Annotated in this window: 57 protein-coding genes (2 of these 57 running past the window's edge); 22 read left to right on the plus strand and 35 right to left on the minus strand. The window is 54.0% G+C overall.

The window, feature by feature from the left end; all coding sequences use genetic code 11:
• Positions 1-105, minus strand: the 5' portion of a protein-coding gene (locus tag GOV45_RS14725) for an ArsR/SmtB family transcription factor (protein WP_170479142.1). It extends 204 nt beyond the left edge of the window; the window shows 105 of its 309 coding nt (coding positions 1-105); its start codon is at positions 103-105; the stop codon falls past the left edge of the window.
• 137 nt (positions 106-242) lie between these two features.
• Here GOV45_RS14725 and GOV45_RS14730 point away from each other — a divergent pair, with 137 nt between their 5' ends.
• From GOV45_RS14730 to pta, 3 genes are all read left to right on the plus strand, one after another.
• Positions 243-1,703: a PLP-dependent aminotransferase family protein gene (locus GOV45_RS14730; protein WP_170479144.1), complete on the plus strand. Its 1,461-nt coding sequence runs from the start codon at positions 243-245 to the stop codon at positions 1,701-1,703.
• A gap of 123 nt (positions 1,704-1,826) precedes the next feature.
• Positions 1,827-3,602: a sulfoacetaldehyde acetyltransferase gene (xsc, locus tag GOV45_RS14735; protein WP_170479146.1), complete on the plus strand. Its 1,776-nt coding sequence runs from the start codon at positions 1,827-1,829 to the stop codon at positions 3,600-3,602.
• 24 nt (positions 3,603-3,626) lie between these two features.
• Positions 3,627-4,637 carry a phosphate acetyltransferase gene (pta, locus tag GOV45_RS14740; protein WP_170479148.1) on the plus strand — a complete coding sequence of 337 codons (1,011 nt, stop codon included), beginning with the start codon at positions 3,627-3,629 and terminating at the stop codon, positions 4,635-4,637.
• Between the two features lie 27 nt (positions 4,638-4,664).
• Here the strand turns inward: pta and GOV45_RS23645 are convergent, their stop codons facing one another.
• Complete coding sequence (locus GOV45_RS23645; RefSeq protein ID WP_367648687.1) at positions 4,665-4,829, minus strand: hypothetical protein; 165 nt, start codon at positions 4,827-4,829, stop codon at positions 4,665-4,667.
• Here GOV45_RS23645 and GOV45_RS14745 point away from each other — a divergent pair.
• Genes GOV45_RS14745 through GOV45_RS14755 form a run of 3 tightly spaced genes read left to right on the plus strand, consistent with a single transcriptional unit; the run spans position 4,797 to position 9,177 of the window.
• The gene (locus GOV45_RS14745) at positions 4,797-7,544 is read left to right on the plus strand and encodes a molybdopterin oxidoreductase family protein (RefSeq protein ID WP_367648686.1); all 2,748 of its coding nucleotides are present in this window, start codon (positions 4,797-4,799) and stop codon (positions 7,542-7,544) included. The genes GOV45_RS23645 and GOV45_RS14745 overlap by 33 nt on opposite strands.
• Positions 7,541-8,290 carry a 4Fe-4S dicluster domain-containing protein gene (locus tag GOV45_RS14750; RefSeq protein ID WP_170479151.1) on the plus strand — a complete coding sequence of 250 codons (750 nt, stop codon included), beginning with the start codon at positions 7,541-7,543 and terminating at the stop codon, positions 8,288-8,290. Before GOV45_RS14745 ends, GOV45_RS14750 begins: the two co-directional genes overlap by 4 nt.
• Positions 8,290-9,177, plus strand: coding sequence for a dimethyl sulfoxide reductase anchor subunit family protein (locus tag GOV45_RS14755; protein ID WP_170479153.1), 888 nt, complete (start codon positions 8,290-8,292; stop codon positions 9,175-9,177). Before GOV45_RS14750 ends, GOV45_RS14755 begins: the two co-directional genes overlap by 1 nt.
• A gap of 115 nt (positions 9,178-9,292) precedes the next feature.
• Here the strand turns inward: GOV45_RS14755 and dapA are convergent, their stop codons facing one another.
• On the minus strand, positions 9,293-10,165 hold the full coding sequence (gene dapA, locus GOV45_RS14760; RefSeq protein WP_170479155.1) for a 4-hydroxy-tetrahydrodipicolinate synthase: 873 nt from the start codon (positions 10,163-10,165) through the stop codon (positions 9,293-9,295).
• A gap of 134 nt (positions 10,166-10,299) precedes the next feature.
• Between dapA and GOV45_RS14765 the strand changes: the two genes are divergently transcribed.
• Entirely contained in the window at positions 10,300-12,273 is a 1,974-nt protein-coding gene (locus GOV45_RS14765; RefSeq protein ID WP_170479157.1) for a lytic transglycosylase domain-containing protein, read from the plus strand.
• On the opposite strand, the gene GOV45_RS14770 is transcribed toward GOV45_RS14765, so the two are convergent.
• Together GOV45_RS14770 and mnmD are read right to left on the minus strand one after the other, a co-directional pair.
• Complete coding sequence (locus GOV45_RS14770) at positions 12,238-13,116, minus strand: DMT family transporter (protein ID WP_170479159.1); 879 nt, start codon at positions 13,114-13,116, stop codon at positions 12,238-12,240. The two genes, GOV45_RS14765 and GOV45_RS14770, sit on opposite strands and share 36 nt — an antisense overlap.
• Complete coding sequence (gene mnmD / locus GOV45_RS14775) at positions 13,113-13,778, minus strand: tRNA (5-methylaminomethyl-2-thiouridine)(34)-methyltransferase MnmD (RefSeq protein WP_170479161.1); 666 nt, start codon at positions 13,776-13,778, stop codon at positions 13,113-13,115. Before mnmD ends, GOV45_RS14770 begins: the two co-directional genes overlap by 4 nt.
• Positions 13,779-13,833: 55 nt before the next feature.
• Between mnmD and GOV45_RS14780 the strand changes: the two genes are divergently transcribed.
• A complete protein-coding gene (locus tag GOV45_RS14780; protein ID WP_170479163.1) occupies positions 13,834-14,868 on the plus strand; it encodes an NAD(P)/FAD-dependent oxidoreductase in 1,035 nt (344 codons plus the stop codon).
• On the opposite strand, the gene GOV45_RS14785 is transcribed toward GOV45_RS14780, so the two are convergent.
• From GOV45_RS14785 to GOV45_RS14805, 5 genes are all read right to left on the minus strand, one after another.
• Positions 14,860-15,672, minus strand: coding sequence for an FAS1-like dehydratase domain-containing protein (locus GOV45_RS14785; protein ID WP_170479165.1), 813 nt, complete (start codon positions 15,670-15,672; stop codon positions 14,860-14,862). The two genes, GOV45_RS14780 and GOV45_RS14785, sit on opposite strands and share 9 nt — an antisense overlap.
• A gap of 43 nt (positions 15,673-15,715) precedes the next feature.
• A complete protein-coding gene (locus GOV45_RS14790; protein ID WP_170479166.1) occupies positions 15,716-16,258 on the minus strand; it encodes an NADPH-dependent FMN reductase in 543 nt (180 codons plus the stop codon).
• A 122-nt stretch (positions 16,259-16,380) separates the two neighbouring features.
• Complete coding sequence (locus GOV45_RS14795) at positions 16,381-17,052, minus strand: OmpA family protein (RefSeq protein ID WP_170479168.1); 672 nt, start codon at positions 17,050-17,052, stop codon at positions 16,381-16,383.
• A 118-nt stretch (positions 17,053-17,170) separates the two neighbouring features.
• Entirely contained in the window at positions 17,171-17,863 is a 693-nt protein-coding gene (locus GOV45_RS14800; RefSeq protein ID WP_170479170.1) for a helix-turn-helix transcriptional regulator, read from the minus strand.
• A 300-nt stretch (positions 17,864-18,163) separates the two neighbouring features.
• On the minus strand, positions 18,164-18,811 hold the full coding sequence (locus GOV45_RS14805; protein ID WP_170479172.1) for an RluA family pseudouridine synthase: 648 nt from the start codon (positions 18,809-18,811) through the stop codon (positions 18,164-18,166).
• 97 nt (positions 18,812-18,908) lie between these two features.
• On the opposite strand from GOV45_RS14805, the gene GOV45_RS14810 reads away from it, so the two are divergent.
• On the plus strand, positions 18,909-19,319 hold the full coding sequence (locus tag GOV45_RS14810) for a nuclear transport factor 2 family protein (protein WP_170479674.1): 411 nt from the start codon (positions 18,909-18,911) through the stop codon (positions 19,317-19,319).
• 14 nt (positions 19,320-19,333) lie between these two features.
• Positions 19,334-20,032, plus strand: a complete 699-nt coding sequence (locus tag GOV45_RS14815; protein ID WP_170479174.1) for an SGNH/GDSL hydrolase family protein — start codon at positions 19,334-19,336, stop codon at positions 20,030-20,032.
• Here the strand turns inward: GOV45_RS14815 and rarD are convergent.
• The 10 genes from rarD to GOV45_RS14865 form a co-directional block, all read right to left on the minus strand.
• Positions 20,023-20,928: an EamA family transporter RarD gene (gene rarD, locus GOV45_RS14820; protein WP_170479175.1), complete on the minus strand. Its 906-nt coding sequence runs from the start codon at positions 20,926-20,928 to the stop codon at positions 20,023-20,025. The two genes, GOV45_RS14815 and rarD, sit on opposite strands and share 10 nt — an antisense overlap.
• 142 nt (positions 20,929-21,070) lie before the next feature.
• Entirely contained in the window at positions 21,071-23,524 is a 2,454-nt protein-coding gene (locus GOV45_RS14825; RefSeq protein ID WP_170479177.1) for a GcvT family protein, read from the minus strand.
• Between the two features lie 90 nt (positions 23,525-23,614).
• A complete protein-coding gene (locus GOV45_RS14830; RefSeq protein ID WP_170479179.1) occupies positions 23,615-24,598 on the minus strand; it encodes a GlxA family transcriptional regulator in 984 nt (327 codons plus the stop codon).
• A 10-nt stretch (positions 24,599-24,608) separates the two neighbouring features.
• Positions 24,609-25,502: a homocysteine S-methyltransferase family protein gene (locus GOV45_RS14835; RefSeq protein ID WP_170479181.1), complete on the minus strand. Its 894-nt coding sequence runs from the start codon at positions 25,500-25,502 to the stop codon at positions 24,609-24,611.
• 12 nt (positions 25,503-25,514) lie between these two features.
• Entirely contained in the window at positions 25,515-26,567 is a 1,053-nt protein-coding gene (locus GOV45_RS14840) for a zinc-binding dehydrogenase (protein WP_174823674.1), read from the minus strand.
• Positions 26,568-26,577: 10 nt separating this feature from the next.
• Positions 26,578-27,054 carry a cupin domain-containing protein gene (locus GOV45_RS14845; RefSeq protein ID WP_170479183.1) on the minus strand — a complete coding sequence of 159 codons (477 nt, stop codon included), beginning with the start codon at positions 27,052-27,054 and terminating at the stop codon, positions 26,578-26,580.
• Between the two features lie 18 nt (positions 27,055-27,072).
• Positions 27,073-29,520: a GcvT family protein gene (locus GOV45_RS14850; protein WP_170479185.1), complete on the minus strand. Its 2,448-nt coding sequence runs from the start codon at positions 29,518-29,520 to the stop codon at positions 27,073-27,075.
• 15 nt (positions 29,521-29,535) lie between these two features.
• Positions 29,536-29,916, minus strand: a complete 381-nt coding sequence (locus GOV45_RS14855; protein ID WP_170479187.1) for a GFA family protein — start codon at positions 29,914-29,916, stop codon at positions 29,536-29,538.
• Between the two features lie 4 nt (positions 29,917-29,920).
• On the minus strand, positions 29,921-30,544 hold the full coding sequence (locus GOV45_RS14860; RefSeq protein WP_170479189.1) for a LysE family translocator: 624 nt from the start codon (positions 30,542-30,544) through the stop codon (positions 29,921-29,923).
• Complete coding sequence (locus GOV45_RS14865; RefSeq protein ID WP_170479191.1) at positions 30,544-31,131, minus strand: helix-turn-helix domain-containing protein; 588 nt, start codon at positions 31,129-31,131, stop codon at positions 30,544-30,546. The genes GOV45_RS14860 and GOV45_RS14865 overlap by 1 nt, the downstream gene beginning before the upstream one ends.
• Positions 31,132-31,228: 97 nt before the next feature.
• On the opposite strand from GOV45_RS14865, the gene GOV45_RS14870 reads away from it, so the two are divergent.
• Both GOV45_RS14870 and GOV45_RS14875 read left to right on the plus strand, forming a co-directional pair.
• The gene (locus GOV45_RS14870) at positions 31,229-31,510 is read left to right on the plus strand and encodes a DUF1294 domain-containing protein (RefSeq protein ID WP_170479193.1); all 282 of its coding nucleotides are present in this window, start codon (positions 31,229-31,231) and stop codon (positions 31,508-31,510) included.
• A 97-nt stretch (positions 31,511-31,607) separates the two neighbouring features.
• On the plus strand, positions 31,608-31,994 hold the full coding sequence (locus GOV45_RS14875; RefSeq protein ID WP_170479677.1) for an SHOCT domain-containing protein: 387 nt from the start codon (positions 31,608-31,610) through the stop codon (positions 31,992-31,994).
• A 38-nt stretch (positions 31,995-32,032) separates the two neighbouring features.
• Here the strand turns inward: GOV45_RS14875 and GOV45_RS14880 are convergent, their stop codons facing one another.
• Positions 32,033-32,485 (minus strand): GAF domain-containing protein, encoded by a 453-nt coding sequence (locus GOV45_RS14880; protein ID WP_170479194.1) that lies wholly within the window; start codon positions 32,483-32,485, stop codon positions 32,033-32,035.
• Positions 32,486-32,571: 86 nt separating this feature from the next.
• The gene (locus GOV45_RS14885; protein WP_170479196.1) at positions 32,572-33,744 is read right to left on the minus strand and encodes an acetyl-CoA C-acyltransferase; all 1,173 of its coding nucleotides are present in this window, start codon (positions 33,742-33,744) and stop codon (positions 32,572-32,574) included.
• A 100-nt stretch (positions 33,745-33,844) separates the two neighbouring features.
• Between GOV45_RS14885 and GOV45_RS14890 the strand changes: the two genes are divergently transcribed.
• The 3 genes from GOV45_RS14890 to GOV45_RS14900 all read left to right on the plus strand — a co-directional run bounded on the left by GOV45_RS14890 (position 33,845) and on the right by GOV45_RS14900 (position 36,446).
• Positions 33,845-34,183 carry an STAS domain-containing protein gene (locus GOV45_RS14890; RefSeq protein ID WP_170479198.1) on the plus strand — a complete coding sequence of 113 codons (339 nt, stop codon included), beginning with the start codon at positions 33,845-33,847 and terminating at the stop codon, positions 34,181-34,183.
• A gap of 22 nt (positions 34,184-34,205) precedes the next feature.
• The gene (locus GOV45_RS14895; RefSeq protein WP_367648683.1) at positions 34,206-34,655 is read left to right on the plus strand and encodes an ATP-binding protein; all 450 of its coding nucleotides are present in this window, start codon (positions 34,206-34,208) and stop codon (positions 34,653-34,655) included.
• A 213-nt stretch (positions 34,656-34,868) separates the two neighbouring features.
• Positions 34,869-36,446 carry a gamma-glutamyltransferase family protein gene (locus GOV45_RS14900; RefSeq protein WP_170479200.1) on the plus strand — a complete coding sequence of 526 codons (1,578 nt, stop codon included), beginning with the start codon at positions 34,869-34,871 and terminating at the stop codon, positions 36,444-36,446.
• A gap of 34 nt (positions 36,447-36,480) precedes the next feature.
• On the opposite strand, the gene hspQ is transcribed toward GOV45_RS14900, so the two are convergent.
• Complete coding sequence (gene hspQ / locus GOV45_RS14905) at positions 36,481-36,807, minus strand: heat shock protein HspQ (protein ID WP_170479681.1); 327 nt, start codon at positions 36,805-36,807, stop codon at positions 36,481-36,483.
• 80 nt (positions 36,808-36,887) lie between these two features.
• Between hspQ and GOV45_RS14910 the strand changes: the two genes are divergently transcribed.
• Entirely contained in the window at positions 36,888-37,769 is an 882-nt protein-coding gene (locus GOV45_RS14910; RefSeq protein ID WP_170479202.1) for an AEC family transporter, read from the plus strand.
• Between the two features lie 60 nt (positions 37,770-37,829).
• Positions 37,830-38,411, plus strand: coding sequence for a transglycosylase SLT domain-containing protein (locus tag GOV45_RS14915; RefSeq protein ID WP_170479204.1), 582 nt, complete (start codon positions 37,830-37,832; stop codon positions 38,409-38,411).
• A gap of 11 nt (positions 38,412-38,422) precedes the next feature.
• On the opposite strand, the gene GOV45_RS14920 is transcribed toward GOV45_RS14915, so the two are convergent.
• From GOV45_RS14920 to GOV45_RS14935, 4 genes are all read right to left on the minus strand, one after another.
• Positions 38,423-39,019, minus strand: a complete 597-nt coding sequence (locus GOV45_RS14920; RefSeq protein WP_170479206.1) for a LolA family protein — start codon at positions 39,017-39,019, stop codon at positions 38,423-38,425.
• Positions 39,020-39,059: 40 nt separating this feature from the next.
• Entirely contained in the window at positions 39,060-41,948 is a 2,889-nt protein-coding gene (locus GOV45_RS14925) for a DNA translocase FtsK (RefSeq protein ID WP_170479208.1), read from the minus strand.
• A gap of 14 nt (positions 41,949-41,962) precedes the next feature.
• Positions 41,963-43,144: an aminotransferase class I/II-fold pyridoxal phosphate-dependent enzyme gene (locus GOV45_RS14930; RefSeq protein WP_170479210.1), complete on the minus strand. Its 1,182-nt coding sequence runs from the start codon at positions 43,142-43,144 to the stop codon at positions 41,963-41,965.
• A 108-nt stretch (positions 43,145-43,252) separates the two neighbouring features.
• Complete coding sequence (locus GOV45_RS14935) at positions 43,253-44,581, minus strand: amidase (protein ID WP_170479212.1); 1,329 nt, start codon at positions 44,579-44,581, stop codon at positions 43,253-43,255.
• 52 nt (positions 44,582-44,633) lie between these two features.
• Between GOV45_RS14935 and GOV45_RS14940 the strand changes: the two genes are divergently transcribed.
• Positions 44,634-45,896, plus strand: a complete 1,263-nt coding sequence (locus tag GOV45_RS14940; RefSeq protein WP_254448015.1) for an FAD-dependent oxidoreductase — start codon at positions 44,634-44,636, stop codon at positions 45,894-45,896.
• On the opposite strand, the gene GOV45_RS14945 is transcribed toward GOV45_RS14940, so the two are convergent.
• The 6 genes from GOV45_RS14945 to GOV45_RS14970 all read right to left on the minus strand — a co-directional run bounded on the left by GOV45_RS14945 (position 45,893) and on the right by GOV45_RS14970 (position 49,920).
• Positions 45,893-46,078: a Trm112 family protein gene (locus tag GOV45_RS14945; RefSeq protein ID WP_170479214.1), complete on the minus strand. Its 186-nt coding sequence runs from the start codon at positions 46,076-46,078 to the stop codon at positions 45,893-45,895. The genes GOV45_RS14940 and GOV45_RS14945 overlap by 4 nt on opposite strands.
• Complete coding sequence (locus GOV45_RS14950) at positions 46,075-46,716, minus strand: LON peptidase substrate-binding domain-containing protein (protein WP_170479222.1); 642 nt, start codon at positions 46,714-46,716, stop codon at positions 46,075-46,077. Before GOV45_RS14950 ends, GOV45_RS14945 begins: the two co-directional genes overlap by 4 nt.
• A gap of 26 nt (positions 46,717-46,742) precedes the next feature.
• A complete protein-coding gene (gene trxA / locus GOV45_RS14955; RefSeq protein ID WP_170479224.1) occupies positions 46,743-47,660 on the minus strand; it encodes a thioredoxin in 918 nt (305 codons plus the stop codon).
• A gap of 87 nt (positions 47,661-47,747) precedes the next feature.
• Positions 47,748-48,536 (minus strand): exodeoxyribonuclease III, encoded by a 789-nt coding sequence (locus tag GOV45_RS14960; protein ID WP_170479226.1) that lies wholly within the window; start codon positions 48,534-48,536, stop codon positions 47,748-47,750.
• 72 nt (positions 48,537-48,608) lie between these two features.
• Positions 48,609-49,154: a GFA family protein gene (locus GOV45_RS23650; protein ID WP_367648684.1), complete on the minus strand. Its 546-nt coding sequence runs from the start codon at positions 49,152-49,154 to the stop codon at positions 48,609-48,611.
• A gap of 79 nt (positions 49,155-49,233) precedes the next feature.
• Positions 49,234-49,920, minus strand: a complete 687-nt coding sequence (locus tag GOV45_RS14970) for a response regulator transcription factor (RefSeq protein WP_170479230.1) — start codon at positions 49,918-49,920, stop codon at positions 49,234-49,236.
• 161 nt (positions 49,921-50,081) lie between these two features.
• Between GOV45_RS14970 and ribA the strand changes: the two genes are divergently transcribed.
• Entirely contained in the window at positions 50,082-51,176 is a 1,095-nt protein-coding gene (gene ribA / locus GOV45_RS14975) for a GTP cyclohydrolase II (RefSeq protein WP_170479232.1), read from the plus strand.
• A complete protein-coding gene (locus tag GOV45_RS14980) occupies positions 51,173-51,673 on the plus strand; it encodes a L,D-transpeptidase family protein (RefSeq protein WP_170479235.1) in 501 nt (166 codons plus the stop codon). The genes ribA and GOV45_RS14980 overlap by 4 nt, the downstream gene beginning before the upstream one ends.
• Here the strand turns inward: GOV45_RS14980 and GOV45_RS14985 are convergent.
• Together GOV45_RS14985 and GOV45_RS14990 are read right to left on the minus strand one after the other, a co-directional pair.
• Positions 51,657-52,316, minus strand: a complete 660-nt coding sequence (locus GOV45_RS14985; RefSeq protein WP_170479237.1) for a YggS family pyridoxal phosphate-dependent enzyme — start codon at positions 52,314-52,316, stop codon at positions 51,657-51,659. The two genes, GOV45_RS14980 and GOV45_RS14985, sit on opposite strands and share 17 nt — an antisense overlap.
• A 101-nt stretch (positions 52,317-52,417) precedes the next feature.
• Positions 52,418-53,368, minus strand: a complete 951-nt coding sequence (locus tag GOV45_RS14990) for a porin (RefSeq protein ID WP_170479238.1) — start codon at positions 53,366-53,368, stop codon at positions 52,418-52,420.
• Between the two features lie 280 nt (positions 53,369-53,648).
• Between GOV45_RS14990 and GOV45_RS14995 the strand changes: the two genes are divergently transcribed.
• Positions 53,649-54,131: a DUF3576 domain-containing protein gene (locus GOV45_RS14995; protein WP_170479240.1), complete on the plus strand. Its 483-nt coding sequence runs from the start codon at positions 53,649-53,651 to the stop codon at positions 54,129-54,131.
• Positions 54,132-54,203: 72 nt separating this feature from the next.
• Positions 54,204-56,598, plus strand: partial view of a leucine--tRNA ligase gene (leuS, locus tag GOV45_RS15000; protein ID WP_170479242.1) — the 5' portion only. Its footprint extends 143 nt past the window's final position; the window shows 2,395 of its 2,538 coding nt (coding positions 1-2,395); the start codon lies at positions 54,204-54,206; the stop codon falls past the right edge of the window.

The following is a 56,598-nucleotide window of genomic DNA, read 5'->3' on the forward strand; positions in this document are numbered from 1 at the left end:
ACCGACTGTCAACCCTGATTCCCCGGCACGAACCAGCGTTTTCAGAACCTTTAGCCGGGCTTCTGAACCCATTGCAGAAAACCCAGCTGCTGCCGCTTCCCACATATATTATCTCCATAAAACTAATTTACTAGTTATATGAACTTTTCAGAAGCATAGGTCAACCAAAAAATTAATAGACAAAGCTCGCGCTAACTTATGTCCAGATTGCCCCCTGGTTAAGTCCAGCTTATAACTTGGTAATGGCCATCTCAGTCGACACATTTTTTCTAGAACCGAACGGGCAGGGCACGTTGCAAGCCCGAATTCAACAAATGATTGCCGAAGGCATTTTGTCAGGTCGATTCCATGTGGGCGAAAAACTACCCTCATCGCGAAATCTGGCGTCTCATCTGGGTGTCAGTCGGATCACAGTGACGTTGGCCTACACAGAATTACTGGCCAATGATTATCTGACAGCAAAAGACCGCTCGGGGTACTACGTGTCACAGAATGCGCCTGTACCTCCGCAATACACGCCTGTTCAACGCGGCGCTGAAACTGTTAACTGGAACGCCGCCCTTGCACGTCGATTTTCAGAGGGGGATTTCCTGCAGAAACCCAGTAACTGGCAGGAATATCTTTATCCATTCATCTACGGTCAAGCCGACAGAACTCTGTTCGATCACGCCAATTGGCGATTGTGCGCCGTACGTGCACTAGGGCACAAGGACTTTGACTCACTCACCGGAGATTATGTCGACCGGGACGACCCGCTGCTGGTCGAATTTATTGCCCGGCACACATTGCCACGACGCGGGATTTCGGCACGACCAGAGGAAATTTTAATCACACTTGGCGCGCAGAATGCGTTGTGGCTCGCTTCACGCGTTCTTTTGAACCGCAATAGCAAAGCAGCTATCGAGGATCCATGTTATTACGCCCTTCGCGATCTCTTGAACCATGCCGAATGTGAATTGGCGCCGATAAGTGTGGATCAGCGAGGTTTGCCGCCCGATGCGATCCCCGAGGATACCGACGTCATCTTCACCACACCAAGCCATCAGTGCCCAACCACCGCGACTATGCCAATCGACAGGCGCAACGCTTTGCTGGCACGGGCGCGCGAATTGGATGCCGTCATAGTAGAAGATGATTACGAGTTTGAAATGGCATTTTTGGGCGCGCCGTCTCCGGCATTGAAATCTATCGACCGGGAAGGGCGTGTGATATACGTAGGCAGCTTTTCGAAGTCACTGTTTCCTGGATTGAGACTTGGATACATGGTCGGTTCCGAAGCTTTCATTCGTGAAGCACGGGCTCTGCGATCGTTAGTCCTAAGGCATCCACCGGGGCATATTCAGCGAACCGCCGCGTATTTTCTGTCGCTGGGTCACTACGATGCCCAGATACGGAGGATGTCCAAAGCGTTACAGCAACGCCGTGAAGCGATTGAAGAGGCTATCGCCGAACATGGATTGAACGTCGCAGGGCGTGGCGTGTTCGGCGGATCCTCCATTTGGATGCAAGCCCCCGAGGGCATAGATACCACGCAATTGGCCAAAACCCTTCAGGAAAAATCTGTCCACATCGAACCTGGAGAGTTGTTCTTTTCCGGCCCTAATCGACCGACGAACTATTATCGGCTTGGGTACTCGTCGATAGCACCTGAACGAATACGTGCCGGAATCCACCAGATCGCCGACACCATTCGCCAGTATTGAACAAAACTGGACCTACCCGGGCTTGTGTTTTGGCCCTAACGCGACAGACACCCATACGCCAAAACCAGATGGAAACGTCGGGGTGGAATACCCCGCTACTTCCTATCAGCCCGGAGAACTCACATGAAGATGACGACAGAAGAGGCGTTCGTTAAGACGCTACAGATGCATGGTATCAAGCATGCCTTTGGCATTATCGGTTCAGCAATGATGCCGATTTCGGATATCTTTCCAGCGGCTGGAATAACCTTCTGGGATTGTGCGCACGAGTGCTCTGGCGGGATGATGGCCGATGGCTACACCCGTGCTACGGGCGAGATGTCAATCATGATCGCCCAGAATGGTCCTGGTATCACTAACTTTGTGACTGCGGTTAAGACGGCATACTGGAACCATACACCGGTTCTGCTAATCACACCGCAGGCTGCCAACAAAACCATCGGCCAGGGCGGTTTTCAGGAAATGGAACAGATGAACCTGTTCGCCGATTGTGTGGCGTACCAGGAAGAGCTGCGTGACCCGACCCGTGTGGCCGAGGTTCTAAACCGCGTGATCATGCAAGCTAAACGCGCCTCGGCACCCGCGCAGATGAATATCCCCCGCGACATGTGGACCCAAGTTGTTGACATCGAGCTACCGAAAATTGTCGACTTTGAACGCCCTTCCGGCGGTGCAAATGCGGTTGCCGAGGCAGCGGCGCTTTTGTCGAAAGCCAAGAATCCGGTTATTCTGAACGGCGCAGGCGTTGTTCTGTCGAAGGGAGGCATCGAAGCTTCGCAGGCATTGGCTGAACGTTTGGATGCACCTGTATGTGTTGGCTATCAGCACAACGACGCTTTCCCGGGCAACCACCCTCTGTTTGCCGGTCCGCTCGGATACAACGGTTCTAAAGCAGGGATGGAGTTGATCAATCAAGCTGACGTTGTTTTGTGCTTGGGCACACGTTTGAATCCGTTCTCGACTCTTCCGGGATACGGCATCAACTATTGGCCGACAGACGCGAAAATCATACAGGTTGACATCAACCCCGATCGCATCGGTCTAACCAAGGACGTGACCGTAGGTATCGTGGGTGATGCGGCGCTGGTTGCTAAAGGTATTATGGACCAGCTGACAGAAGACGCGGGCGACGCAGGACGAGACGAACGCAAAGCTAAAATAGCTCAAACAAAGTCCGCATGGGCACAAGAACTAAGCTCTATGACCCATGAAGACGACGATCCAGGCACCACTTGGAACGAGCGTGCTCGCGCCGCCAAGCCCGAATGGATGAGCCCCCGTATGGCATGGCGCGCAATCCAGCAAGCGCTGCCGCGTGAGGCGATCATTTCGTCGGATATTGGTAATAACTGTGCGATTGGAAACGCCTACCCGTCATTCGACGAAGGCCGGAAATACCTAGCACCCGGGCTCTTTGGCCCTTGTGGTTACGGTCTTCCTGCGATCATTGGCGCCAAGATCGGTTGCCCTGACGTGCCCGTGGTAGGTTTTGCTGGCGACGGAGCATTCGGCATATCGGTTAACGAGTTGACCGCGATTGGCCGCGAAGAATGGCCCGCAATAACGCAAATCGTTTTCCGCAACTACCAGTGGGGTGCTGAGAAGCGGAACTCGACCCTTTGGTTTGACGACAACTTTGTCGGCACCGAATTGGACCAGGGCGTGTCTTATGCCGCAATCGCAAACGCCTGTGGCCTGAAGGGTGTACAGGCGCGCACTCAGGAAGAGCTGACCGCAGCGCTCAATCAGGCAATTATCGACCAGAAGAACGGCATTACAACGCTGATTGAGGCCTTGATCAACCAAGAGCTGGGCGAGCCGTTCCGCCGCGACGCGATGAAAAATCCTGTGCGTGTTGCTGGTATCAACGCTGCAGACATGGCTGAAACACAGGTGTAGGCCACAAGACAGGGACCGGGGCGAATGACAAAGACACCTATCGAGCTGTTGCGCAACAGCGCCCCGGCAGCCCGTCCTGTAATTGCATTGAGCGAAGGCAGTGATCCCCGGGTCGTGGCGGGGGCGCTTGCCGCCCATAACTCGGGGTTGACCGATATCATTCTGGTCGGACCCGAGGACGAAGTCTCGTCGGCGCTTGCTGCTGAAGGCATATCCGTCGGAGCAGGCATAGAAATTCACGATCCGGCAACCTCGGAATTGACCGAAATGTTTGCCGCAGAGTTCCTTGCACTGCGCAAACACAAAGGTGTCGACGAAGTAAAGGCGCGGGCGGCAGCTGAAACTCCGTTAATATATGCTGCAATGCTTGTGCGGCTTGGTCAAGCCACAGGCACCGTCGGCGGCGCCGTGCACACAACGGGCGATGTAGTGCGAAGCGCTATCCAAGTGATCGGTATGGCACCTGACGCTGGCATGATCTCGTCATTTTTCTTGATGTATCCACCCGACGACGCGCCCGATAATGCGCGCGCCATGCTATATTCAGATTGCGGGCTTGTAATTGATCCTTCAGCTTCCGAGCTTGCCAACATCGCAGAAACCTCGGCCGCTTCGGCGCGTTCTCTCCTGCAGGTCGAGCCAAAAATTGCTATGCTGAGTTTTTCCACAAAGGGAAGCGCACGCCATAAAGCCGTCGACAAGGTGATCGAAGCAACAAATACCATTCGCGCAAAGCGTCCCGATCTCGAAGTCGACGGAGAGCTTCAATTCGACGCCGCGTTTGTGCCGACAGTGGGTGAGCGAAAATCTCCGGGTTCATCCGTGGCCGGGCAAGCCAATGTTATGATCTTTCCCAATCTGGACGCGGGTAATATCGCCTACAAAATTACCCAGCGATTGGGTGGGTACGCAGCCATTGGCCCCGTTATGCAAGGCCTCGCCAAGCCTGCGAACGATTTGTCCCGTGGATGCAGTGCGGATGATGTAACGCAGATCATCGCCGTTACCGTTTTACAGGCGCAAACTGCGCAATAGACTAAAACCTGCGGCCGGTGCCGCGGACTACCCCATTCCGGCCCGGCCGACCAAAGCCGTATCCGGATCAACTGACAGGACCCGCCAATGACTCATCAGCAGCCGATCCTTGACACCAGTCCCAAAGTCTCGGACGAGATTCGAAAGACCACCTGCTACATGTGTGCCTGCCGTTGCGGGATCAATGTTCACATGAAAGACGGCAAAGTGGCTTATATCGAGGGCAACCGCGACCACCCGGTAAACAAAGGTGTGCTTTGTGCCAAAGGCTCGGCAGGTATCATGCAGGTCAATGCCCCTTCGCGGTTGAAAGCCCCATTGAAACGAGTCGGTCCCCGCGGGTCAGGCGAATTTGAAGAAATCAGTTGGGACGAGGCGCTGGACATAGCCGTCGGCTGGCTCAAACCGATCCGTGAAGACAACCCGGAAAAACTGGCGTTTTTTACGGGTCGCGACCAGAGCCAAAGCTTTACAAGTTTTTGGGCGCAGAATTTCGGTACCTGCAACTATGCTGCCCACGGCGGCTTTTGCTCGGTCAACATGGCCGCGGGCGGCATTTATACCATGGGTGGCGCATTCTGGGAATTTGGACAACCTGATTGGGATCACACCAAACTGTTCATGCTATTTGGCGTGGCCGAGGATCATGACTCGAACCCAATCAAGATGGGCATCGGCAAAATCAAGGCACGCGGCGCACGTGTGATTGGCGTCAACCCGATCCGTTCGGGGTACAACGCAGTGGCAGATGACTGGGTCGGCATAACACCAGGGACCGACGGGCTATTCATCTTGTCCATGATTCACGTCCTGATGAAGGCAGGTAAGATCGACCTGGACTATCTCAGCCGCTATACCAACGCGCCCGTTTTGATCGACGCGTCCGAAGGTCCCACCAAGGGCCTGTTCCTGCGAGATAAAAACGGCAAACCGTTGGTCGTCGACCGCGAAACAGGTAAGTTGACGGCTTTCGACAAGCCCGGTGTGCGTCCTGACCTTTCAGCGGTTTATGAAAGGGGCGGTGTTACTCATCGCCCGGTTTTCCACCTGATGGCTGAAAGGTATCTCAGCGATGAATACGCGCCGGAGAACGTCGCCGATCAGTGTGGTATCCCTGCCCAACGCATCCGCGCAATCGCAGGCGAACTGGCGCGCGTGGCCTTTGACGAAGCCTTTGAACTGCATCATGAATGGACCGACTTTCGCGGTGAGAAACACACCAAGATGATCGGTCGCCCAGTGGCGATGCACTCGATGCGCGGTGTTTCTGCCCACGCAAACGGTTTTCAAACCTGTCGGGCGTTACACGTCTTGCAAATTCTCCTTGGTACGGTGGAAGTGCCAGGCGGTTTTCGCTTCAAGCCGCCTTACCCCAAACCGGTCGAAGCGCATCCGACACCGCACTGCAAAGTGACGCCAAACTCACCATTGGACGGACCTCATCTGGGGTTTGTTCAGGGGCCCGAGCATCTTGCACTGAAAGCGGATGGCAGTCCTGCCCGGATCGACAAGGCATTCACATGGGAAAACCCGATGTCCAGCCACGGGCTGATGCATATGGTAATCTCTAACGCGCACGCGGGTGACCCCTATAAGATCGACACATTATTCATGTACATGGCCAATATGTCCTGGAACTCGACCATGAATACCAAGGGTGTCATGGATATGCTGACGGATATGGACGAACACGGTGACTATGTGATCCCACATATCATTTATTCGGATGCCTACTCGTCCGAGATGGTGGCCTATGCCGACCTGATTTTGCCTGACACAACCTATCTTGAACGCCACGACTGTATCTCGTTGCTAGACCGCCCAATTTGCGAGGCAGAAGCGGCCGCCGATGCAATCCGGTGGCCAGTTATCGAGCCTGACCGCGACGTGCGCGGATTCCAGTCGGTTTTGATTGATCTTGCCAACAGGATGGGCTTGCCAGGTTTCACCAACGAGGACGGCAGCGCCAAGTGGGTTGATTACGCCGACTACATCGTGAACCACGAACGCAAACCGGGTATCGGCCCATTGGCTGGCTATCGTGGTGAAAACGGTGAAAAGGTAGGCCGCGGCGAAATCAACCCGGATCAGTTAAACCGTTATATTGAAAACGGCGGCTTCTTTGTGGCCCATATCCCTGAAGGCGCTGATTATTATAAACCCTGGAACAACGCCTATCAGGATTGGGCCGTTGGCATGGGAATTTATGACAGCCCGCAACCCTATTTGTTCCAGCTGTATTCTGAGCCTATGCGCAAGTTTCAATTGGCCGCCGAGGGTCATGGCGAGCGCCAGCCGCCCGAGTATCTGCGTGGGCGGATCAAAGCGACGATGGACCCGATGCCCGTTTGGTACGAAACAGATCAAACCGGCAATGAGGGCTTTACTGTCAATGCCCTGACCCAACGCCCGATGGCGATGTATCACAGCTGGGGCACCCAAAATGCGTGGCTGCGCCAATTGCATGGTCGTAACCCTTTGTATGTTCCTACCAAGCTGATGCGTGAGCATGGACTGCAAGACGGCGATTGGGCCAAGGTCACGTCACCCCATGGACAAATCATCGTTCCGGTTATGGAAATGGCGGCACTGAACGATAATACCGTTTGGACATGGAACGCCATAGGTAAGCGCAAAGGTGCATGGGCCCTGCATGATGACGCGCCCGAGGCCACTAAAGGCTTCTTGCTCAATCACCTGATCCATGAACTTTTACCACCGAAGGGTGACGGGCTGCGTTGGGCCAACTCGGACCCGATCACGGGTCAAGCCGCGTGGTTCGACCTGAAAGTGAAGATTGAAAAGGCCGCAGCTCCAGACGACGCGCAAAGCCAGCCTGAATTCGAACCGATCAATTCACCGGTAGGCACCGGCCCGAAGGACCTGGCGTGGAAGGTAGGCAAATGACCCAACTCCCCCATTCAACAGAACGCAAGTTGGGTTTGGTGATCGACCTCGACACATGTGTCGGATGCCATGCCTGTGTCATTTCGTGCAAAGGTTGGAACACTGAAAACTATGGCGCTCCGCTTTCTGATCAGGACGCTTATGGTGGCAACCCCTCGGGCACATTTCTAAACCGTGTTCATTCTTATGAAGTGCAGCCTCAAAACGGGCACGCGCAACTTGTTCACTTCCCCAAGTCTTGCCTGCATTGCGAAGATGCGCCCTGCGTTACTGTTTGCCCAACAGGTGCAAGCTACAAACGGGTCGAGGACGGCATCGTTTTGGTAAACGAAAGCGACTGCATCGGATGCGGCTTGTGCGCGTGGTCCTGCCCTTACGGAGCGCGCGAACTGGACGTCGCAGAAGGTGTAATGAAGAAATGCACGCTTTGCGTTGACCGTATCTATAATGAAAATCTGACCGAAGTTGATCGTGTCCCCTCGTGCGTGCGTACTTGCCCCGCCGGAGCTCGCCATTTTGGCGATCTGGGCGATCCTGACAGCGATGTCAGTAAATTGGTCGCAGAACGTGGCGGCATAGATCTGATGCCTGAACAGGGTACAAAACCCGTGAACAAATACCTGCCGCCCCGTCCCAAAGATACAATCGAGGACCAGATCGATGTTCTGGCTCCTTTGCTTGCACCTATTGCCGAAGAGCCAAAAGGTTTCATGGGCTGGCTCGACAAAGCGCTGGAGAAACTCTGATGCATCCCGCACCTTCCGTAATCGTTTTTACCACGCTTTCTGGCTTGGGCTTCGGTCTGCTGTTCTTTTTGGGACTAGGCCTGCCAAATGTAACCGGCTGGGTTGCATTCACTTTCTTTGTTATTGGTTTTGGTCTGTCAGTCGCGGGACTGCTGGCTTCAACTTTCCATCTGGGTCGTCCTGAGCGGGCAATAAAAGCCTTTACTCAATGGCGATCAAGTTGGCTCAGCCGCGAAGGATGGTGCGCAGTCGCTGCATTGATCCTCATGGGGCTATATTCCATCGGAGCAATTTTCTTTGCCCAACGTTGGGGTCTGCTGGGCTTTGTTGGGGCGTTATTCTCGATCTTAACGGTCTTTACAACTTCAATGATCTACACACAGCTCAAATCGATCCCGCGCTGGAATATGAATCTAACCCCAGCAATGTTCCTCAGTTTTAGCTTGGCTGGCGGCGCACTGCTGGCCGGACAAACCGCGCTGGCGTTGATCTCATTGTTGATCGCCGCATTGGTTCAGATTCTGTACTGGAGGCAAGGTGATCAAGCTTTGGCCCGCTCAGGCACCAACATTGGCACTGCCACTGGTCTGGGTGATCGCGGTTCTGTTCGCGCTTTCGAACCTCCGCACACTGGCACGAATTATCTGTTGCGCGAATTTGTCCATGTGGTGGGCCGGAAGCACGCTGAGAAACTACGCATCATTGCGTTTTCGCTAGGCTTTTTCATCCCGGTCGTTCTGCTGATCATGCCGGTCAATTCTGTCGCCACTAAGCATTTCCTTGCCGCAGTCGCTGTACTTTCACATCTCGCTGGCGTAGCGACGTCGCGTTGGCTTTTCTTCGCGCAAGCTGAGCATGTCGTAGGTATCTACTACGGCAAAAGGTGAGCTGTATCGAGTCTGCCGAAACTACGGCAAACAGTCTTCAACCAAGATGAGTTTCGTACAAAAAAGGCGGTTCCCGGTTTACGAGCGCCGCCTTTTGCATTTCATGAAGTATGCCTTAAACTAATCCTGCATGCGCCATCGCAGCTTCGATCGATGATTTTGTACTGTCTTCTAAACTTGTCAACGGCGAGCGTACTTCGTCGCTGCAACGCCCCAGTTTGCTGAGTGCATACTTAGCGCCCACCAAACCCGGTTCGATGAAAATAGCCTCGTGAAGTGGCATCAATCGATCTTGATATTCCAAGGCCTTGGCGTAATCGCCGTTCAGTGTGGCTTGTTGGAATTCGGCGCACAACCGCGGCGCGACGTTTGCCGTGACCGAAATACATCCCACCCCACCATGAGCATTGAAACCCAGCGCAGTCGCATCTTCACCTGACAACTGACAGAAATCCGGGCCGCAACTTGCGCGTTGTTGACTAACGCGTGCCAGATCACCTGTCGCATCCTTTACGCCGACTATGCGCGGCAATTTTGCCAGTTCGCCCATGGTTTCGGGCGTCATGTCTATTACGGAACGCCCGGGGATATTGTAGATGATGATCGGAATATCTGCGCAGTCATGCAATGCGCGAAAATGGCTAATCAACCCTTTCTGAGTGGGTTTGTTATAATAAGGCGTCACGACAAGCGCAGCGTCAGCACCTACCCTTTCCGCGAATCGCACGAACCGGATCGCCTCAACCGTGTTGTTTGATCCTGCTCCCGCAATAACAGGCACGCGGCCTGCGGCGGTTTTGACAACCTCCGCCACGACGATCTCATGTTCCTCGTGGCTGAGTGTCGGGCTTTCACCTGTGGTGCCAACAGGCACCAACCCGGAAGAGCCTTCTTGAATTTGCCATTCCACCAATTGTTTGAGCGTGTCCAAGTCCAACTCGCCGTTGCGGAACGGGGTGACGAGGGCTGGCATAGAGCCTGTGAACATGGGTGCGCTCCTTAGGGTGCGAATTGCTGTTTTTGCGCCGCGGTCGCTCACGATCTTCGGTTTGTGAGTTGATCCCGGTGACGCAAGGTTTATCCTGAATGGCTCTATCCTTGGTTGGTTGGGAAATGCAAGGGATGACACGCTTTCTAACCGTTTTGATGACGGTGGTAATGATTTTCGCAGTCAACTCGCAGTCTGCGCGCGCAGACGCGGCGGCAGATTTGCAAGCCGGACTTGATGCGATGCGCAAAGGCGATTGGAACCAGGCACTGCAAGTATCCGGAGCGCGCGGTTCAGTGTCGCGCGATATCATAGTCTGGCACTGGCTGCGCGAAGGATTTGGCACTTCCGGAGATGTGCTTGTATTTTTGGGGCGCCGCCCGGATTGGCCCGGTCTTGCATGGTTGCGACGCAAAAGTGAACCCGCCTTCACGGGTGCCGATGCAGATCGGGTGGTGAATTTCTACGCCGAAACACCGCCGCAAACCGCAGAAGGCGCCTTAAACTACGCTGTGGCATTGATGGCAAAAGGCCGCAATGGCGAGGCCGAGGCAGATATCGTGACGGCATGGCGCACGATGCCTATGGGGTCGGGTCTGCAAAAGAATTATCTGGAAAACTTCGACAAGCTGCTGAAACCGCATCACGAAGCGCGGTTGGACCGAATGCTTTGGGACGGCCATCTTGTCAGCGCGAATCAAATGTTGCCGTTGGTCAGTGCAGATCAACGCAAGTTGGCCGAAGCCCGGATTGCCCTGCAGAAACGACAACCAGGGGTCGATGGCAAGGTCTCTGCCGTCCCGAAATCGCTGTCGGACTCGCCGGGTTTGGCCTTCGACCGATTTGTCTGGCGTGACCGCAAAGAACTTGACGACAGCGCAATCGAATTGATGTTGGCGCGTTCAACCGGACCTGATGAATTAGGAGAACCGGATAAATGGGCTGAAGGGCGCCGCCGACTGGCGCGGCTGGTTATGCGACAGGGCAACATGTCACGCGCTTATGACGTTGCGGCAAACCACCACATGACGCCTGAAATGGGCTATGCCTATGCAGATCTGGAATGGCTGTCCGGCTTTTTGGCGCTTCGAAAACTGGACGACCCTGACACAGCTGTTCGTCATTTCCAGAATTTTTCAGATGCCGTGAGTTCGCCGATATCCAAAGGGCGCGGCGGCTATTGGCTGGGCAGAGCCTATGCGGCACAAGGCAACGCAGAAAAGGCCTATGAAGCCTATGCGGCAGGCGCGGATTACCAAACCTCGTTTTATGGCCTTCTGGCAGCCGAGCAGATCGGGCGACCTTTCGACGAAGAATTGGCCAACCCAAGGCGTGCAGCGCATTGGAAACAGGCAGGTTTCGCCAACTCAAGCGTGCTGGAAGCCGGATTGTTATTGTTAACTGCGGGCGAAGACAATCTTGCAGAACGGTATTTGACCCATTTGGTGGAAGGCCTTGACCCCATTCAGGCTGCACAGTTGGGGGATTTGGTTATCGAGTTGAAGGAACCTCATCTGGCCGTAATGATTGCCAAACGAGCAGCGACCACCGGGATCGTGCTGCCCGCAGCTTATTATCCGGTACACCCCGTAGCAGATATGGGCCTGCCGATGGCCAAGGAGATGACACTGGCAATTGCGCGGCGGGAAAGCGAGTTTGATCCCGTTGTCATCAGCGGTGCGGGCGCACGCGGCTTGATGCAAGTTATGCCTGCGACGGCGAAACTGGTCGCCAAGGAATTGGGCATTCTAAGCGGCCACAAGACTGGACGCCTCACCACGGATTGGAAGTATAACGCCAAACTGGGGGCGAACTATCTTTCTGGGCTGGCCGCGGATTTCAATGGTAATGTGGTCATGATGGCCGCTGGGTACAACGCTGGACCACGGCGTCCCATATCCTGGATGGAACGGTTTGGCGATCCACGCCGTGGCGAGGTGGACGTAATCGACTGGATTGAGCTAATTCCGTTTTCCGAGACGCGAAACTATGTAATGCGCGTTGCTGAAAGCCTTCCAGTTTATCGTGCAAGGTTAGGTAAACCGCCCCTTCCAGTGCCGTTCTCTCAAGAACTAACCGGTTCGACTTTGGCGTCTTTCGCGCCATAGAGTGAAAAGACCCGCAGCGATCACCAAGGCTGCGCCCACAATCACCGCTGGGCGCAGCGTTTCACCAAAGATCGCAATACCCAAAATTGCACTCCAAATCAGGTGGAAATAGGCGAAAGGCTGCACGGCGCTGGCCTCGGCCATCTCATAGCATTTGATCAACAACCAGTGACCAAGGACCCCGCTAAGACAAAGCAAACCCATCCAGAACCAGTCGTGTAAATGCATTGGTTCCCAAAACCAGATTCCAACAACCGTCATCGCGGTAGCACCCGCAATCCCCGTCCAAAAAAAGCTTGTCGCTGTGCTATCACGTCTGGCAGCATAGCGGGTCATCAGCCCGTAAATCGCGAACATGAACGCAGATATCAGGGGTATCACAGCCCATGGGTTAAATACGCCAATACCCGGTTGCAGAATAATCAGAACGCCTATGCACCCAACGCCGATGGCGGCCCAACGCCGCCATCCGACACTTTCCCCGAGAACCGGCCCGCTCAGCGCAGCAACCAACAAGGGATAGCAAATGAAAACCGCCTGGCTCTCGATCAGACCCAGAATTGTAAACGCGTAAACTGCTACGCAGACCTCCGCGGCCAAAAGCACGCCCCTCGTGATCTGCAGCCCCAGCTGGTTCGTGCTGGCCGTCGCCCTGATTCCTCCCGAAGCGCGCATTGCCAAGGCGATCACAAAGGCTGCAAAGAACCAATAGCGGATCATTACCACCATGTAGGTGTTGTAGGCCCCGGCCAAGTGACGGGAAATACCGTCCTGCAAAGCAAAAACAACTGTCGCAGCAATCATAAGCGCAATACCTGCACGAGCATTGTTCTGCTGCGTCATCGCAAAATAGCCCGTGTCATATGCCGTTTGCGACCATATCCCGGCGTACGACTGACGGTGAACCCTGCATCTTGCAGTCCTCGGCGCACGAATCCTGCCGCTGTGTATGTCGCGGCTGTACCCCCCCAGGCAGTGTGATCAGCGACTTGCTGTATCAACTCCTGCCCCCAAAGCTCTGGGTTTTTTGCAGGTGAGAATCCGTCTAGAAACCAGGCATCTGCAATTCCTGTCCATTCGGGTAGAGTTTGTCGCGCATCGCCACTTATGACGTGCAATCGCAGCGTACCAAGATCACATTCCTTACCTTGCCAATTTGAAAGAAACCGACTGCTCCACTCAGCCAAGGCCGGGAATCCCTCCAAAGCGCGGGCCATATCGTCATGTGCCATCGGAAACGCTTCGAAACTGGTAAAAGTCAAAGCTGTTGTCTGGCCCGACTTTTCCCATTCGGACCATACTGTCAACATGTTCAGACCGGTACCGAAACCCAGTTCGGCAATATGAAAGCCGGGGACAAATCGCGCAGGCAAGTCGTTCCCGCCCAGAAAGACGTGGCGCGTTTCCTCTAACCCATTTTGCAACGAGAAATAGGGATCATTAAATTGATCCGATACTGGGACCCGATCCCCGGTCCATGTGAGTTTGGCATGCTGGTCTGCCATAGGATATTCCTGTAACTAGGCCGCGCGACACTGAACAAGGAAAGGCGGTTTGGCAATGGTCGATGTCACTGTGCGCGGAGCAGGAATTTTCGGCCTGTCCATCGCCTGGACTTGCGCAAGACGCGGAGCAAAGGTGCAGGTGGTCGACCCCTTTGGCGCTGGGTCCGGGTCCAGCGGTGGCTTGGTCGGCGCGCTTGCCCCACATGTGCCGGAGAATTGGAATTCGAAAAAGGCCTTTCAGTTCGAAAGCCTGATAATGGCCGAAGCTTTCTGGGCCCAAGTTGAAGCCACAGGAGGGGTATCGGCAGGATACAGTCGATCGGGACGAATTCAGCCCATCCAGGACAAGCGAACGCTTGAACTTGCGCGCGCGCGGCAAAACTCGGCAAAAGAGCTTTGGGGCGGTCACGCAGAATGGCAGGTAATATTGGTCACCGAATTGGGTACTTGGTGCCCGTCCAGCCCAACCGGATATGTGATCCACGACAACCTTAGCGCACGCATCCACCCGCGCAACTCGTGCTCGGCACTAGTGGCCGCACTGGGCGTCATGGGTGTTGATATCGTGCCAGAAGCACCAGACGCGGGCCGAGTTGTTCACTCGACAGGTCTTGGTGGGTTAGAGGAACTCAGTCAAGTTTTTGGAAAAACGGTGGGCAATGGCGTTAAAGGACAGGCGGCTTTGTTGCGTTTCGATGCAGGCGATGCACCACAGCTTTTTGTCGACGCTATTCATATCGTGCCGCACGCCGACGGAACTTTGGCTGTCGGATCGACGTCGGAACGAGACTACGACGAACCAAACAGTACCAACGAACTTTTGGATGAGGTAATTGACCGCGCCATGGGCGCCGTTCCGGTTTTACACGGGGCCGAGGTTATCGAACGCTGGGCCGGTGTCCGTCCTCGAAGTAAGAGCCGGGCGCCGATGCTGGGAGCGCATCCATTGCATAAGGGACAGTTCATTGCCAATGGCGGCTTCAAAATCGGGTTTGGGATGGCCCCCAAAGTGGCCGAGGTAATGGCAGATCTGATGCTGGAGAATAACGATTCAATCCCGGACGAATTCCGCCCGCTGGCGTCACTCTGACCGGGGGACCGCCTCTGCTTGCATACACTGGCGTCCGTCAGGGCCACGCACCCATAGGTTCCTGTCGTTACGGCACAACGTTGCGGATTCAAAATGCATTAATGCAGACGTGGCTCGAAATGAGAACTCGACCAATGATCCCATCAGTTCCGTCGCGAACAGCATCAGAAGCTGGGCCAAAAGCGGGCCATGCACCACGAGACCGTCGTAACCTTCTACATTCTTGGCGTAGTCCAAATCATAGTGAATTCGATGGCCGTTGAACGTGAGTGCAGAGTACCTGAACAGTATCGTTGAGTCGAACGCAACATCCTTGCCATCTGTTTCATCAATTCTGGCTTTGGGTGGCGTCGGTTTGGTTTCTGAATCCGCAGGGTCGTTGCGGTATACAAGGTCTTGCCATTCGGTCACGCACAGCTTTCCGGCCTGCCGCAATTCATGCCTGAGCGTTACAAGGCCCAGTGGTCCGGTTCGCCCGGTTTTTGATTGAACATTTTCCAAAACAGTATGGCGTTCCGCTTCGACCCCAGCGATTAAGGGCACATCAAACCGCAAACGGCCACCTGCCCACATTCGCCTTGGTAATCCCATATCTGGGATCAAGCCGCACCCAACCTTGGGATGCCCATCCCGACCCAATCCAGTCGGGGGGCTTGGTAACCAGAAATAGGCTTGATGAAAGAACGGCGGCAAAGGTGAACCGGACGCAATCGTTTCTTCTGCCGACAGCGTAGCTTGAAGCGCCGCTGCGCGTGCCGGGTCCAACATGTCGGTTTGCGTTTGTGTCTTCAGCTCGTTGGTCATAATGACACCCTAGGCAGCGTCACATGAGGGAACAAGCGTCTGTTCAGAAGCCAGCTTCAGCCCTAAGTTTTTCCATTAGGGTTCGAAGGCTTGCTTCGTAACGTGGGCTGCTCAATTTGCCATCTTCATCGAATTCGTTGGAACTGCTGGCCAAATGAATCTCCGGCCCTTGCAGAATGCGTGGCTGAAATGGAACCATGTATGCCCGTAGGATCATCTGGGCGCGCTCGCCCCCCGCACGACCGGCAGCGGCAGACATTACTGCCACCGGCTTATTCGCCCAAGGTTTGCCGTCGGTTCTGCTGACCCAATCCAATGCATTTTTCAAAACGCCGGACGGGCCTTTATTGTATTCTGGCGTCGAAATTATCACGGCATGTGCATGGGAAATCTGGTCTGCAAGAGTTTGAACAGCAGCTGGGATACCGTCGCCATCTTCCAAATCACCGTCATAGAGAGGCAGGTTCAATTCTGCCTCGATAAATTGACCGGGTTGAAACAATCTGGCAGCCTCGCGCAGCAACTTGCGGTTTGTTGCGTCCTGACGTAGCGATCCTGACAGGCCAAGTAGAATAGGTTCAGGCATAGGGTAGGCTCCGGCTTGGTATCAGCGGAAACTTAGTTCGAGTTTGGCCATTGCCAAACTCAAACCCACACATTCTCGTAGGAAATGTCAAAACTGAACCTTACTGCTGCGTCCAACCCAAGTCACGCGTTGCCGCTGGGTACAATAACAATTTCAACCCTACGATTCTGAGCCTTGCCTTCGGGTGTTAGGTTCGACGCGATCGGATTATTCTCACCCTGACCAATCGTAGTGATCCGGGAAAAATTTACACCATTCGCTTGCAGAACGTCTGCCACCGCATTTGCACGGCGAACCGACAAATCCTGATTATAGGACGCTTCGCCATCGCTATCAGTATGGCCGACAATTTGAACGTTCGAATTTGGGTAGTTTACCAAATTCTGCCCGACCCTTGCCAGATCATCACGCAGCGCCGGGCGCACTGTCGAGCTGTCGGTGTCAAAGGTAATGTCGTTTGGAACAGTTACAATCAGACGGTCGCCAGCATTAACGATGGTTATCCCATCATTAGCTAGCTGCTGCCTCAACTCTGCTGCTTGTTTATCCAACTGGTTGCCGATCAAAGCACCCCCTGCTGCGCCTATGGCCCCTCCGGCCGCCGCGCCCAACAGAGGATTTGAATTGTTGGCGATTGCACCTACCCCAGCACCGACTATTCCGCCCAGAATCGCGCCTTGTTTGGTGTTTTGATTAGGGTCGCTGGGCAAACTGAGTGTGCCCGGATCCGTGCAGGCACCAAGTGCCATCGCTGAACACAGTCCTAGGGAAAGGACAAATTTGGAAATGGTCATGAATTCACCTTCTGCTCCGATACCCGTTCGTCGGGTTTGTTTCGTTGACCGCACTATAACATCGCAGGCGCATTAGGTCTCAAGCAACATATCGGTGAAATAGGCAAATACCCGCCAACTATGCAGCGTCAGAAGAATTCGTCGTTTGATTCTGTTCCTGCCAAATCGCGCGCAACGGCTCACCCTGTCCAAAAAAGTGATCTTCCAAAAGATCGCAAGACCAAATGCGGTCCGTTCGGAAATGGCGGAACCCATTTCTCAACTCACACCAGCCCGCAAGAATGGTGCACTCGATATGGTAAATAAGAGCCACAGGCCGAACGACCCGGTCCGTTCGAATTTCATCGGAATTCTGATAGGATATCCGAATTTTCTGCTCTTTCCGAATAGCTTCGCGATAGTTGGCCACCGAGACGCACCCATTTGCAGGATCATCAATTGGCGTACCCCAAGGCGCAACCTGCAACCAGTCTGATGGAGCACGCAGCGCTTCGATTTTGCGGCAAACCCGGTCTGCGGCTTTTTGCAGAGTGCTGTCACCGGTGCGCGCAAGCATCGAAAGGCCCACCCATAACGCTTCCACTTCTTCTGGATCGAAATTCAGCGGCGGCAGATCATACCCGCGGCGCATCATGTAACCAACGCCTGCTTCGCCCTCGATTGGTGTGCGTTGGGCCTGCAGCGCGGCGATGTCGCGATAGACTGTGCGGACCGATATTTCCAGCTTTGCCGCCAGTTCTTCCGCTGTCACCGGGCCTTTTGATACGCGCAGAATTTGAATGATTTCAAACAAACGGGTCGAACGACGCATCTCAGTCTCCTTGCGATCTCCTGACACTTTAGCACAACCCCCTGACAGCGGGGTGTCAGGAGGGTTACGGCAGGTTCCAATTGACGTCAGATCAAGGAGGACCACAATGCCAAGCCGCGACAACCATGTAATGATGAAACTAAAACTTGGCCGTTGGTCGCAACATCGCGCACCGCGAGGTTTTGAAATTGAAAGCGAGATTGCTTCTGTCCGGCATTGCGAAAACACTCAACCCAAGAGGCGGAAGCGGCTCTTTTCCCTCAGAAATTTCAAGGCAATTTGGCCAGGTTGGGCCTTGGGTCAAAAATCGGCAGTTGCCCGAAATCTCATTGCGATTCCGCCTTCGGGGTTTTTGAGACGTAATTCTTCGGAATGAAGCATAAGGCGCGGGAAATTTCGCGCCGCTCCTTCTGCATAGAATGGATCACCGAGTATCGGGTGCCCGACAGCTTGCATGTGAACACGCAACTGGTGAGATCTGCCGGTTTGAGGAAAGAGCCGAATACGGGTGGTGCCATCCTCGTATCGAACAACACGCCAATCGGTGACAGCTGGTTTGCCGGTGTCATGGCAGACCTTCTGAAGCGGGCGGTTCGGCCAATCGACGATCAGTGGCAAGTCCACTGTACCTGTCCTTTCGGCGACACGGCCCCAAACCCGTGCGATATAGGTCTTTCGAGTTTGACGTTTCTCGAACTGTAACCCCAGATGGCGCTGCGCATGAGACGTCTGAGCAAAAACCATAACGCCTGACGTGTCCCGATCCAGCCTATGAACAAGCAGTGCCTGGGGAAAAGCGGCCTGCACTCTTGTCAGCAAGCAATCAGCCAAATGTTCCCCCCGCCCTGGAACCGACAACAGACCAGAGGGTTTGTTGACCACTATCAGTTGCGAATCCTCATGCAGAACGTCCAGGGGCGTATTCGGGGGATCGTATGTTTCGCTCATGCTTGTCTGCCTATCGCAGGCACCAACCTCCCGCAACGTCGTCCTTGCCTGCGCAATGGGCATAGGCAACTCTGGCACCAAAATTATCGGAGACGAGATGCACCCTACGATCGAACAAATGCAAGTGGTGGTCGCAAAAGGCGATGAAAGCCAAATTGCAGATTTATTGGCGGAAGATGTGCGATTTTTACCGCCAACTTATTACAAAACCTGGACAGGACGCGTGCCAGTTGCCGCTGTGCTTAGCCATGTCGGTCAGGTATTCTCGGGCTTTCAGTATCGCCGGATTATGGGCGGTGGCAAAGACTGGGCGCTCGAGTTCCAATGCAAGGTTGGCGAACTGAATGCAGTCGGGGTCGATCTTATCACACTCAACGATGATGGCCTGATTCAAACGTTCGAAGTCGTCATGCGCCCATACAAAACTGTCGGCGCGTTGCGTGAAGCCATGATGGCGCGTGTGATGCAAGACCCCAGATTTTTAGATTTCAAAGATGCTCTAAGTTGAAAGTTCCCGGCCTCATGGATGCCGACCGGATTTTGCGGATTCCGCTGCTGCCAGTTTTGGCTGTTCAGGCTTTGCATGTCAGACGCAATGCACAACAACTGCCCGAACCGATTGGACCACGCAAAGGGCGCCAAGGTCATGGGCCGCGATTAAGGTTGCTCATCGCTGGGGACAGTTCGGCCGCAGGGGTTGGGGTCGATTATCAAAGTCAGGCGCTTTCTGGTCAACTGGTATCCAGGTTAGCCCGCCAATACTGTGTCGAGTGGAGGCTTGAGGCTACGACAGGACATACGACACAGGACACACTGAAAAGGCTACAGAATTTGGACGCTACCTTTGATGTCGTGGTGACGGCTTTGGGTGTAAACGATGTGACGCGGCTTGTTTCCCAGCGAAAGTTTGCAAATCTACAGACCCGCTTGCTGAACCATTTATCAAAAAAATTAGGTGCGCGTCACGTCGTTGTCACCGCGGTTCCACGGATGGAGCGATTTCCAGCCCTACCTCAGCCACTGGCTTGGGTTCTTGGACGACAGTCGTCGCGGCTCGATCAAAGTCTACAATGTCTTATAAAGGATTTTCCGCGTGCACTTCACTTACCGTTGGATTTTCCAGATGACCCGACACTGGCTGCAGCTGACGGGTATCACCCCAGCCCAAAGGCTTATCAACTATGGGCGGAAGCAGTTGCTAATCTGCTCCGTCAAGCCTGATTCCGCAGCTTTCGGATCATAGGAAGCGTGTAAACGACCAAGGCCGCCCAGATCAAAGGGAATGCAATCATCCTGCCGCGGTCGATTTGTTCGCCAAACACGAAAACAGCAGTAACAAAAATCATTGTTGGCGCAATGTATTGCAAAATTCCCATGGTCGATAACCTGACCATTTTTGCTCCGTTAGCATAAATTAACAACGGCACAGCTGTGACAACCCCGGCACCCACCAAAAGCATAGTGTCAGAAGCCACAGGGCCGAAATGGCCTTCTCCCTTTGCGCCAAGCCATGTGACATATAGCAACGCTGGGATCAGGAGGATCAGAACTTCCAGAAGAAATCCCTGATTGGGACCTATCGGAAGGGAGCGTTTAAAGAAGGCGTAAAAGCCCCAACTGAACATCATACCTAGTGCAGCCCATGGAATATTACCGGCTTCAAGTATCAAAACCAACACGCCCGTCGCTGCCAATCCGACGGCCACCAATTGCGTGCGATTAAGTGGCTCGCGCAGAAGAAGCGCCCCTAGCGCAATACTAAATAGCGGGTTGATATAATAACCCAGTGCAGCATCCACAGCATTTCCTGTTGCAACCGCCCAAACGAATATGGCCCAATTTATGGAAATCAGCGTTGCTGTAAGGCAAGCCATTCCCAACATACGCGGGCTTCGTAAAGCAGCTTTCAAATCTTTTGTCCGCCCAAGAGCCACAAGCAAAAGCCCGGCCAAAGGAACTGACCAAATGACCCGATGCGCCACGACTTCAACCGGTCCAATGTGATCCATTGCCTTCATGTACAATGGAAGGAAACCCCACAGAAAGTAAGCCGTCACCGCAAGAGCAAGCCCCTTTGGTGTATCCGTATTTTGGGGGCTTGTCGTGATGTCCGCCATAATGGGTCTCCGGCTTATACCGGATGTCTTTACGTCAGTTCAGGCAGGTTATTAAACCTCCAAAACCGTGAACAAGCCCATCAAATATTTTGATGCGCCGGTAAATAAGGGCGCAACACCGCCCTTATTTTCGATCCTTGGATTAAACCTTAACCCGCTCAGATTTCGGATCGTACATCGGCTTTAGCGAAGCTTCGGCTTTAACTTTTACACCACACACATCGATTTCGTATGTGGATGCCAAAACGTCCGCAGGCTTCTCGCCTTCGCATGGTACATAGCCAAGACCAACGGCTCCGCCTAACGTGTGACCATAATTTCCCGAGCTTAGATAACCAACGTACTCTCCGTCTCGGATGATAGGTTCGTTGTGGAAGAGCAAAGGTTCAGGATCGGTCAGTTTGAATTGCACAAGGCGGTTTTTTGGCCCGCTATCCTTTCTGGAAATCACTGCTTCGCGCCCGATGAAGTCACTGCCCTTGTCCACCTTGACGGCAAAGCCGAGACCTGCATCGACGACGTGATCCTCGCAGGTAATATCATGGCCGAAATGACGGAACCCCTTTTCGATGCGGCAACTGTCCATCATGTGCATACCGCAAAGCTTGAGCCCAAAATATTGCCCAGCCTGATGCAAAGTTTCGAAAACGTGGCCCGCCATATCGGCAGAGACATAGATTTCCCAGCCAAGTTCACCCACGTAAGTCACGCGATGTGCACGAGCCAACCCCATGCCGATTTCGATTTCCTGCGCCGTGCCGAACGGGTTTGTCGCATTGGAGAAATCGTTTGGTGAAACTTTTTCCAAAAGTTTCCGGGCATTTGGGCCCATAACGGCCAATACTCCTTCGCCTGCGGTAACATCAGTGACAACCACATTGAAATCCCCAATATGGCGCATCATCCAAGTCTGATCAGCCAGCCGAGTCGCGGCGGGTGTGACAACCAGATAGGCGTTTTCAGATAGGCGGGTCACGGTCACATCCGCCTCAATACCGCCCGCGCGGTTGAGAAACTGGGTATAGACGATCCTGCCATTCGGCACCGAATAATCGCCGCCACCGACATAGTTCATGAACGCTTCGGCATCGGGACCGTCAACGCGGATCTTGCCAAACGATGACATGTCGTACATGCCCACATTCTCGCGCACGGATTTGTGTTCCGCAGCCGAGTTCTCGAACCAATTCTGGCGTTTCCAGCTGTACTGGTATTCCGGCTTCTGCCCCTTGCTCGCAAACCAGTTGGCGCGTTCCCAACCCGCCAGTTCACCCATGACCGCCCCATGTTCTAGCAAGTGGTGGTGGAACGGTGTCCGGCGCACACCGCGCGCCGTTACCTTCTGGCGGTAAGGAAAGTGATCAGCATAGAGAAGACCCAATGTCTCTTTCGAGCGTTCGAACAGATACTGTTTGTTACCTTGGAACGGTTGCATCCGGCTGATATCCACGTCACCCAGATCAAATGGCTTTGCGCCCGTATCCATCCACTCGGCCAGAGCCATTCCTGCGCCACCTGCGGACTGGATACCAATCGAGTTAAAACCTGCCGCGACCCAAAAATTATCCATCTCTGGCGCAAGCCCCAAGTGATATGCATCATCTGGAGTAAAGCTTTCGGGGCCATTAAAAAAAGTGTGAATACCAGCCTCTGCAAGCATAGGCATACGGTTACATGCAGCTTCGAGTATCGGTTCAAAATGATCGAAATCTTCGGGTAGCTGATCGAATTCAAACGTTTCCGGGATACCTTTCATAGCCCACGGCTTGGCATTGGGCTCAAATGCACCCAACAGAATTTTACCGGCGTCTTCTTTGTAATAGGCGCATTCATCGGGGACGCGAAGTACCGGCAATTGCGTAAGACCGTCAATGCTCTCGGTTACGATGTAAAAATGTTCGCAGGCATGAAGCGGGACATTGACCCCCGCCATCCGGCCGACCTCATGACCCCACATACCAGCGCAGTTCACCACCATGTCGCATTCAATGTGGCCTGATGCGCTGCCATCGTCCGCTACCCAGTCCACACCCGTAACTTTGCGGCCCTGCTTAACAATATCGGTGACCTTGACGCGTTCCTTAACGATCCCACCTCGTTGACGCGCACCTTTGGCCAGTGCCAGCGCAATGTTCGCTGGGTCGCCCTGGCCGTCCAAGGGCAGGTAGACGGCACCCTTGACACCATCAAGGTTCAAATGCGGGTACAACTCTTGTACGCGATCGTTGGAAATCTCCTCGACTTCAACTCCGAACGCACGCGCCATGGCAGCCTGACGGTAAATCTCTTCCTTACGCTCTTCGGTCAGGGCAACAGTGATCGAACCGCATCGCTTGAACCCGGTTGCGACGCCAGTTTCTTCTTCAAGCGAGCCATAAAGTTCCTGACTGTATTTCGCCAGTTTAGTCATGTTCGCAGTTGCACGGAGTTGCGCAATCAGACCTGCCGCATGCCACGTGGTGCCACTGGTTAACTGCTTGCGTTCCAACAGAACCACATCATCCCAGCCCTTTTTGGTCAGATGATAGGCTACCGAGCATCCGATCACACCGCCACCGATGATGACCACCCGGGCCTTTTGAGGAAGTTCAGCCATTGTTGATGACTCCGATTTTTCAGGTTTTGCCCAAACTGACATGAAAGGCCGACAAACGATGTACAGAAAGCGTCACAAAAGTCGCGAAAATCACCTTGGCGATGACCGTCGCTTTTCGCGCCTCAAGGCAAAAGGTGTCACGCCAAAAAAGCTTTTGTAAACAGACGAAAACCCGTTCGGAAACCCGCATGCCAAGCCGATTTCACGAACGCTCATTGTTGTGTTCAAAAGCAAGTTGTTGGCTTTTGCCAGTCGCATTTCGCGGTAGAACCCGTTCGGAGTGGTCCCAAAGAAGGATTTGAACTTTCGTTCCAGCGACCGATTTGACAGGTTCAGCATGTCAACGATCTCATTTATTGCCAATGGATCTTCGATATTCGCCTGCATCAGCTTTATGCATTCATCCAGTTTTGCATCCCCAGTGGCAGTGTTTTTAAAGCCCGAAAAAGGTTGGAGGGAAGAAAAATCCCGGATGCTCTCGTGCAGCATAATATCGGCCACTGTCATTTTGGCAGGGCCCGAGATGTGGCGGCCAATAACGGCCAAAGCGACATCGGTTGTCGCTTCCATTCCAGCACATGTAACAACGGGGCCAAGTTCAGTGGCGATCGACAGTTTAGCCTCAAACTTGGAGCCTCGTTCGCGAAGAAAAGAGGCGTTCTCCCAATGAGTTGCCATTTCAGCAGTGCCGTGTTCATCGATGTACCGGCTGGCGGCTTCGGCCAGCAAAAACACCTGTGCCCCGATATAAGTGTAATTCGAAACTATGCGCCCCAAAGACAGCTCTGGCTGATCCGGATCTGAATTGCCTATCACAAACAAATAATTTGCGTTCGGCCTGTTCGAAATCGGCTCTGTCGGAACGGTAGCGTTACTGCTGCTTCCGACCGGGCCCCCCTTATGCGAACGATAGGTATAGCTGAAAGGCGGATGTGGACAGACGCGATTGCCAAGGCGAAGAACCTCAACCAGCGACGCGAACTCCAACAAAACGAACCCCTGCGCGACCATAATGTCAAAGTGAATTTGTCCACCGGGTCCTTGCTGGTTGTCGGATGTCGCGTTGGATTGCATTCCGGTCCCTTCAGACGATCCTGTGACCGGCTTCTTGCAAACGTTTCGCTATTGCTTCGATATGGTCTGGTCCCACCTCGCAGCAGCCGCCGACAATGGTTGCCCCCTGATCGACCCATTTCATTGCATGCTCTGCGTATGTTTCCGGACCAAGGTCGACACGTCGTTCCAAAGCGTCAACTGTTGGGGCGTCCTGAAGAAATTCCTGAGAAATACCGGTGAACCCGTTCGCATAGGCACCATATGGCAATTTCATAGAGGCCAGAATATCCAATGCTGTGGGGATCGCTTCGGGACGAGAACAATTTATCAAAAGCGCCTGTGGTGCGTATTGTTCTACCAAAGGTGCAATGTCGGCCAGTGGTTCACCAGATCGCAACAATGCGCCATCATCATCCATAACTGACAAAGCTAGCCAAACAGGTTTGCCGCAACGTGCTGTACCTCGCAATGTTCCTTCGCCTTCAAGCAAAGAGGACACGGTTTCGATGAGGAACAGATCGACACGATCCACCATCAGTCGAACCAGTTCTGAAAATTTGTCCGCTGCCTCATCAGGATCGGGCTTCAGATCTGGCCGATATGTTGCCAGCAATGGGCCAAGTGAGCCCGCAATTCGGGCCTTCGCACCCTTACGCGCGTGTTCGGCCTGCAAAAGCGCTGCATCAACCAACGCAGAAAGTTGATCTTCCAGCCCGACCCGTTCCAATCGCGAGCGATGCACTGCGTAAGTATTGGTTGTCGCAATCGTCGCGCCACGGCGAAAGTATTCCTCGTGTACTTCCCGCACCAACTCCGGGTGGTCCATCATCACACGCGTGGACCAGAGCGGCGTTGGCTTGTCCCCGCTGCGTTTCACCAATTCCTGCCCAATCGAGCCGTCCAGAAGCGTGATGTCTGCCATTTGTCCGTCTCCTCAGGGAACCAAAACCAATTTTCCCGGCAAGGTCTTTGATTGAAAATCCGCTTGCGCAAGTGCGATATCCCGAAGCGAATAGGTTTTTGAGATCAGTGGTTTTACCCGTCCGGAATTCATCAATTCAACCAAGCGGCCAAATACATCAAACGCTTGATGCGTACAGCCGTGAATCGTGATGTCCCGCAGATATATATCGCGTAAGTCAGCCTGTATTATCGGACCTGCGATTGCTCCGGAAACGGCATAGTGCCCACCGGGTCGAAGCGCTTGGATCAGGCCAGGCCAGGCTGGACCTCCCACGACATCTATCACGACATCAAAAGCATCCGCTGGCAGAGACGCGTCGCGGTCATAGGTGTCAATGGCCCCCTGATCCTTGACCACATTCGCTTTGGCCGAACTCGTTACCCCTGAAACCGTTGCTCCCCGTAGCGTCGCCAACTGAACCGCGGCAAGACCGACACCCCCGGACGCACCAGTTATTAGGACTTTGTGCCCTGCAGTAACTCTGGCACGCGTAAGCAAGTTCTCGGCGGTACCAAACGCACACGGTATTGCCGCGATTTCAATATCCGAAAGAGGGGAACTACTGACGTCATACAAATCATTGGCCTCGACCAGGCAATATTGGGCAAACGCGCCGTCCATCTCGGACCCGAGCGCGATAAATCCGGTAGGATTGCCGGGACGCGAACGTGGCAAGTTGATCGGGCACGTAACTCGCTGGCCGGGTTCGAACCCCGTCTCTGGTCCGGCTATTTCAACTATTCCGCAAAGATCGCCTCCCTGAATTCGCGGAAAGTCAAGGGAACCGCCCCAACCGCCGACCTCGACGTCCTGTTCCACATCTGCGGTCGCGCCAGTTACCTCCGAAGAATACCATCCAATCCGCGTGTTGATATCGGTGTTGTTCACTCCGGCCGCAACAACTCGAACCAGCACTTGCCCCTTGTCCGGTGTCGGTACTGGAATGTCGTCGCGCCATTCCAAAGCTTCTGGACCACCGTGGCGGGTCAGGAACACACCTGACATGGTTTTTGGAATTGCCATTGTTACACCTTTAGTCTTGATCGTCGGGGTGAGGCGGAACCGGTCCCATTGGTACGATGTCATAGCGTGCGTTCAGCGCAGCCATTTTAGCCTCGTCAGCAAAATCGGTCTCGGTCATAGTCGCCAGCTCGGCAAGAAATCCATCGAAACCAGAAGGTTGAAATATCATCAACATCCTTGCCGGTGCCCCTCCAGCTACGCGGCACGCGTGTGGGACACCAGGTGGAACATGGATGGTTGTACCCGTCGTGCATCGATGCCAGTCGCCATCAACATAAAAATCCACCTCACCCTCCAAAAAATAGAAGGTTTCTGCATGGCTATCATGACGATGAAGGCCCAGCGCAAAGCTGGCCTTCAGGTTATCCTCCATGAGCGTATATGCACCATCGGTATCCTGACCCGACACCTTCACAAATGTGTGGTCGTTTTCCCAATCATAATTGGGGCCCTCTCCGGGTCCCAATTTCGCATATCTGTTACTCATGGCCTTCTCCGAGAGAGGTTACGCTCGCAACCGCTCGTTTTCAGGATCCCACAGCGGTTGATCCTGCTCTACCACAGCGCGGTGCTTTTCGCCGTAGATTTCTACCTCAAGCTCAGTGCCCGGGTTTGCAAGCTCGGACTTGATCATGCCAAGCGCGATTGACTTTCCGACACGATAGCCCCATGCGCCAGACGTTGTTTCGCCCACGATTTCACCATTTTGCCAGATGCACGACATGTAAGGTGCGTCGCAATCACCCGCGTCCACCGTCAAAGTAACGAATGCCTTTTTCACACCCTGCTGCTTTTCGTTCAGGATCGCGGCCTTGCCTGGGAAGTTTTGCGGCTTATCCAGCTTTACGAACCTTTCCAGCCCGCCTTCCAACAAAGAATAATCTGTGCTCAGGTCGCCTTTCCACGCGCGGTAGCCTTTTTCGATACGCAACGAGTTCAACGCATACATTCCAAAAGGCTTGGCTCCCGCATTGATGATTTCATTGTAGATTTCCGGCATATGCTCGTTAAGAGCGTGCACTTCCCAACCCAATTCACCCGCAAAAGAAACGCGGATCAGATAAGCTGGCTGGCCAGCAACCGTTGCCGACTGGTGCGTCAACCATCCAGAGGTCAAATCGGCATCTGTCATTTCCGATAGTATTTCGCGGGACTTGGGCCCTGTGACAATCAAAGTGTCCCGGGTTGTGGTTACATCCTCAATCGATACGCCCTTAGGCATTGCACCGGCAAGGATATCGCGATCATGCCACTGAGCGGTCGCAGCGGTGATCATGACGAACTCATCTTCGCCAAGTCGAATGCAGGACATCTCGGTCAGGATACGGCCCCGTTCATCAGCGATATAAATCAGGTTCATACGGCCAATTTTAGGCAATCCCCCCGTTGCCAGAGATCGAAGAGCCTCCGCCGCACCCTCTCCCTTGACAATGAACCGTGAGAAACCCGGCAGATCCAAAACTCCGCAGTGATCGCGGACGGCTTCACACTCCTCCTTGATGCGCTGTTCCCACGGCCCTGAACGACCCCAGGTATGCGTCGCATCAAGCGAAGTATCGTCGCCCGGTTTCGCGAACCAGTTGGCGCGTTCCCAGCCATTATATGCGCCCATTACGCCACCAAGCTGTTTGACTTTGTCATGAACGGGCGAAAGTTTCTTGTCGCGGGCTGCAGGCCATTCATGATGGGGGAAGTGCATGGCGTATTCGTTGCCATAGACCTCCATGCCTTTTTTGTTGCAGTAGTCCTGATCCGTATAGTCGGTGTAGCGGCGCGGATCGACCGCCCACATGTCCCATTCTGTCGCGCCATCGACGATCCACTCGGCCAGTACCTTTCCTGCACCACCGCCCTGCGCGATCCCGAAAGTAAAGGTGTGCGCTTCGAACGCGTTCTTCACACCCGGCATCGGGCCAATCAGCGGAAGGCCATCCGGCGCATATGGGATCGGGCCGTTGATCACCCGCCCGACGCCCGAAGTCGCCATAAGCGGCACTCTTTCCATCGCGTCAGTGACTATGTCCTCGATGCGGTCCAGATCGTCGTTCCACAGTTGGAAGCTGAAATCGTCGGGCATTGGATCATCGTCGGTCATCCAATGGCCTTTGCAATTGGGCTCATAAGGGCCAAGGTTGAAGCCGTTCTTCTCTTGCCGCAGGTAATACGAGATATCCACGTCGCGCAGCAGAGGCAGCTTGCCGCCATTTTCCTTTGACCACGCCTCGACTTCCGGGATTTCGTCGGTAAGCAGGTACTGGTGACTCATGACCATCGCGGGCACGGTGCGACCGCCAAATGGCTTGAACCATTCTCCGACGCGCTGGGCGTAGTAACCAGCTGCATTCACCACATAGTCACAATCAATGTCACCCTTGTCCGTGTGAACAGTCCATGTGCCATCGTCATGCTGCGTCACGCCAGTCGCCGGGCAAAAGCGAATAATTTTCTGGCCTGAATCCCTCGCACCCTTGGCAAGTGCCTGGGTCAACTGCGCGGGGTCGATGTCTCCGTCGGTGGGATCGTACAATACGCCCTCAAGGTCGTGAGTTTCAAGAAACGGATAACGCTCCTTGGCCTCTTCCGGTGTCCACATCTCCATCGGGATTCCCTGATAACGGCCCATGGACATTGCACGCTCAAATTCCTGCATTCGTTCTTTACTGTGCGCCAGACGGATCGAACCCGAAACATGGTAGTTCATCGGGTAATCGACCTCTTCAGCCAAACGTGAATAAAGCTCGGTCGAATACCGTTGCATGTTCATGATCGCCCATGAGGTCGAGAAAGTCGGCACATTGCCAGCCGCGTGCCAGGTTGAGCCTGCGGTCAGCTCGTTCTTTTCCAGCAGAACGCAATCTGTCCAACCCTTCTTTGCCAAATGATATAACGAAGAAGTACCCACTACTCCGCCACCTATGATAACCACGCGGGCTTTTGTCGGAAAATCACTCATTGCTTTTGATCCCTGTTAGTGTGCCCGTTGGGGCAAGTCGTCCGTGATGTCGTAATAATCGCCCTTATCGGCGACAAAGATGTGCTTTGAGAGCATTAGGCCCGTAGGCTCGCTAAGCGCGCCCATGGAAATTGAAATCGTGTCCTCGTCATTGTGCTGCCAAAACAGGAACGAGCCGCAAGCGCTGCAAAAACCGCGTCTGGCGCTGTCTGATGCGCAAAACCACTGCAGCGTGTCATTCGCGGTAAAGTTCAGGTTGTTTTGATTAGTCCAGGTCGAGGCCCAGACATGACCAGATTGCTTGCGGCATTGACCACAATGGCAAACTGACGGTGGCGATAGATTTCCGTCAATCGTGAACGCAACCGCGCCGCACAGGCAAGATCCATTGTGCATGAAGCTACCCCCTTGTTGCTGGCGCGGAACTGGCACCCAGCAACACGCCGTACAAAATAAAGCAGGCCGCCATTATCCGGCGGACCCAGACGTTGAACACCGCTCCTAGTGCTGCCTTGCCCATCAAAGCGCCCAGCAAAGTAAACCCCGTGTAGCTGAGCGTTGTAATGACCAGCGCGGTGGGCATGATCACCACCATCTGCTGCCAGATTGGGACGTCCGGCTGCACAAACTGCGAAAAGGCGGCAAGATATCCTGCAACGCTTTTGGGGTTTATCGTCGCCACCGCCAACGCGTGCAGATAGACATGCCGTGCTGGTCGTTCGCTGGCTGGTGCGGGCTTAGTCGCGTTCATCCAACCGCGTATGCCGACCCAGATCAAAAATCCCGCTCCAACAAGTTTGGCGATAAAAAAACCAGTTGGGGAGGCCGCAATCAGGGCGGTAATACCCACCGCCGACAGGACCAAAAACGCGCTAGCCTGTGTCAGGATCGCCAGTACCCCAAGCATGGCCTTTGAAAAGGGCAAGCTCATCCCATTCGATATGCAATTTACTGCATTCGGCCCGGGGGTCGTAACAAATACCACCCAGAACAGCGCAAATATCGTCCAGGCATCAAAACTCATTAATACACCGGGGGCGCGATAACCCAGACTGCGACAGCGGGCTCATCATAAGGGTTTTCCCATTGATAGGGTTCATTTTTTATTCGAAAACTGTCGCCGCTCCCAACGGTGAAGCGATGCTGTCCGATGGTCAAATCAAGACGGCCGGACACCATGTATCCCACTTCCTGCGTCGGCCTGTCAGCCGGGGTCTGCATTCTGGAATGTGGCTCAAAGGTAGAATGCACCATTTCAAAATCGTCAGTTAGGTCCGGAGAGAGCAATTCTTCGATTAGTCCTTCTTTTCCCGAACCCATTGGCCGACGCGTACCTGACCGAACGACATAACCCTGCTCGTTTGCTGGCGCAGCCGAATGGGCAAAAAGCATCGACATTGGGACATCTAGGCATTCCGCGATCTGGCGCAGATCCGAAATCGAAGGATCTGACAAATCTCGTTCTACTTGACTGAACCAACCAACCGACCGATCCAAGCGCGTAGAAATCTCGGTCAGCGTCAAACCACGCGCCTTTCGCAGGGCGCGGATGTCAGCCCCGAGTGTCGCTTTGTGAGGCGCTTGACTATTCACCGGCTTTCCGAATCTCATGAAAAAACTGTGCTTAATTTCACGATGGCGCGAAATGCTGAAAAATCCAAGCTTTTTTTCATTTGCAGTCGCGGGTTGCCGCAGCTAAGCGTCGCGTATGTGGATTATGATAACCTATCTGTGGGCGATCAACTGCCTGACATTATTAGCTTTCGGCTTTGATAAATTACGTGCCCGTCGCCGCAAACGGCGAGTTTCCGAAAAACGTTTGTTATTGTTGGCAGCCCTCGGAGGAAGTTTGGCCGCTTTGTTGGGAAGTTGGATTTTCTCCCACAAAACACGAAAACGCGGATTCTCCGCGATTCTGTTAATGATAGTTGTCTTTCAAGGCGCGGCGGTCTTCCTACTAATTACTCAGGGCGTGCCCCAAATCAGTTGATTGCCGTATTTTTCCCCATCGCGCGCAGCGGCTGTTACAATGGCGTGATCTCTGTGTTTTCAGGGATTTCAATGCTCAATAGAGGGGTGGATGAAAAATGGACAATGGTATCGGGTTTTTTGACATAGTTTGGTCGATCTTCTGGCTGTTCCTGATGGTCGCTTGGTTCTGGGTAATGATAAGCGTGGTCGCGGATGTGTTTCGCTCCAAAGACCTTAGTGGATTTGCCAAGGCCGTCTGGATCGCTTTTGTGATTCTGATCCCGTGGCTCGGTGTCCTGGCGTACCTGATCGTGCGCGGCGACAAGATGCATGAACACAATGTGCAAGCAATGAATGACATCGAACAGGCGCAAAAGGATTACATCCGCTCTGTGGCTTCAGTTTCAGCGGCCGACGAACTTGAACGCCTTTCGGCGTTAAAGGAAAAGGGCGTCCTGACCGCAGAAGAGTTCGCCTCTCAAAAAGCCAAAATTTTGGGATAAACAAACGAAATCCGGCAGGGCAATTGCGCTGCCGGATTTCACCTTGCGAAGACATCTTTGAGAATCAAATCCAGTGACCGGGCATCCTGCTCAGTGAAAGCATCTGGTTGGTCGCTGTCTATGTCGAACACGGCGATGATGTCCCCTTCTGAATTCTGCACAGGTACAACCAACTCGGATCGCGTCGACGATGCACATGCGATGTGTCCCGGAAAGGCCTCTACGTCCGCTACAAGTTGCACCTTTCCAGTTCGTGCCGCCGCACCACAGACACCCCGATCAAACGGTATTAACAAACATCCATGCCCACCCTGATAAGGGCCGATTTTCAGCAGTTCCGGTTCAGTGACGCGATAGAACCCAGTCCAGTCGAAACGGTCATCAGAGTGATGCACTTCGCATGCGATCGTTGCCATCAAGGCGATCTGGTCGGACTCACCATCCGTCAGAGCGGCTATGGTCTTAGCCAAAGTGTCGTAGTCAACTTTCATATTGCACTCAGTTTCAAAAATCCGGGACGCAGTGCTCCGATTGTGCTGCGCCACTCGTACCGCATTATTTTGAATCCCCTAACGCGTCAAACGCGTTCGATTGCAATTGCTGTGCCCTCTCCTCCACCGATGCAGATGGCGGCAACGCCTCGCTTGAGGTTGTGCGACTCCAAGGCATTCAGCAGAGTTACCATAATCCGGGCTCCGGACGCTCCGATCGGGTGACCCAGTGCACAAGCACCTCCGTTCACATTAACTATGTCACGAGGCAGGCCCATTTCGTGCATAAAGGCCATTGGGACGACAGCGAAGGCTTCGTTGACTTCCCATAGATCTACGTCCACTTTGTCCCAGCCAATGCGATCCAGAAGTTTTTTTGCTGCCGGAACTGGTGCCGTGGTGAATAGACCTGGTGCCTGCGCATGGCTGGCATGTCCGAGAACACGTGCGCGAACACTTAGCCCACTTGTTTCTGCCGTCTCCGCCGAGGTTAGAACCAACGCTGCGGCACCATCAGAGATTGACGAGGAATTGGCCGCCGTCACCGTTCCGTCTTTGCGAAAAGCCGGCTTCAGCGTGGGAATTTTCTCAGGCCGTGCTGATTTGGGTTGTTCGTCCGAATCTATCGTGAAATCACCCTTTCTTGAGCGTACGGTCACTGGGGAAATTTCACGGTCGAAAGCACCACTTTCTTGCGCGGCCAATGCGTTTGAAAGGGAACGTAAGGCATATTCATCCTGCGCCTCGCGCGTGAACTGATAGGACTCGGCACAGTCTTCGGCAAAGGTTCCCATCAACCGGCCCTTGTCATATGCATCTTCCAGTCCGTCAAGAAACATGTGGTCAACGACCTGACCATGACCGATCCTCGCACCGCCGCGCATTTTGGGCAGGAGGTAGGGTGCATTCGTCATGCTTTCCATTCCGCCGGCGACAATCGTTTTGACCTGTCCCAGCGCGATCTGGTCAAACGCGATCATGGCCGCCTTCATTCCTGAACCACACATTTTATTCAGTGTCGTCGCGGGGACTTCTTCCGTCAGACCAGCTGCAAACCCAGCCTGACGAGCTGGGGCTTGACCCTGCCCGGCAGGCAGAACACAACCCATCAGAACTTCGTCAACGACCTGTGCGCCAGCATCGTCCAGCGCTGCGCGGATCGCAGTCCCGCCCAGTTCAGCCGCAGGAACACCTTCGAACATGCCCTGAAACCCACCCATTGGTGTTCGCGCGGCTCCTGCAATCACTACGTCTTTCATTTGATGCCTCCCTCCGATTTTCACTTCTTGGATACCGAATGGTAAGAATTGCCGTCTAGCGTATTTCTACGATCCGCTACCAACAAAAGGGCAGGTATCCATGGGGCTCAGCAGCAGAACGACTGAAGGCACACAGATCATCACTGTCCAATGCGACCGCATCGATGCCGCCATGGCCATCCAGTTCAAAGAAGACATGCGCGCGGAAACCGAAAATGACACCCGACGCGTTATTTTGGACTTATCCAATGTGGAATTTATTGATTCCAGCGGACTCGGGGCCATCGTAGCGTCGATGAAGCAATTGGGTGACGAACGTCGGCTTGATCTGGCAGGCCTGCACCCTGTTGTTGAAAAAGTCTTCAGATTGACCCGCATGGATACCGTGTTCAAACTCTTTAATTCTTTGGACGAAGCTCTGTCGGCAGGTTCAAACTGACCTCTGTCAGGAGTGGGGAGTCGTGAAGCATAACTGCGAACAAGACAGCATGGAACTAAGCTTCCCGGCGACCGAGGTCGAAGCCAGTGTTGGCATCGCAAAGCTACGTAACCAACTGACGGCACATGGATTGCCTGCGGCGCGCGCCGACGATGTCAAAATCGCTCTGGCAGAGGCAATTAACAACGTAGTGGAACATGCCTATGCCGGCATGCCACCAGAAACAGTACGTATTAATTGCATGATGTGCCGGGAAACGCTGGAGGTTCGTATCGAGGACACTGGTCATCCGATGCCAGGACTGAAACCACCTGACGGAAAACCACCTGTGATTGGGAACATTCGGCAGGATTTGCCTGAAGGTGGGTTCGGTTGGTTCCTGATTCACCAGCTGGCCAGTAAAATCAAATACGAAAGGCATAAAGGATACAATCGGCTGAGCCTTTGGTTCGACTTCCCAAAATCAGCCTGAATGGCCTCAAATGGTCACAATAACGCCCAGATCGCACCATTGTCGCGCCGCAAACGAACGCGATTAATAAGGTGTAGCTCAGATAGCTTCCCTCGGCGCCAAGCGTCACAGCCCCCACCCAGTGAACGGCGCCGAGGACCTCTCTCCCCCGACATCATTGGAAAATCCTCTGCGCGGTCTTAGTGTGTGCCCGATACGAAAGGGAATGACTTCATGCGTGACTTGCATTTGCCGGGCCGATCCTCAGTTCTGGCGACTGAGGGGATGTGCGCCACATCGCATCCGTTGGCGGCCAAAGTGGCATTGGACATTCTGGCTCGTGGCGGGAATGCGATGGACGCCGCAATCGCCGGCGCCGTTTTGTTGGGCATCTGTGAACCGCAGATGACTGGCTTAGGTGGGGATTGCTTTGTTCTGTTCAACCGTGCAGGCGAAAACACGGTACGCGGGTTAAATGGTTCAGGCCGGGCACCTGCGGGTGCAAATGCTGAGACTTTGCGGGTTAGCGGAATGACTTCGGTTCCTTTGTCGAAACCCGATGCCGTAACTATCCCCGGAGCTGTGGATGCATTTTGCCACCTATCCAAGACCGAAGGGCGGCTTGGCTTGGATGAAATCCTTCAACCAGCCATTCACTACGCCGAAACAGGCGTGCCCGTAGCCCCACGCGTCGCCTTCGATTGGACCCAAGCCGAAACAACTTTGCAGGGCGTCGCTCGCAAATACTATCTTCTGGACGGCGTCGTTCCAAAGGTTGGTCAGTTATTTCGCGCACCAAAGCAGGCAGAAGTTTTGCGCCGAATCGCCCGCGATGGGCGCGATGCGTTTTATTCCGGAGAAGTTGCCCAGGATATGGTTGACGCGCTAGTCGCGCGAGGTGGCAAACACCAGGTCCAAGACTTTGTCTCTGTTCAATGCGATGAAACTGTACCGGTCAGCACCGAATATGGTGGGTTCGAACTGTTAGAACATCCCCCGAATGGACAAGGAGCCACAGCGCTTTTGCTGTTGAACATTCTGAGCCACTTCGATGTGTCAAAGATGGACCCATGGGGCGCAGAACGCCTGCACCTGGAGGCTGAAGCCACCAAACTTGCCTTTGATGCACGTAATCGATTTATCGCTGATCCCGACTATTCAGCGAGAACCGAGCATTTTCTGGCCCCTGAAACTGCAGCGCGACTGGCAGCACTAATCGATCCCAAACGTGCCATGCCGGCCCCGGCCCTGCTGACCGAGGCGATACATAAAGATACAATCTATATCACCGTGGTCGACCGGGACCGCATGGCGGTGTCGCTGATCTATTCAATCTACCACAGTTTTGGCTCGGGGATCGCATCCGAGAAATTCGGTATCTTATTTCAGAACCGAGGCGCAGGGTTTACTCTGACACCCGGACACCCAAACGAACTTAGCGGTGGAAAGCGACCGATGCATACGATCATTCCCGGTATGGTGCGCAACGACGACAAGGTTTTGATGCCCTTTGGTGTTATGGGAGGCGCCTACCAGCCAACGGGTCATGCGCGCTTTCTATCGAACCTCACCGATTTTGGCTTTGACGTTCAGCACAGCGTGGACGCACCGCGTGCCTTTGCCGATGGAAACATTCTGAAAGTCGAGCGAGGCTACCCTGACAGTGTTCGGCTACAATTGACGGACATGGGCCACAATGTTGAAGTTCCCAAAACACCGCTTGGGGGCGCCCAGGCGATACGAATTCGCGACGACGGGGTTCTGGAAGGCGCAAGCGACCCGCGAAAGGACGGGTGCGCACTTGGATTTTGACAGCTTAGGCCCTTCGGCCATTAAAGCTCAAAGATCAATTTAATTGAAAGTGCAGCGGATAAGATCCGTCCTGAAAAGGGCCAAACATATTTGGAATATCGGGGTGGTCCACAGGCTCACCGGACTGGTCTTCGATCAAATTTTGTTCTGAAACATAAGCAACATAGAAGGATTGGTCGTTTTCCGCCAGCAAGTGGTAGAACGGCTGATCTTTCACAGGCCTGCTGTCCTCGGGGATGGCCTCATACCATTCCTCCGAGTTCGCGAATTCCGGATCCACGTCAAAAATCACCCCTCTAAAAGGATGTCTGCGATGTCGAACCACCTGGCCCAGGCGGTACTTAGCTTGTGTCTTTAACATTGTTTCAGCCCCCAAAGTATTTACTACATCTTTCCGAACTGAAATGCCAATCCTTGATCACATTTTCCGGGAAACAGTCTGTGAACCTCTTAACTACAGTCTTCGAAATTGTGGCCCCTGTCTTCTTGTTGGCGGGGATCGGATTTGCGTGGGTCAAACTGGGATTCGAATATCGCCTGGAGTTTGTAACGCGCTTGGGAATTACGCTTGCGCTACCAAGTCTTGTCTTTGTCGCATTGATGCAGACAAACATCCCCAGCGGGGATCTGACCGTGTTTACGCTCGCTTCAATCGCCATACATGTAGCATTAGCTGCTGTGTTTTGGGTTTTTGTAAGGATAAGTGGTCTTGAAAAACGCACTTATCTCGCCCCCCTGATTTTTGGGAACACCGGAAACCTTGGGCTGCCCTTGTGCATATTTGCATTCGGTCAAGCCGGTCTGGGGTACGCGGTTATTTTTCTGGCAGTTACCGTTTTGCTTTCCTTCACATACGGAATTTATCTGGTGGCGGGACAAGGTGCCTTTGGCAAAGCGGTGCGCGAGCCGATGGTTTGGGCCACACTGCTTGGTGCTGTGTTTCTCTGGCGCAACTGGGAAACACCGTTGTTTCTGACGAACACGCTTGATCTGCTGGGGCAAATGGCGATCCCACTAATGCTTATTACCTTAGGCGTAGCTGTGGCACGCCTGACAACGAAGAAGTTGCGACAAGCAATCTGGATTTCGGGTTTGAAGCTGATGGTTTGTTTTGTCCTCGGCTGGGTACTGGCCGAAGTTTTCAATTTGGAACCGATTGCGTTCGGTGTTTTGGTTTTACAAGCCTCCACTCCAGTTGCCGTGACATCGTATCTTCTCGCCGAACGGTTTAAGGCGGACGCAGACGCCGTTGCCGGGCTGGTCATGGTATCGACAGCCCTGTCCGTCGCGGTATTGCCTATTATTCTGGCGGTTATTCTGTAACGATTGTGATTTCCTCGGCCTTCAATCTTTGCTAGAATAAAGAAAAAAGGCACGAGGCACATGAGCAGAATTCTTTTCGTACTCTTTGGGGTGCTTTTTTTGGCATCCTGTGGGGGCGGGTCGAACAAGCCGCCCAGCAGATTGAACGACGCGTGCAGCATTGCACGTGAGCGGCCGGACTATATCAAAGCATTTGAAAAAACGGAACGCAAATGGGGCGTGCCCGTTCACGTTCAGATGGCGACGATCTATCAGGAAAGCCGCTACAAACACGATGCCCGAACACCGCATAAATACGTACTGGGCGTCATACCAATGGGACGTCAAAGCAGTGCCTATGGTTTCAGTCAGGCCCTGGACGGTACTTGGGATGAATACAGGCAAGAAACTGGCAAGCGCCGCGCAAAACGTGACCGTATTCGCGATGCTTCAGATTTCATCGGCTGGTACATGAACAAAAGCTATGAGCGGAACGGTATCCACCCCAGCGACACGCGTAACCAATACTTAGCATACCACGAAGGCCACAACGGATTTTCACGCGGCAGCTATAATCAGAAGTCCTGGTTGTTGAACGTGGCAAGTGACGTGGACGCGCGTGCGCAGCTCTATCAGTCGCAACTAGCAGGTTGCCGCTACTGAATTCGCGCGGATCAGCGATCGTCTGATCCGCGTTTTTTGTTGTCAGAAAACAGGCTTTGATCCAGTCTGCCACCTTCTGTAAGCGGACCCAATAGAACTGTGGTTTGGGTACCGGCATTGTCGTGTATCACCCATTTGCGCAGCTCAATCGGATCACTTGTAAACATCAGTTCGATTCGCCCGTTTTCCGGGTTTTTGGGGTCTTGCGCTGTCACCACGGTGGCTGTCCCATCGAATTCATGACCGACCACCATGTTTGCTTGTCCTAGGTTAACGTTCCTTGCCAAAACTAAGGACAAAGGAGTGCGCCGCAGCGGATATTGCTCCGGCGGCTGGTTGGACTTTGCATCATAAATTAAAACCGATCCGGAACGTGCCAGAACAACCGCATCGTTCGGCGCATCATACTCGAATCTCATCTTACCTGGCCGCTGCAGCCACAGCTTTCCGGTACTCAGCGTTCCGTCGTCATTCACCTGAGTAAAAGTCGTCTGAACGGTATTCAGACTGTTCAGGTAATTGGATATCTGCGACAGCGGCAGCTTATCAGCAGCCCAGGCTGTCGGTGCGGCCAGCGTCAAAGCAAAGGCAAAGGCTATCTGTTTCATGCTCTACCAGATAGGCGCTCTACCCTTGATATGGAATATCTTATTGCTCGGGTACGAGGATTTCGCGTTTACCGACATGATTTGCCGAGGAAACAACACCTTCGTCTTCCATTTGCTCTACTAGCCGCGCTGCCTTGTTGTAACCAATGGCGAGTTTTCGCTGAATGTAAGAGGTCGAGCATTTGCGATCCTTGATCACAATGGCCACCGCTTGATCATAAAGGGCATCTTCTCCACCCGTATTTCCACCTGTATTCAGCCCAAGAACGGCGTCAATGTTGTCGGCCTTTTCTTCCGTCGGACCATCCACGACTCCACCGACGTAATCCGGCGGACCGTATTGTTTGAGGTGGTTGACGATTTCCTCGACTTCTTCGTCCGAAACAAACGGGCCGTGGCAACGGGTGATCTTGGCACCACCGGCCATGTATAACATGTCACCCTGACCCAATAGTTGTTCGGCACCCATTTCGCCAAGGATGGTGCGGCTATCGACCTTTGAGGTCACCTGAAATGAAATCCGGGTCGGGAAGTTTGCCTTGATCGTACCGGTGATTACATCAACCGACGGGCGCTGCGTCGCCATAATCAGGTGAATACCAGAGGCCCGCGCCATCTGCGCCAGACGCTGGATGCAAGCTTCGATTTCCTTGCCAGCAACCATCATAAGGTCGGCCATTTCGTCCACAATTACGACGATATAAGGCATCGCCTCAGGCGCGAATTCTTCGGTTTCGAAAACTGGCTCACCGGTTTCGTCATCGAACCCGGTTTGAACAGTCCGGCTGAACAACTCACCTTTTGCCAGCGCGTCCTTAACCCGACCGTTGTAACCGGCAATGTTGCGAACACCCATCTTGGACATCTTGCGGTAACGGTCTTCCATTTCTCCTACCACCCACTTCAGAGCTACGACCGCTTTCTTAGGGTCGGTTACTACGGGTGACAGAAGATGCGGAATACCGTCGTAAACTGACAGTTCCAGCATTTTGGGATCAATCATTATCAGGCGACACTCGTCCGGAGTCAGCTTGTACAGCAATGACAGGATCATGGTGTTAATAGCGACTGATTTACCGGATCCAGTGGTACCTGCAATCAAGAGGTGAGGCATTTTAGCGAGATTTGCCACCACGGCCTCGCCACCAATGTCCTTGCCCAGCGCCAACGGCAGGGCTTGGTTCCCGTCACCAAAGTCGCGGCTTGAGAGGATTTCACGGAGCACAACCATCTCTCGGTTCTCATTGGGCAGTTCGATACCAATGACCGATCGTCCGGGTAGGGTCGAAACACGCGCAGACAAGGCCGACATCGAACGGGCGATATCGTCCGCCAAGCCGATCACACGACTGGCCTTCAAACCCGGGGCGGGTTCGAGTTCATACATCGTAACCACGGGTCCCGGACGAACGCTGACTATCTCACCTTTGACGCCGTAATCATCCAAGACGTTTTCCAGCATCCGCGCATTTTCCTCCAATGCCTCATCACTCAGATGGTGACGCAGAATGTTGGCAGGGTTGGACAACAAACCCAGGGGCGGAAGCTCAAAATCAGAGTGCTTTTCTTCAAACGACAAAGCCGGTTGTGCCTCGGCCTGCGCACGGCGCGACGGCATGGGTGTGCGGCGGACCGGTTGCGCCACCACGGGCTTGCGCGGTTCGGCAACGGGGATTTTCATAGACTGACGTGGTGAAGGGTTCGCCGCAGAATCATCTTCAAAAACTGAATCGTCTTCATCGTGCCCAAATTCATCACCGTGCGGGTCTTGCCAGTCGTCTTGAGTGTAACCAGTCATCGGCGGCTCAGGAGGCAGCCCAGTTGATGTCAATGAAGGTTCTGGCGGCAAGTCCCCTGCGCGCTCAGCATTCAGGATCAATGGGTCAGGTCCCCGACCGCGCCCTTTTGTCAAAGGCAAACTCGGATCTGGCTCCGGCCTCATTTCTCCTGCTGCCACTTTGCGGCTACGCACTGCGGCCGAAATTTTGGACCTGATGCGGTCCTCCCCTGGCATATCTTCGTAACCTTGCACTGGTTCTTGGGCCAGAAGTTCTGGCTCTGGCATCGGATCCGGGCGGCGGATCAATGCGGGCATACGGGCCAGTAATCCAGTTTTCCGCGTGGGTTCCAATGTTTCAGGCATGGGTTCATCAAAACTCGGATCCGCATAAGCAAGATCATCTTCGAAATCGGCCAGTGCTGGTTCCGCCCGATCGGTCTTGCGTTCAGCCCATTGAGCTCTGCGGTCGCGAGCCGCCTGTGCCGTAGCCGATGCCCCACGACCCAGCATGTTCATCAAAAGGTCGTAGGACATTACCAGACCCAGCAAAAAGGCACGGAAGCCGCGTTTGACATCGGCTTTGGTGAAACCCAACACGAATACGCCCAACGCCAGCATTCCGATAGCCATTGCCAAGGACATCATTTTGACCATTAGCTGAGACGATATCGGCAAAAGTGTCAGCAATGCGCCCATGACGGTGTCACCAAACAATCCGCCCAACCCATAGCTATGCGTTGCACGCCAAGCATCGCCGGGTACAAGCGTTGCCGCATAGACCGAAACGATTGCGATCCAAATCGGCGCAAATATCAGCCGGGCAATCGCGCGTTCTTCGGAAAAATGACCGGTGAAGCGAACCCCCCATCCAATCAACACCAACGCAATACCCCAGCTGCCCCATCCGACGATCATGAACAATGGCGCGGCAATAGAAGCACCAATGCGGCCCATCCAATTTTGCACCGGCGCATCGGTGGACACCATCCAATTTGGGTCATCTGGCGTATAGGACCAGATCATCGCGGCCGCGGCCATGCCCAGCAAGACCAAGGCAATCCCGATCAACTCCTTGCTACGCCGTTCGATCGCAGCCTGCGTGGTGCTGTCCAATAAGGGGTCGCGATTGCGCGCGTTCAATGATGCCATTTTGCCCTCGTACCTCACGTATAGATGCAGTCGCGTAATGTGGTCAGCCCGCGCTGCAACTCTGCTTTTGGGGCCACCAATGCGACCCGAATAAAGGACTCGCCCGGGTTTTGCCCCGGATCACCTTGTGAAAGGTATGCGCCAGGTAAGACCCGGACCCCAGTTTCCTTCCACACCTTCAAAGCGGTTTCTTCTCCGCTATCGACCGGAAGCCACAGGAAGAAGCCGGCTTTGGGAGACATATAGCCTTGCACATCTGCAAATATTTCATCCGCGATCGCGTACTTTTCCTGGTACTGAGCCCGGTTTTCCCTGACGTGTTCCTCATCCGCCCACACCTTTGCGGCCGCAGCCTGAAGGGGTAAGGGCAAAGGCGCACCGGCATAAGTGCGCAATTTTTTTACGTGCTTAATCGTTTCTGCGCCGCCAGCGATCAATCCAGACCGCAAACCAGCCAAATTTGACCTTTTTGACAACGAGTTGAACAGTGTGATCCGTTCCGGGTCTGCGTCCAGCTCTTGCGCGACAGTCAGAATCCCGACTGGTGCCTTGTCACGGTAGATTTCAGAATAACATTCGTCTGCAAAAATGCGAAAATCGTATTTCTCGGCCAGGCTGATCAGAGTAGCCCAATAATCACGCGACGCGACCGCACCCTGAGGGTTTGCGGGAGAACAAATATAGGCCACAGCGGTTCGATTCAGCACATCTTCAGGCAGGCTGGCATAGTCAGGCAAATGACCCGTCGCAGCCGTTGCAGAAACGAAATATGGTTGAGCACCCACCGAGATCGAAGCCACCATATAGACTTGGTAAAATGGGTTGGGGCACAAAATGATAGGTTGCTGACCGTTTTTTTGTTCAGGACACAAGGCCATAGCAGCGTTGTACAAGCCCTCTCGGGTGCCGTTCAAAGCCATCACATTGGCCTCGGGATCCATCGTCACCCCATAGCGGCGACCGATCCAGTCAGCGATGGATTCGCGCAACTCAGGCGATCCCTCGTTCGGCGGATATCCCTGAAAACCAGCCGCGTTTCTCATCACGACATCGGTAACCCAAGATGGAAAATCATGGGTGGGAGCACCGATTGTCATATGAATTATCTCACCGCCCGGCTGATGATGATCCAACAGAGCGCGAAGACGCGGAAATGCATATGCCGGTAGGTTCGAAAACCGCTCGGGGAAATTCATGCCAAGTGCCTCAATGCCGGGGTCATTTTCGCCCCGTTTTTTAGCAGGTTACAGATCGAACCGGCCCTCGTCCAGACAAAGAGGTTCCGAATCAGGGGATTGTGGCATTCAAGCCAGTACCAATTCCGCAGCTGCGCCAAGCCTCAACAGGGCCTCCTCGGAACCCGGATAACCCAACAGCATAAGCCCACAGCTGGCCGTTTCAGTAGGCAACGTAAGGGCCGCCAACCCCATTAGATTTCCGATCCGAGCGTTTCTCAGTGCCAGAAGATTCTCGGTAACGTAATATTCGTGGTCATTCATCAACCGTTCCAGATTCGGCGGCAAAATCGGCGCCGTCGGTGCAAGCACGGCGTCAAAACCGGCTGTCGCCGAATCCCAAGCACTGCGACATGCTTTCAGCTTTGACCAAGCCGCAATGTAATCAGGTCCTGAAAAAGAGGCCCCTGTTCGAAACCGTTCCAGAATTTCGGGATACATGGCGTCGGGATTCGCCTCGATGACGTCGCGCCACAAGCCGTAGGCTTGCGTCGTATACAAAACGCCAGCTAGACCCATTGCTTCCTCTAATTCGGGCACTTCCAAGGGTACGATTTCAGCACCGGTAGATTTTATCTTGTCCAAGGCTTCCGCGTATGCTCGGCTTGGAGCCTCACGTACATCATCCTGAGCAACCGTCTGAAGATCTGCAAATCGGCGACCCTTCAGTGACGCGCCGCGCAGGTCAGTCGGATTGATGCCTTCCATCAGGGCCAGCATTTGCGCGGCATCCTCGACGGATCTGCTCAGCGGGCCTACGGTGTCGAACCGAAGACACAAAGGTACAACTCCTTCGAGACTTAACCGTCCCGAAGTTGTTTTTAGACCAACCAAATCATTCCAGGCCGCGGGAACACGCACGGACCCGCCCGTGTCGGACCCGATTCCAATTGCCGCCAAGCCCCACGCGACCGAAGCCGCCGCCCCAGATGATGATCCACCGGGAACAGCATCTTCGTCGTGGACGCAGGGTGGCGTTCCCGTAATCGGGTTTAATCCGAGTCCCGAAAAGGCCAGCTCGCTCATATGGGTTTTCCCCAGACAGACCGTGCCCATGGCCGTTGCGTTGCGCACAACTTGCGCGTCTGCTTCAGGAACCCGTCCTTTCAATAGGGCCGAACCGGCTTCGGTTTCAGTCCCGGCCGTATCGAACAGATCTTTCCAGCTGATCGGCACACCATCCAAAAGTGATCGCCGCAACCCGGATTTGACGCGTTCTTTTGCAGCCTTAGCTTCGGCCCTTGCCCGATCATGGGTCACCCGCGCATAGATCGCATCTCGGTGTGGGTGATCGTCAATCGCAGCCAGATAGGTTTCAGTCAGGTCCCGTGGATCAATCTGCCCCATACCAATTCCGCGACCCAGATCACATGCCGTCATGGTTAACCAGTCTTGCATCCTGCAACTCCCAAAATCACGCTTTCTCGGGACGGTAGCGACAGGACCGCACATGGACAATCCCGAAAGGGCACGCATATTGCGGATCATGATAGAGGCATCAGATATCTTAATCGTCGGTGGTGGACTGAACGGCGCTGCCCTGGCTCTCGCGTTGGCTCAAACCGGACACTCGGTCACCATCATAGACTCTTTAGCCGAGACAACTCGCAAGAATGCCGCCTTTGATGGCCGGTCCTACGCGTTGGCCTTGGCATCGCAACGACTTTTGGCAGCCATAGGTGTTTGGGAAGAAGTCGTCGCGAATGCCCAACCGATGCTTGAGATCAAAGTGACAGATGGGCACGCAGGTTTCGGCCCGTCGCCATTCTTTATGCATTTTGATCATGCCGAGATCGAAGAGGGCCCGATGGGTTTTATGATCGAGGACCGGCATCTGCGACGCGCCTTTTTGGAGTCCATGCAAGGGTTCGCGGCAATCACCCGGATAAGCGGCAGGTCTGTCACCGCTCAAGGCCATACAGAGGCCGGCGTGGCCATAACATTGGATGATGATGCAGTTATCCAAGGTAAATTATTGATTGGCTGTGATGGTCGCAATAGCGGAACAGCGACTCGGGCGGGCATTAAGAGAACGGGTTGGGGTTATGATCAAACCGCGTTGGTATGTGCCATAGAACATGAGTTGCCCCACTACGGCATCGCTCATCAATTCTTCATGCCGCCCGGACCTTTGGCCATATTACCGCTGACCGGGAACCGCAGTTCGATTGTGTGGAGCGAGCGCACGGAAACCGCCAAACGAATTAACGATTTACCTAAAGCTGAGTACCTCCAGGTGTTGCGCCCGCGATTTGGCGATTTTCTTGGCGATATCCGCCTGCAAGGTGATCGTTTCACCTATCCGCTCAACTTGTCTGTCGCCAATTCATTTATTGACGAAAAATTGGCACTTGTAGGCGACGCTGCCCACGGTCTGCATCCGATTGCCGGTCAGGGTTTGAACGCGGGTCTGCGCGATGTTGGCGCTTTGGCCGAGGTGCTGACTTTGGCCGGGCGGCGCGGTGAAGACATCGGTTCAGCCTTGGTGTTGGAACGCTATCAGGAATGGCGGAGGTTCGATACAACCACATTGGCAATGGCGACTGACGCATTCAACAGGCTGTTTTCCAACGATAACTCGTTACTTCGAATTGGACGCGACATCGGCATGGGTATCGTGGGATCGTTGCCGGGATTGCGCCGTGGTTTTGTGCGGGAAGCTGCTGGATTGACCGGGGATCTTCCTAAACTGTTACAGGGCCGGGCAATTTAATCCAGCTCACGCGCTTCGTCGACCAGCATTACCGGGATGCCATTACGGATTGGAAATGCAAGACCCGCGGCTTTTGACACTAGTTCCTGGCTTTCTGCGTCATAATGCAAGGTCGTATGGGTTTTCGGACAAATCAACGCTTCAAGCATATGGCGATCAAAGGCGTGCTCAGGTTTGGTCATTGCAGCTTTTCCTCATTGGAACCACCGCGCATTGCGAACTCAATCAGTGTAACTAATGTTTCTCGCCGCGTTCTTAAACAGGGCGCCTCAAGCAAAGCCTGCTTATCTTCCGGGTCGAAGTCCAAGAGCATTGAAAGGGAATTGACCATCAGTTCGTCATCGGCGTCTTTCATTGTCTCCCAGTCCGTCGATAATTGTCTGGACGAAAAAAAACGTTCCAACAAAGACAAGAATGCCGTCCGGTCGAATCCATCGTCTGTTTCTGACTTCCCAAGATCACGATCAAAGCCGCGCCAGGAAACAGCACAACGACGGTACGGCGTGAAACTGTCCAACTCTGAAGAAACCCGAAACCGCGAGATGCCTGTGAGCGTAATTAAATACCGTCCGTCTTCAGTCTCAGAAAACTGCGTCACACGTCCGGCACAACCGATTTGGTGAAGTTTGGTTTCGTCACCTTGGCAGGTGTTCGGCTGCACCATTCCAATCAGACGTTCCTTTGTTTTCAAAGCGTCGTCCAGCATCTGCAGATAACGCGGTTCGAAAATATGCAAAGGCAATCTGGCCCGCGGCAGCAGGAGTGCCCCGGGCAGTGGAAAAATGGAAACGGTATCCGGCAAATCGGCGGGATGCATCATAACCCGAGTCTAGCTCTAAATGGCGTTTAGGCAAATATCAACGAACTGAGTTTGCGGCGGCCGTTCAACACGATCGGGTCATTGGGTTTGAGTGAGTCAAATATGGTGAATAGCTGAGATTTGGCAGCACCATCATTCCATTCACGATCGCGCCGAAACAGTTCCAACAATTGTGCGACCGCTTCTTCGACTTCACCACTTGCATGTAGCGCCTGGGCTAAGTCGAATCGGGCCTGATGGTTATCCGGGTCTGCTTCTACCACAGCGGTGAGTTCACCAACCGGTCCGGCGTCAGCGGCTTGTTTAGCGAGTTCCAGTTGCGCATGCGCGGCCTCGATTTCCGGTGAATTCGAGATTTCTGCTGGCGCGCCATTCAAGATGGCCTCGGCCTGTTCTAGGTCACCAAGCGCGATATGCGCGCGGACCAATCCGCCATATGCCCCGGAATGGTTTGGGTCTTCACCCAAAATTGCTGCAAATGTTTGAGCCGCGTCGACCGCTGCACCGTCCGTCAGCATCTCTTCTGCAGCCTGAACCGCCTCGTCTAACTGTCCGCCAGGGCTTTCGCCACCTGCGGCCTCGATAACGCGGTCTACAAACGCCTTGATCTCTGACCCTGGCACGGCACCTTGAAAGCCGTCAACCGGCTGACCCTTGTAGAAAGCATAAACCGTTGGGATGGATTGAACACGCATTTGCGAGGCAATCATCTGAGCCTCATCAACATTGATCTTGACCATTTTCACCGCACCTTTGGCGGCAATTACGGCCTCCTCAAGCAGCGGACCCAGCGTTTTGCAGGGACCGCACCAAGGCGCCCAGAAATCGACAATTACCGGAGCTTCCTGCGAAGCTTCGACCACATCGGCCATAAAGGTGGCCTCAGTTCCGTCCTTAATCAGGTCGGTTGCTGCGGTACTGTCCGCGCCGTTCAGAAGATCCATGGCAATCACTCTTTGGATTCGATTTGGGCCTTATATGCAACCGCCAGACCTAGAAACCAAGGGCAGAATTGCAGGATTATTGATCGCCTAAAGGTCAAACGTTGCAAAAACCGGTGCATGGTCGCTGGGCTTGTCCCATCCACGCGCGTCCCGAAGCACGCGGCTGGAGTGACCCGAATTAGAGATGTCAGGCGTGGCCCAGATGTGGTCAAGCCGTCGTCCCTTGTCCGCCGCATCCCAATCACGCGCTCGGTAGGACCACCAACTGAACAATTGTCCCTCGGGGATGTCCTGCCGGGTTATGTCGACCCATCCGCCCGCATCCTGGGTCTCAGCCAGATATTCCACCTCGATTGGTGTATGCGAAACGACCTTCAGCAGTTGTTTGTGTGACCAAACATCATCTTCACGCGGAGCAATATTAAGATCGCCGACAAGTATGGATTTTTCCGGCTTTTCCGCGTGGAACCAATCGCGCATGTCGGTCAGGTAATCCAGCTTCTGGCCAAATTTCTCATTGACTTCCCGATCCGGGACGTCACCACCAGCTGGAACGTAAAAATTATGTATCGTTACGCCATTCTCTAATTTACCAGCGATATGGCGCGCATGGCCAAGACCAGCGAAATCCTTGTCGCCCACCTCTTCCATCGGAATCCGCGACAGGATAGCAACGCCGTTGTATCCCTTTTGGCCACGGGCAATCATGTGGGTATAACCTAGCGCAGCAAATCCTTCCCTAGGAATCTTTTCCACCGGAGATTTACATTCTTGCAAACACAGAACATCTGGCGCTTCTTCTTGCAACAATTTCAAAGCGATAGGCTCGCGCAGCCGCACGGAGTTAATGTTCCAGGTAGCAAGTGTGAAAGGCATTAGGGGGATTCCTCTGTCGCAGTTAGCACAGACTAACGCGGTAGATTATCAGGTGCTATCGGAAAAGCTCTTCTATGAAGGGTGCCCAGTGGATTGGGGCGCATCATCACAAATTTCATACCAACAGGGTTTTTCCGAAACGAATTCGTGAAACTGAACTGTCAAACTGATGTCGCTGTCCAGCGCGTTGGCAGCTATGGGAAAACTGTCTTCGCTTGACAGAATTTCACCCAAGGAAGATCCGCAAATTGTACAGAAACATCTCCCATACTTGTAAGGTGCGCCCGGTTGATATGTCGCAACCTTGTCTTTTCCGGCAACCCAGTTCAAATCCTCTTTTTTGACAAAAACAATTGTACTGGCCCCGGCTTTTCGGCAACGAGAACAATGGCATGTACCCATTACAGAAGGTTTGGTCTTCAACTTGAACTTAACGGCTCCGCAACAACAGCTTCCATCAATCATTTCAAGAACTCCAATTTTAATCTTGAGGAACATTACAAGAACATTTAGCAAGGCACAATAGCTCTCGATGGTCTGCGGAAGGTTCAGATTAGTGCGGTGAAAAAAAGAGCCGGGCCAAGCGGCCCGGCAGTCCAACAGGGAGGTGCATGTCATAACCCGGACATGCGCGGGTTGGGAAAAACCCACTTTTGGATCAAGAGTATCACTTTGATCCGAACCAATCCAGCACGAGTCAAGAAACCAAACGATATCCGCCAGATTCTGTGACTAAAAGGCGAGCATTGGATGGATCAGGCTCAATTTTCTGGCGCAACCGGTAAATATGGGTTTCCAGCGTATGTGTGGTTACGCCCGCATTGTATCCCCATACTTCGTGCAACAATACATCGCGGGCAACAACGCCATCAGTCGATCTATAGAGGAACTTCAAAATATTCGTCTCTTTTTCGGTGAGACGAATCTTGCGGTCATCCTCGGTTATCAACATCTTCATGGCAGGCTTGAACGTGTACGGGCCCAAAACAAAGACTGCATCCTCCGATTGTTCATGTTGACGCAGCTGAGCGCGGATCCGGGCCAACAAAACGGGGAACTTGAAGGGTTTACTCACATAATCATTCGCACCCGCATCCAAGCCCAGAATCGTATCGGCATCGCTGTCATGACCAGTCAGCATCAGGACAGGGCTTTTGACACCCTGTTTACGCAACAGGCGACACAGCTCACGTCCATCCGTATCCGGCAACCCAACGTCCAGAATGATCAGGTCATAAATAGCCTCACGCGCACGCTCCATTGCGGATTGGCCATCAGAAGCTTCGAAAACATCGAAGTCCTCGGTCATAACCAATTGCTCACTTAGTGCTTCGCGCAAGTCCTCGTCGTCATCTACAAGCAGGATTTTCTTGAGCTGAGCCATCGCCGGTCCTCCTAAACCTTTTCCATCACTTGCGTTCAAAAGTTACAATCAACAAGATTTGCTGCAACCGACTCACGCCCTCGTGTCTGATGCGGAGGAAATGTTTCACATTTCGTCAGGATAGGAGTAGGAGAAGGGCGAAAAGTTATAGGGTAACATAAATGAGCCTCATTCCTGATATCACGGAGCTTTTGGCCCGCGCGCGAGCAGATTTACGCATGGGTCTGCCCGTGGTTATGATCGATGATGGCGGGGCTAGCGTTTTGGCTATGGCATGCGAAACAATGACACCTCAGCGTCTGGCCGATCTGCGTGGGATAGATGCAAACCCGGCAATTGCCGTAACTGTTCGTCGGGCCGAAACGCTCAAGGCCCGCGCTTATGATGGCGATCTCGCCCGTGTTGTGATCCCGGCAGACGCCGATCACAGCTGGGTTCAGTCTGTCGCCGATCCTTCGTCGGACCTAAGTGCGCCGATGAAGGGTCCGCTGATGACCGAGCGCAATGGCAATGCCAACCTGCACCGAATCGCTATCGCATTGACGAAATCCGCCCGACTATTGCCGGCAGCCGTTGTTGTCCCAATCGACAAAGGCCGAGAGTTCGCCACTGCGCATGGCCTGACATGCATAGACCACACGCGCGCCGCGCCTCATTTGGCGGATCGCAGCACTTTGCACGAAGTGGTTGCTGCACGCCTCCCAATGGAGGTTTCCGAGGCCGGGCGGCTGCATGTATTTCGCCCTGAAGATGGGGGCGAGGAGCATTATGCCATCGAAATCGGGCGCCCTGACCGCGACAAACCAGTGTTGGCCCGATTGCATTCGGCGTGTTTCACCGGAGATTTGATGGGCAGCCTCAAATGTGACTGCGGCCCACAACTGCGAGGGGCGCTGGCGCAGATGGGAGCCGAGGGTGCGGGCGTGCTTCTATATTTAAATCAAGAAGGGCGCGGAATTGGTCTAGCCAATAAGATGCGTGCGTATTTCCTGCAAGATCAGGGGTTTGATACCGTCGAGGCCAACCACCGCTTGGGCTTTGAGGATGACGAGCGCGATTTTCGCGTGGGTTCTGACATTCTTAAGTTGCTGGGATTTGGTTCAGTGCGGCTACTGACGAATAACCCAGCAAAGATTGCAATGATGGAACGCACTGGAATAGCTGTAACGGAACGCGTTCCGCTGAAAGTCGGTGAAACAGCGCATAACCGGGGGTACTTGGCGACCAAAGCTGCCAAGTCGGGCCACTTGTTGTGACTCCCGGAGATTTAGTTCTAACCCCGAAGGGCGTTCGTTTTCTTGGTCGCGTTTTTCCCTGCGCAATCGGCAAGGGCGGCCTGAGCCGCGACAAGCGAGAAGGCGACGGAGCGACACCTGTCGGAGAACACTGCATTGTAGGTATGTTTTACCGTCCTGACCGCATGGTGCGCCCTGCCCGTTGGGCCCGGGCCCTTGGACCCAATGACCTTTGGTCGGACGATCAAACCGATGAGGCTTATAACCACTTGGTTCGCTCTCCGTATAATTGCAGCCACGAAAAGTTGCGGCGCGCTGATCCCTTGTACGATCTCGTGCTGGTGACCGATTGGAATTGGCCAAGTGCCATACCGGGTCGTGGGTCCGCTATTTTCTTGCACCAATGGCGGCGACCACGTTACCCGACCGAGGGCTGTGTAGCCTTCCGCCGGGATCACTTACGTTGGATTGCACAGCAGATCGTTCCGGGCACCCGGTTGATTATCCCTGCGACTTGACCCGTTCCCCAAAAATGGCCGATCCGACACGAACGTGGGTCGCGCCCAGTGCAACGGCCGTCTCAAAGTCGCCGCTCATACCCATTGACAGACCTTCCAGCCCATTCCGGTCGGCGATCTTAGCCAACAGGGCGAAATGCAGCGACGGTTCCTCATCAACGGGCGGAATGCACATCAGTCCCAGTACAGGCAGCTCCAGATCCCGGCATTCTGCAATGAAGCTGTCCGCCCCGCTTGGCAAAACACCTGCCTTCTGCTCTTCTTCTCCAGTATTCACCTGAATGAACAGGTCTGGGCATGCTCCAATTTCTTGCGTTAGCCGGGCCAAGGTTTTTGCCAGCTTTGGGCGGTCTACGGAATGTATGGCGTTACACAGTTCCATCGCCTGCCGTGCCTTGTTTGTCTGAAGCGGCCCGATCAAGTGCAGATCGATGCCGGAATAGCGTTCTTTTAACGCAGGCCACTTTCCAGCGGCCTCCTGCACACGGTTTTCGCCAAAACAGCGATGCCCTTGTTGCAGAACTGCCTCAACCCGTTCATTCGGTTGCACCTTGGACACAGCAATCAGCTTGACCGAACCCTGGGGTCGTCCAGCAGCTGTTTCAGCGTTCGCAATGCGGGTTTTGATGTCTTGCAGGGACATGGGGCCTCTCATCCAGCTTTCGCCGCAGAAAAACACCATGTTGCACAAAAAGAAAAGGGCAGGCCCGAAGACCTGCCCTTAAACATGTGGTTCAGACCAACTTAGAAGTTGAACTGAGCACCAAAGTCAGCACGGACCTGTCCGTCTTCGTCACCGCGCTTCTGGCGGCCGAGACCGCCACGCAGCGACGCGCCGCCGCCCAGGTCGTAGATAGCGCCGATACCATACTGTTGGTTATCGTTGTCAGCGTTACCGTCACCGTAAGCTGCGGTGAGGGTTGTTGCCGCGCCAATGTTCCACGCCAGCGACAGACCCCATGCAGTACCGTTCAGGTCAGGGTCATCAACATCGTCGTCTGCAACAAACAGGGTACCACCGAAGTCGCCCCATTCGCCGCCCAGAGTCAGAACCAACAGGCTTTCATCATCTACAACGTCATCGTTATCAGTCTGACCATAGGCCAGTGCTGCGGTAATGTTGCTGAAGGTGTAGGTGGCGCTGATGTCCCAGCGATCACGATCGCCGGTACCGTCGGTGTCATAGGATGCACCGAATGCGAAATCGCCAACTGCATACTGGAAGAACACGGCGTTTGCGCCTGCTCCGGTCGACGAATAGCCCAGGAAGCCATAGTCAACACCAGAGTACTGACCAATGAACGATTCCAGACCAGGCTCGTTACCGTAGTAGTTCGCCAAGTTGTCAAACGAACCCGCGACGTTACCCGCGTCAACACGCAGACCGCCGTAGATTACCGAGAAGCGTGGTCCGTTCAGGACAGCTGATCCCGCTTCGCCGTTCGACGCGTTTTCGTCAGCCTGCATACGAACACGAGCTTCGAAGCGTACCCCGCCATCTGTTTCAGTGATGCCGTCGATGTTCAGACGAAAGCGCGATACCAGGATGGTATCATCCGCGCCATCTTCGTCCGAACGGTCTTCCAAATAGCCAATACCGAAGCGGCCATAACCGCCCAGTTTCACTTCTGCGGCTTCAGCTGCAACAGCGGTGATCGCCATTGTAGCTGCCGTTGCGAAGAGAACTTTTTTCATCTTGTTTCCCTCGGTTTCAAAGTTTTTCTACTCGACACATGGCACACATGCGTCTCAGCACGGACACCGTGTCGCTCTTTTTGCCCCCTAAGTGCAAGCTTGGCATAGGCGAATAACCGTCATTCTGCCCAAATTGGTGCAAGGATGCCACAGTCTGTTTTGCCCCCAGTTTCAGGCCAGACGCGCAGAATTCGAAAGAATTGGCTTGTTGCAGGCAGGGACCTTGGCTAGGAGTATGCCCCAGCACATGCCTTACACGTGATAACAGGACCCGCTTACCATGCGCCTGCCAAGGATTTTGTCTTTGATTTTGCTGACCGCTGCCATTTCGGCATGCGGGCAGAATCAAAGCACTTCGACGGCCAACCCCAATCTTGTGGGTGGAACCACGGATGAGCGCGAATTGAACGACCCTGATCGTTCCACGATCTGGGACTTGTTCGACCGGGGAAGCGCCGAACAAACAACCAACGTCAACCGCTATCTCTGGGCCGCATCGCTCGACGTCCTTAGTTTTCTGCCGGTGCAAGAGGTAGATCCTTTTACTGGTGTCATAATAACAGGTTACGGCAGACCGCCCGGCGGAGGCCGATCCTATCGCGCCACCGTCCACATCAGCGATCCTGCTCTGGCCGCGCGCTCATTATCGTTGGCTTTACAGTCCAGCGGCGGTGCTCCGGTCAGTGCCTCAACCACCCGTGCAGTCGAAGATGCGATTCTCTCGCGCGCCCGACAGCTGCGCATTGAAGACAACAAGTTCTAGCAACCCGCCGAAAATCACAATATTACCACGCCGGGTTCCTACCCGGCGTTTTCATTCACGAAGGACCGCACCATGTCGCGCTATTCGGCAAACGAAATCGAAGCTAAGTGGCAAAAAGCCTGGGACAGTGCCGGGATTTTTTATGCCAACCACAAGGCGGACGGGCCGAAATACTATGTGCTCGAGATGTTCCCTTACCCATCAGGCCGCATCCATATGGGACATGTGCGCAACTATACGATGGGCGACGTTATTGCGCGGCAAAAACTGGCGACCGGTCACAACGTTTTGCACCCAATGGGCTGGGATGCATTTGGAATGCCTGCCGAAAACGCTGCGATGGCGATAGGAGGGCACCCCAAAGATTGGACCTATGGCAATATCGCCGACATGCGCGCGCAGATGAAACCGTTGGGCTTGTCCATCGACTGGTCGCGTGAGTTTGCAACCTGCGACCCGGAATACTATGGCCAGCAGCAGGCGCTGTTTCTTGATATGCTCGAAGCTGGGCTGGTCTATCGGAAAAATGCAGTCGTGAACTGGGACCCGGTCGACATGACCGTGCTCGCCAACGAACAAGTTGAGAACGGTCGTGGTTGGCGATCGGGCGCTTTGGTTGAGCGACGCGAACTGACGCAGTGGTTCTTCAAGATCTCAGATTATTCCGAGGAATTGCTGGATGCCCTCGATACGCTGGACAACTGGCCTGCCAAAGTCCGCCTGATGCAAGAAAACTGGATTGGCAAATCACGGGGTCTGCAATTTTCATTTGAACGAACAGACGAAGGTGAGCCGATTACTGTCTATACGACGCGGCCCGACACCCTGCTTGGCGCATCATTCGTCGGAATCTCTCCTGACCATCCGATTGCAAAACAGCTGGAGGCTAAAGACCCGAAAATAGCTGATTTCGTTGCAGAATGCCGCAAGGGTGGGACAACTGAAGAAGCAATCGAGACCGCTGAAAAGCTGGGCTATGACACAGGCATAAAGGTCAAGCACCCGCTGGATCCCAGCTGGGAACTGCCTGTATGGATCGCAAACTTTATCCTTATGGATTACGGCACTGGTGCAATTTTTGCATGCCCAGCTCACGATCAACGCGACCTGGATTTCTGCCGCAAATATGGCCTTCCGGTTATCGATACCTTTTTCGCGCTGGACGATGACACACCTGTTGACAAGATTGCTTTCGTTCCTCCGAAAACAGAGAAAGTCCGCTGGGTGAACCACTTCGCCGGTCTCACCGAGGCAACGGGTGAAGAAGCAATCAACGCCACCGTTGATTTCGCCGAAAAAGCAGGTTGGGGCGAAGGGGTTACAAAATATCGCCTGCGCGACTGGGGGCTGTCTCGTCAGCGGTATTGGGGTTGCCCGATCCCAGTTGTGCACTGCGATTCCTGCGGTGTAGTTCCCGAAAAGAAAGAAAACCTGCCAATCCGTTTGCCTGACGACGTTACTTTCGACAAGCCTGGCAACCCGCTGGACCGCCACCCGACTTGGCGTGATTGCGAATGCCCGTCTTGTGGTGGTCCAGCCAAACGCGAAACCGATACGATGGACACCTTCGTCGATTCGTCATGGTACTTCGCGCGGTTCACTGCGCCACATGCCAATACCCCCACCGATCTGGCCGAGGCCGAGTACTGGATGAATGTCGACCAGTATATCGGCGGTATCGAACATGCGATTCTGCACCTGCTTTATTCAAGGTTCTTTGCTCGGGCGATGCAGATCACCGGCCACCTGCCGAAGAAGGCAATTGAACCTTTCGATGCGCTATTTACTCAGGGGATGGTCACACACGAAATTTACCAGACGCGAGACGAAAAGGACCGCCCAGTCTATCACCTTCCCGAGGATGTCGAGGACGGCAAACTCAAGACAACGGGCGAAGCGGTCGAGATCATACCTTCGGCTAAAATGTCGAAATCAAAGAAAAACGTAGTTGACCCAGTCAGTATCATATCAGCCTTTGGCGCCGACACCGCCCGCTGGTTCGTACTGTCCGATTCGCCGCCTGAGCGCGACGTAGAATGGACTGCGGCAGGGGCTGAGGCCGCGTTCAAGCACCTCAGCCGTGTGCATCGCATCGCGTCCGAGATCTCGGAGTCAAATGTCCCGGCCAATTCGGATGACGAAACTCTACTGCGCGAAATGCATAAAGCGATCCATGATGTTACCGGCGGCGTCGAGTCCTTTGGCTTCAATGCTTCGATCGCCAAGCTTTATGCCTTTACCAATACTTTGTCCAAATCCAAAGCGGGCACTGCGGCAAAACGCGAAGCCGCCAAAACTTTGGCCCAGTTGATGTCGCCAATGACCCCGCACTTGTCCGAGGAGTTGTGGCAAATGCTGGGTGGTGAGGGTTTGGTTGCTACAGCGCCCTGGCCGAAAGCGGATGAGGCGATGCTTATCGACGATACGATCACCCTGCCGATTCAAATCAACGGCAAACGCCGCGCGG

The organism is Ruegeria arenilitoris, assembly GCF_013035425.1.
Classification (GTDB): domain Bacteria; phylum Pseudomonadota; class Alphaproteobacteria; order Rhodobacterales; family Rhodobacteraceae; genus Ruegeria; species Ruegeria arenilitoris_A.

Bases quoted from the DNA above. Each gene is read 5' to 3' on its own strand.
- GOV45_RS14730 (WP_170479144.1), top strand. From the start codon at position 243: ATGGCCATCTCAGTCGACACATTTTTTCTAGAACCGAACGGGCAGGGC.
- xsc (WP_170479146.1), top strand. From the start codon at position 1,827: ATGAAGATGACGACAGAAGAGGCGTTCGTTAAGACGCTACAGATGCAT.
- pta (WP_170479148.1), top strand. From the start codon at position 3,627: ATGACAAAGACACCTATCGAGCTGTTGCGCAACAGCGCCCCGGCAGCC.
- GOV45_RS14745 (WP_367648686.1), top strand. From the start codon at position 4,797: ATGTGTGCCTGCCGTTGCGGGATCAATGTTCACATGAAAGACGGCAAA.
- GOV45_RS14750 (WP_170479151.1), top strand. From the start codon at position 7,541: ATGACCCAACTCCCCCATTCAACAGAACGCAAGTTGGGTTTGGTGATC.
- GOV45_RS14755 (WP_170479153.1), top strand. From the start codon at position 8,290: ATGCATCCCGCACCTTCCGTAATCGTTTTTACCACGCTTTCTGGCTTG.
- dapA (WP_170479155.1), bottom strand. From the start codon at position 10,165: ATGTTCACAGGCTCTATGCCAGCCCTCGTCACCCCGTTCCGCAACGGC.
- GOV45_RS14765 (WP_170479157.1), top strand. From the start codon at position 10,300: ATGACACGCTTTCTAACCGTTTTGATGACGGTGGTAATGATTTTCGCA.
- GOV45_RS14770 (WP_170479159.1), bottom strand. From the start codon at position 13,116: ATGACGCAGCAGAACAATGCTCGTGCAGGTATTGCGCTTATGATTGCT.
- mnmD (WP_170479161.1), bottom strand. From the start codon at position 13,778: ATGGCAGACCAGCATGCCAAACTCACATGGACCGGGGATCGGGTCCCA.
- GOV45_RS14780 (WP_170479163.1), top strand. From the start codon at position 13,834: ATGGTCGATGTCACTGTGCGCGGAGCAGGAATTTTCGGCCTGTCCATC.
- GOV45_RS14785 (WP_170479165.1), bottom strand. From the start codon at position 15,672: ATGACCAACGAGCTGAAGACACAAACGCAAACCGACATGTTGGACCCG.
- GOV45_RS14790 (WP_170479166.1), bottom strand. From the start codon at position 16,258: ATGCCTGAACCTATTCTACTTGGCCTGTCAGGATCGCTACGTCAGGAC.
- GOV45_RS14795 (WP_170479168.1), bottom strand. From the start codon at position 17,052: ATGACCATTTCCAAATTTGTCCTTTCCCTAGGACTGTGTTCAGCGATG.
- GOV45_RS14800 (WP_170479170.1), bottom strand. From the start codon at position 17,863: ATGCGTCGTTCGACCCGTTTGTTTGAAATCATTCAAATTCTGCGCGTA.
- GOV45_RS14805 (WP_170479172.1), bottom strand. From the start codon at position 18,811: ATGAGCGAAACATACGATCCCCCGAATACGCCCCTGGACGTTCTGCAT.
- GOV45_RS14810 (WP_170479674.1), top strand. From the start codon at position 18,909: ATGCACCCTACGATCGAACAAATGCAAGTGGTGGTCGCAAAAGGCGAT.
- GOV45_RS14815 (WP_170479174.1), top strand. From the start codon at position 19,334: ATGGATGCCGACCGGATTTTGCGGATTCCGCTGCTGCCAGTTTTGGCT.
- rarD (WP_170479175.1), bottom strand. From the start codon at position 20,928: ATGGCGGACATCACGACAAGCCCCCAAAATACGGATACACCAAAGGGG.
- GOV45_RS14825 (WP_170479177.1), bottom strand. From the start codon at position 23,524: ATGGCTGAACTTCCTCAAAAGGCCCGGGTGGTCATCATCGGTGGCGGT.
- GOV45_RS14830 (WP_170479179.1), bottom strand. From the start codon at position 24,598: ATGCAATCCAACGCGACATCCGACAACCAGCAAGGACCCGGTGGACAA.
- GOV45_RS14835 (WP_170479181.1), bottom strand. From the start codon at position 25,502: ATGGCAGACATCACGCTTCTGGACGGCTCGATTGGGCAGGAATTGGTG.
- GOV45_RS14840 (WP_174823674.1), bottom strand. From the start codon at position 26,567: ATGGCAATTCCAAAAACCATGTCAGGTGTGTTCCTGACCCGCCACGGT.
- GOV45_RS14845 (WP_170479183.1), bottom strand. From the start codon at position 27,054: ATGAGTAACAGATATGCGAAATTGGGACCCGGAGAGGGCCCCAATTAT.
- GOV45_RS14850 (WP_170479185.1), bottom strand. From the start codon at position 29,520: ATGAGTGATTTTCCGACAAAAGCCCGCGTGGTTATCATAGGTGGCGGA.
- GOV45_RS14855 (WP_170479187.1), bottom strand. From the start codon at position 29,916: ATGCACAATGGATCTTGCCTGTGCGGCGCGGTTGCGTTCACGATTGAC.
- GOV45_RS14860 (WP_170479189.1), bottom strand. From the start codon at position 30,544: ATGAGTTTTGATGCCTGGACGATATTTGCGCTGTTCTGGGTGGTATTT.
- GOV45_RS14865 (WP_170479191.1), bottom strand. From the start codon at position 31,131: ATGAGATTCGGAAAGCCGGTGAATAGTCAAGCGCCTCACAAAGCGACA.
- GOV45_RS14870 (WP_170479193.1), top strand. From the start codon at position 31,229: ATGTGGATTATGATAACCTATCTGTGGGCGATCAACTGCCTGACATTA.
- GOV45_RS14875 (WP_170479677.1), top strand. From the start codon at position 31,608: ATGGACAATGGTATCGGGTTTTTTGACATAGTTTGGTCGATCTTCTGG.
- GOV45_RS14880 (WP_170479194.1), bottom strand. From the start codon at position 32,485: ATGAAAGTTGACTACGACACTTTGGCTAAGACCATAGCCGCTCTGACG.
- GOV45_RS14885 (WP_170479196.1), bottom strand. From the start codon at position 33,744: ATGAAAGACGTAGTGATTGCAGGAGCCGCGCGAACACCAATGGGTGGG.
- GOV45_RS14890 (WP_170479198.1), top strand. From the start codon at position 33,845: ATGGGGCTCAGCAGCAGAACGACTGAAGGCACACAGATCATCACTGTC.
- GOV45_RS14900 (WP_170479200.1), top strand. From the start codon at position 34,869: ATGCGTGACTTGCATTTGCCGGGCCGATCCTCAGTTCTGGCGACTGAG.
- hspQ (WP_170479681.1), bottom strand. From the start codon at position 36,807: ATGTTAAAGACACAAGCTAAGTACCGCCTGGGCCAGGTGGTTCGACAT.
- GOV45_RS14915 (WP_170479204.1), top strand. From the start codon at position 37,830: ATGAGCAGAATTCTTTTCGTACTCTTTGGGGTGCTTTTTTTGGCATCC.
- GOV45_RS14920 (WP_170479206.1), bottom strand. From the start codon at position 39,019: ATGAAACAGATAGCCTTTGCCTTTGCTTTGACGCTGGCCGCACCGACA.
- GOV45_RS14925 (WP_170479208.1), bottom strand. From the start codon at position 41,948: ATGGCATCATTGAACGCGCGCAATCGCGACCCCTTATTGGACAGCACC.
- GOV45_RS14930 (WP_170479210.1), bottom strand. From the start codon at position 43,144: ATGAATTTCCCCGAGCGGTTTTCGAACCTACCGGCATATGCATTTCCG.
- GOV45_RS14935 (WP_170479212.1), bottom strand. From the start codon at position 44,581: ATGCAAGACTGGTTAACCATGACGGCATGTGATCTGGGTCGCGGAATT.
- GOV45_RS14940 (WP_254448015.1), top strand. From the start codon at position 44,634: ATGGACAATCCCGAAAGGGCACGCATATTGCGGATCATGATAGAGGCA.
- GOV45_RS14945 (WP_170479214.1), bottom strand. From the start codon at position 46,078: ATGACCAAACCTGAGCACGCCTTTGATCGCCATATGCTTGAAGCGTTG.
- GOV45_RS14950 (WP_170479222.1), bottom strand. From the start codon at position 46,716: ATGATGCATCCCGCCGATTTGCCGGATACCGTTTCCATTTTTCCACTG.
- trxA (WP_170479224.1), bottom strand. From the start codon at position 47,660: ATGGATCTTCTGAACGGCGCGGACAGTACCGCAGCAACCGACCTGATT.
- GOV45_RS14960 (WP_170479226.1), bottom strand. From the start codon at position 48,536: ATGCCTTTCACACTTGCTACCTGGAACATTAACTCCGTGCGGCTGCGC.
- GOV45_RS23650 (WP_367648684.1), bottom strand. From the start codon at position 49,154: ATGACATGCACCTCCCTGTTGGACTGCCGGGCCGCTTGGCCCGGCTCT.
- GOV45_RS14970 (WP_170479230.1), bottom strand. From the start codon at position 49,920: ATGGCTCAGCTCAAGAAAATCCTGCTTGTAGATGACGACGAGGACTTG.
- ribA (WP_170479232.1), top strand. From the start codon at position 50,082: ATGAGCCTCATTCCTGATATCACGGAGCTTTTGGCCCGCGCGCGAGCA.
- GOV45_RS14985 (WP_170479237.1), bottom strand. From the start codon at position 52,316: ATGTCCCTGCAAGACATCAAAACCCGCATTGCGAACGCTGAAACAGCT.
- GOV45_RS14990 (WP_170479238.1), bottom strand. From the start codon at position 53,368: ATGAAAAAAGTTCTCTTCGCAACGGCAGCTACAATGGCGATCACCGCT.
- GOV45_RS14995 (WP_170479240.1), top strand. From the start codon at position 53,649: ATGCGCCTGCCAAGGATTTTGTCTTTGATTTTGCTGACCGCTGCCATT.